Source organism: Inquilinus sp. Marseille-Q2685, from assembly GCF_916619195.1.
Lineage (GTDB): Bacteria > Pseudomonadota > Alphaproteobacteria > DSM-16000 > Inquilinaceae > Inquilinus.
This window is the reverse complement of sequence record NZ_CAKAKL010000002.1, coordinates 498,019-552,515: the sequence shown is the minus strand read 5'-3', so window position 1 is coordinate 552,515 and position 54,497 is coordinate 498,019. Positions and strand designations below refer to the sequence as shown.

Genomic DNA, 54,497 nt, shown 5'->3' with positions numbered 1-54,497 from the left:
AACGATCCGCCAGATCTCTCCGGCAAACCGCTCATGACTCTACTAGCGTCCGAGATACCGCGCCCGCTTGTTTCGCCCTCCACCGAGAGACCAAACCGCCGGCCGCGTATCCCTTCTCCACTTCTTCTCACTTGTCCAAGATCCGTCGCCCTTCGCTCGGGTCTCCCCGGCTCCAGAGCCGCATCCGCCCGTCGCGCCTTCCCCTTCCAGGGCCGGCCCGCCAGGGCAGAAACGCCGATGTAAGTTACCGACCAGGCTTTTGCAACCCCTTTTGGCTGCCTGCCGCTGCGTCGCTCTCTTTCGAGTTCGTCGCCGCGGCGTCGCCGTCGGTGAGCGGGTTTATAGGGGGGTGATCCGGGGCACGCAAGAGCTTTTTTGCACTTCCGTGAATTTCTTTTCCGAGCCCCCGGACGCCCCGCTCAGAGCAGCCCGAGAGCCCTGAGCTCCTGCTGCAGATGGGCCGGCAGGTCGCTCTCCGACGATACCCCCAGGTCGCGCGGCGCGGCATCCGGATCGAGATAGCGCCAGCCCTGGAAGGCACGCAGCGGCCGGGCCTCCACCGCCGTCAGCTCCGGGTCGTACAGCAGCCGGCAATAGGTGTCGCCGTCCTCGTCGGTCACCATGAACATGTCGAGGATCGGCTGCCGCACCAGGATGACGTGGCGGATCACCCAGAAGATCGAGCCGCCATCGATCAACTCGTCCCGCCGCGTGGGCATGCGCTTGGTGTAGCCGTAGACGACCTCGCGCCCGTCGACGACATGGCGCCGGCCCTGCTGGACCGTGGCGAGCTGGGCCGGTTCGGAGATGCCGACGGCGACCTTCAACAGATGGACAGGCACGGTTCCTCCATGGCCGCGCCTTCCGCGGCCACGCTTCGGGATGGATCAGGCGTCGCGCGCGATCAGCGCGCGGGCCACCCTGGAGGCCGGCGGCCGGTCGAGCACACCCGAGATGAATCGGGTCGCATCGAGCAGCCGGTCCAGAGCGACGCCGCTGGCGATGCCGAGGCCGTCGAGAAGATAGACCACATCCTCGGTTGCGACATTGCCGGTGGCGCCCTTGGCATAGGGGCAGCCGCCGAGCCCCGCCACCGCCGAATCGACCACGGCGATTCCGCGCTGCAGCGCCGCGTGGATGTTGGCGACAGCCATGCCGTAGGTGTCGTGGAAATGGACCGCCAGCGACTCGCGCGGAATCCGCACCGCTACCGCCTCGATCATCGCCACGGCCTTGCCCGGCGTGCCGACGCCGATGGTGTCGCCCAGGCTGATCTCGTAGCAGCCGAGATCGAACAGCGCGGCCGACACCTCGGCCACCTTGGCCGGCGGCACCTCTCCTTCATAAGGACAGCCGAGCACGCAGGAGACATAGCCGCGCACCTTCAGCCCGGCGGCCCGGGCGCGGGCGACGACCGGGGCGAACCGGGCCAGGCTCTCGGCGATCGAGCAGTTGATGTTGCGGCGGCTGAAGCTCTCCGAAGCGGCGCCGAACACGGCGATCTCGGTCGCCCCGGCGGCGAGCGCGGCGTCGAGGCCGGTCTCGTTCGGCACCAGCACCGGATAGGAGATGCCGGGCGCGCGGTTGATCCGGGCCATCACCTCGGCCGAATCGGCCATCTGCGGCACCCATTTCGGGCTGACGAAGGCGCCGGCCTCGATCACCGTCAGCCCGGTGGCCGACAGGCGGTCGATCAGCCCGACCTTGGCCTCGAGCGGCACCACCGCCTTTTCGTTCTGCAGCCCGTCGCGCGGACCGACCTCGACGATGCGGACCCTGGCCGGAAGCATGTCAGGCGGCCTCGAAGCCGATCAGGGCCACGCCCTCGTCCACCTGGTCGCCGGCCGAGAAGGGCAGGCTGGTGACGGTGCCGTCCGCCGGCGCGGCCACGGTGTGCTCCATCTTCATCGCCTCCAGCACGATCAGCGGCTGGCCCTTGGTCACCTTGGCGCCGGCCTCGACCAGCACCGCGATCACCCGGCCGGGCATCGGCGCGGTCAGCCGGCTGCCGGCGCCGGCCTCCTCGCCGGCATGGGCCAGCGGGTCGATGACGCCGAACACCCGGTCGGCGCTGTCGCGCAGCACTGCGATGCGCTCGTCGGACACCACGATCGTCGCCCTCGCCGTGCGGTCGCCGAGCCGGGCGGTCAGCTCGCCGTTCACCAGCGTGCCGCCGGCCTCGACCGGCCCATCCGGCGTGCCGATCGACAGCCCGCCATGGCGACGGTAACGCACCGCCACCGGGATCTCGGCGTCGCGATCGGTCAGGCGCAGCATCTCCACCGATTCGTCGTTCAGCCGCCAGCCGTCGGCCAGAGCCCAGGGGCTGGACCGGTCACGGTCGCGGCCGAGCACGAGGCCGAGCGCCGCGAGCGCGATGTCCTCGGAGGAGGCCGGCGCGGGCGGCGGCAGCAGATCCGCCCCATGGCGGGCGATGAAGCCGGTGTCGAGCTCGGCGGCGGCGAAGGCCGGGTGGCGCGCGATCGCCCGCAGGAAGTCGAGATTGGTGGCCAGGCCGGCGATCCGGGCCTGGTCCAGCGCCCGGGCCAGCCGCCGCACCGCGGCCGGCCGGTCATGGTCCCAGACGATCAGCTTGGCGATCATCGGGTCGTAATGGATCGAGATCGCATCGCCCTGGCGGACGCCCGAATCGATGCGGACATGCGGCGGCGCCTCGGGCAGGGCCAGATGCGCCAGCCGCCCGGTCTGCGGCAGGAACCCGGCCTGCGGGTCCTCGGCATAGAGCCGGACCTCGATCGCGGCGCCGTTGATGGCGAGGTCGTCCTGGCCCAGCGGCAGGGTCCCGCCGGCCGCGACCAGCAGCTGCCATTCGACCACGTCGAGCCCGGTGATCGCCTCGGTCACCGGATGCTCGACCTGAAGCCGGGTGTTCATCTCCATGAAGTAGAAGCGGCCGTCGGTGTCGAGCAGGAACTCGACCGTGCCGGCGCCGACATAGCCGATCGCCTTCGCGGCAGCGACCGCCGCCTCGCCCATCGCCTTGCGGATCGCGGGGTCGAGGCCGGGGGCCGGCGCCTCCTCCACCACCTTCTGGTGGCGGCGCTGGATCGAGCAGTCGCGCTCGAATAGATAGACGCAGTTCCCGTGCCCGTCGGCGAAGACCTGGATCTCGACATGGCGCGGCCGGGCCAGATAGCGCTCGATCAGCACCCGGTCGTTGCCGAAGGAGGAAGCAGCCTCGCGCTGGGCGCCGGCCAGCTGGGCGGCGAAATCCTCCGCCCGCTCGACCACGCGCATGCCCTTGCCGCCGCCGCCAGCCGAGGCCTTGATCAGCACCGGGAAGCCGATCTTCGCCGCCTCGGCCGCCAGCCGGGCGGGATCCTGGTCGGCCTCGTGATAGCCCGGCACCAGCGGCACGCCGGCCGCCGCCATCAGCGCCTTGGCCTCGCTCTTGCCGCCCATGGCGCGGATCGCCGACGGCGGCGGACCGACGAAGGTGATGCCGGCCTCGGCGCAGGCCTCGGCGAACGCCGCATTCTCCGACAGGAAGCCGTAGCCGGGGTGGATCGCCTGGGCGCCGGCCGCCTTCGCCGCGGCCAGGATGGCGTCGATCTTCAGATAGCTGTCGCGGGCCGGGGCCGGACCGATGCGGACCGCCAGATCGGCCTCGGCGACATGGCGCGCCCCGGCATCGGCGTCGGAATGGACTGCGACGGTGCGCAGGCCGAGGCGCCGCGCCGTGCGGATCACTCTGCAGGCGATCTCCCCCCGATTGGCGATCAGAAGCGTGTCGAACATTCCCGTCCCGGAACAGCCGCTTGGTTGAGCAACAATCTAACAGGGCCGGTCCGCGGCGCACGCGGGAAATCGAAACCCTATTTCGGCCGCCCGTCGGCCAGCACCAGCCGCGCCGCGAGGCCGAGGAAGACGATGCCGGTGAAGCCGTTCAGCAGCCGCGCCGCGACCGGCCGCCGCGACAGCAGCCGGCCGACACCGCCCGAGGACATGCCGACGATGGCGTTCACCGCGGTGCCGGAGACGTTCAGCAACGTGCCCAGCACCAGGATCTGCAGCGCCGCGCTGTGCGCCGGATCGACGAATTGCGGCAGGAAGGCGATGAAGAACAGCGCCACCTTCGGGTTCAGGACGTTGGTGACCATGCCGTCGAGGAAGATCCGGCCCGCCGGCCTCGGCGCCATCGGTCCGGCAGCGCCGAGGCCGGAGGCGGTGCTGCGCAGCGCCTTGACAGCCAGCCACAGCAGATAGGCGGCCCCGCCCCAGCGCAGGATCTCGAAGGCCGTGGGCGAGGCGGCGAACAGCCCGGTCAGGCCGAGCGCCGCCGCCACGGTGTGCACCGCCGCCCCGCCGCCGATGCCGAGCGCCGCGGCCAGACCGGCGCGCGGGCCGCGGGCGACGCCGTTGGCGAAGCAGAACAGCATGTCCGGCCCGGGCGTGAGGTTCAGCGCCAGGGCGGCGGCCATGAACAGGGCGAGCGTTGCCGGATCGAACAAGCGGACCTCGGATCTGGGGACGACCGATCCTAGGGCAGTGCCTGTCGCCCGCCAGTCCGGCGGACGCATGGCCGTCCCGCTCTCAGAACCGGTCGGCGCGGTAGGGGAACGGATCGACCACGGTCTCGGCGCCGGTGATCATCTCGGCCAGGAGGCGGCCGGTGACCGGCCCCAGGGTGAAGCCGTGATGGGCATGGCCGAAGGCGAGCCACAGCCCCCTGTGCCGCGGTGCCGGCCCGATCACCGGCCGCATGTCGGGCAGGCAGGGCCGCGCGCCCATCCAGGGCCGGTCGTCCACCCGGCCGTCCAGCGGGAACAGGGTCCGCGCCGAAGCCTCTGCCGCCTCGAGCTGCACCGGCGTCGGCGGCGCATCGCGGTGGCCCATCTCGACTCCCGTGGTCAGGCGCAGGCCGCGCGCCATCGGCGTCAGCAGATAGCCCCGCTCCTCGTCCAGCACCGGGCGGTGCAGCACGGCGTTGCCGCGCGCCCGGTAATGCATGTGGTAGCCGCGCTTGACCGCGAGCGGCAGGCGGTAGCCGAGCGGGTGGATCACGTCGGCCGACCAGGGGCCGAGCGCCACCACCGCGTCGTGCGCCAGCACCGGACCGTCCGGCCCCTGCAGGCTCCAGCCGCCCTCCGCCGGCTGCAGCGACCGGGCGTCGGCCTGCACCAGACGGCCGCCGCGGCGCAGGAACAGCTCGGCATAGCCCCTGGTGACGGCGCCGGGATCGGAGACCGAGACCGGGTCCTTCCAGTGCACGCCGCCGGCCAGCCCGTCCGCCAGATGCGGCTCCAGCGCCCGGACCTGCGCCGGGTCGAGCACGGCGAAGCCGAGGCCATGGGCAGCCGCGGCGGCCGTCCCCGCCACCGCGGCCTCCAGGCTGCGGGCGCTGCGGTACACGGAAAGCCAGCCGGTGTCGCGTGCCAGATGGGTGATGCCGGCCTGCTCCAGCAATGGCCGGTGCTCGTCCAGGCAGCGCTCGATCAGCGGCAGCATCGCCCGCGCCGCCTCGGCCAGGCGGACCGGGGAGGAATGGCGCCAGTACTGGAACAGCCAGGGCGCGATCCGCGGCAGGAAGGTCCAGTGGTAGCGGGCGTCGATCCGGCGGTTCGACGCATAGCGCAGCAGGTCGAGCAGCGAGCGCGGGAAGGCATAGGGCACGACGCTGGCGCGCTCGATCAGCCCGGCATTGCCGTGGCTGGTCTCCTCGCCCGGGCCGCGACGGTCGACCAGCGCCACCGACCGGCCGCGCGCCTGCAGGTGCAGGGCGGTCGAGACACCGACGATTCCGGCCCCGAGCACGGCGACATCGCTTCTGATCATGGTCTGGCTGCCTTTCCGACGCCCGCATAGCATATCCGGGCCAAGCCGAATCACGTCATCGTGGTCTAGACCATCACCTCCTCGCGAAGGGCTGCCCCGATGACGTCCCCGTTCCGACTCGAGACCTTCTGGAAGCCCGCCGCGGGCGGCGAAGCCCTGAGCTATACCCTGCGGCTGACCAACCGGTCGGACCGGACGGTCTCGGGCTTCACGCTCCGCATCAGCGGCCCGGCCCGGATCGACCCGGCCGCGACCATCGAGGGCGGCGCGCTGACGGCGCGGCTGTCCAACCATCCCGAGTTCACCCCCCCGCCGCACACCGAGCTGGCCCCCGGCGACAGCTGGCCGCTGACGGCACGGGGGCTGAGCTATCCTCCCCGCCATTGGACCGACGGCGCCACCACCGCCTATGTCGTGCTGGCCGACGGCTCGACCGCGCCGGCCGCCGTCGCGCCGACGCATTCCGCCGCCGACAACGCGCCGCTGAAGCGGGGCACCGAGCGCTTCCCCGTGCCGGCGTCGGCCCCGGTGCCGGTCTCCGTCATCCCCTGGCCGGAGGCCGTCGCCGTCGGCGGCCGCCGCGCCGTCCCCGCCGGGCTGGCGCCAAGGGGAGAGGGCCCCGAGGCCGAACAGGCCGCCGCCGCCTTCGCCGAGCTGACCGGCGCATTGTTCCCGGCAGAGGGCATCGTGCGGCCCGCGGCGGAGGGCGGCCTGGCCATCGGGCTGGCGACCGAGCCGGGCTTCGGCCCTGAGGCCTACCGCATCGCCTTCTCCGAGACCGGCGTCACGGTGCGAGCCTCCACCCGCACCGGCCTGCTCTACGGGCTGATCACGCTCGGCCAGATCTGGCGCGGCGCCCGGCGCCATCCCGAGACCTTCTCGTTCCCTGCGGCCGGCGAGATCCGGGATTCGCCGGCGCATGGCTGGCGCGGGTCGCATCTCGACGTCGCCCGGCAGTTCTATTCCTCGGCCGAGGTCGCCCGGTTCCTGCAGCTGCTGGCCTGGAGCAAGATGAACCGCTTCCACTGGCACCTGTCGGATGACGAAGCCTGGCGGGTCGAGATCGACGCCTATCCGGAGCTGACGCGGGTCGGCGCCTGGCGCGGCCACGGTCTGGCGCTGCCGCCGCTGCTCGGCTCCGGCCCCGAGCCGCAGGGCGGCTACTACAGCAAGCAGGCCATCCGCGAGCTGGTCGCCCAGGCCGACCGGCTGGGCATCGTCGTGGTGCCGGAGATCGACATCCCCGGCCATTGCCACGCCGTGCTGCAGGCGCTGCCGCATCTGCGCGACCCCGGCGAGCATGGCGAATACCAGTCGGTGCAGGGCTTCCCCAACAACTGCCTGAACCCGGCGCATGAGCCGGTCTACGGCTTCCTCGAGACCGTGTTCGACGAGCTGATCGCGCTGTTCCCGTCGAAGATCATCCATGTCGGTGCGGACGAGGTGCCGCTGGCCGCCTGGTCGGGATCGCCGCTCGCGCTCGACCGCCTGCGGCAGGTCGGCGGCGACGCGCTGGCGGACCAGCACGCGACACTGGTCAACACGATCGGCAACCGCCACGGCGCCGACGCCATTGAAGGCTCGGCGACCGCCGTGCTGCAGGCGGAGTTCCTGCGGCGCGTCCAGCGCTTCCTGGCCTCGCGCGGCGTCGTCACCGGCGGCTGGGAGGAGGCGGCGCATGGCGACGTGATCGAGAAGGACAGGAGCTACCTGGTCGGCTGGCGCTCGGTCGAGGTCAGCGCCGAGCTGGCCGGCCGCGGCTACGACATCGTGGTCGCGCCGGGGCAGCGCTACTATCTCGACATGTCGCAGGGCACCGCCTGGTCCGAGCCGGGCGCCGGCTGGGCCGGATGGTCGGGCCCGCAGGAGACCTACGAGTTCGAGGCCACCCAGGGCTGGACCGAGGACCAGCGGCAGCACCTGATGGGGGTCCAGGCCTGCATCTGGTCCGAGCCGATGACCGACCGCGCGGTGTTCGACCGCCTGGTCTTCCCCAGGCTTTCGGCCATCGCCGAAGCCGGCTGGACCCGCAAGGAGTCGAAGTCCTGGGCGCGCTTCAGCGCCCTGATGGGGCTGATGCCGAACCTGTACGGGCATTGGGCGGAGTGATCCGCGGCAGGCAGACCCCCTAATCCTCGGGGAGTGCCCCGGCGCCGCGATCGGACGACACTGGGATCGCGCAGGGGACGGGGATGCGCCGAAGCGTCCTGTGCCGTCCGTAACAGGTCGGCCACGGCGATTCGGCGCATCCTCCGGCGCGGCGGGACCGGACCGGCCCGTGCCGATCCGGGCGCCGGCGGCGGTCAACGAGGGGAAAGATGCACAGCATCGACAGAGCATTCTTCATCCTGGCCGTGCTGCTGGGGCTGGCCGGCATGCTGCTCGGGATCCAGATGGGCATGGCCCATGACTTCCGGCTGGTGCCGGTGCACACCCATGTCAATCTCGTCGGCTGGGTCTCGCTCGCCCTGTTCGGCATCGGCTACCGGGTCGGGCTCGCCAAGGGCGGCGGGCTGGCCGTGCTGCATTTCTGGATCGCGCTGGCCGGGGCGATCCTGCTGCCGGTCGGCATCTATCTCGCCGTCACCCAGGAACAGCAGGCCGTGGTCATCATCGGCTCGCTGTTCACGCTCGCCTCGATGGTCCTGTTCCTGGTCAACGTCCTGCGGGCCCGGACCACGCCGGCGGGCTGATCACATGAGCCAGGACGGCTTCCGCTTCTCCAGGAAGGCGGCGACGCCTTCCCTGCCCTCCTCGCCGGCGCGGATCGCGGCGATGCGGCGGGCGCAGTCGTCCTCGCCCTCGGCCGGCGGCCGGCCGGCCACCGCCGCGACCAGATCCTTGGCCGCCCGCACCGCCACCGGGCCGTTGCCGCGCAGCGCCGACAAGATCTGCCGCGCCGCCTCCTCAAGCCCGTCGCCCGCCACCAGCTCGTGCACCAGACCGAGGCGCCGGGCCTCGACCGCATCGAAGCGCTCGGCGGTCAGGAAGTACCTGCGAGCGGCCCGGGCGCCGATGGCGCGCACGACATAGGGGCTGATCACCGCCGGGATCAGGCCGAGCTTGACCTCGGACAGCGAGAAGGACGCCGCCTCGGTGGCGATGGCGATGTCGCAGCAGGCGACGAGGCCGACCCCGCCGCCATAGGCCGCCCCTTGGACCAGGGCGACCGTCGGCTTCGGCAGCGTGTCGATCGTCCGCATCAGCGCCGCGAGCGCCCGGGCGTCGGCCAGGTTGGCGGCCTCGTCATAGGCCGCCATGCGGCGCATCCAGTCGAGATCGGCCCCGGCCGAGAAGCTCTTGCCCGCGCCGCGCAGCACCACCGCGCGCACGGCATCATCGGCGCCGAACCCGGCGAAAGCCGCGGTCAGGTCGGCGATGACATGTTCGTCGAAGGCGTTGTGGCGGTCCGGCCGGTCGATGACCACCGTGCCGACGCCATTCTCGATCTCGACCCGGACCGCGCTCATCGTACCACCCAGCTCAGCACCATCAGCCCCAGCACCGCCCAGACGATCCCCGCCACGATCGATTTGGCGATGAAGGCGCGGACGCAAGTGTAGAGCAGGAACAGGCCGAGGATCAGCAGCGCGAAGGAGAAGATCGAGCTGTTCATCCCGATCGCGCGGGCCATGCCGTCGAGGAAGTCGTCGACGGCGCCGCCCAGGCCGTCGACCACCGCCCGGATCGCGCGAATGATGAAGCCGATCACCCCGCCCAGCGTCTCGCCGAGCCATTCGAAGAAGTTGCTCTGAACCATTCCGCTCACATCCGGAATACGCCGAACCGGGTCGGCTCGATCGGCGCGTTCAGCGCCGCCGACAGCGCCAGCGCCAGCACCCGCCGGCTGTCCGCCGGGTCGATCACCCCGTCGTCCCACAGCCGGGCCGAGGCATAGTAGGGGTGGCCCTGCCGCTCATACTGGTCGCGGATCGGCGCCTTGAACGCCTCCTCCTCCGCCTCCGGCCAGGTCTCGCCCTTGGCCTCGATGCCGTCGCGCCGCACCTGGGCCAGGACGTTCGCCGCCTGCTCGCCGCCCATCACCGAGATCCGGGCGTTCGGCCACATGAACAGGAAGCGCGGCCCGTAGGCGCGGCCGCACATGCCGTAATTGCCCGCGCCGAAGCTGCCGCCGGTCAGCAGGGTCAGCTTCGGCACCCGGGCGGAGGCGACGGCGGTGACCAGCTTGGCGCCGTCCTTGGCGATGCCGCCGCGTTCGTATTTCGAGCCGACCATGAAGCCGGTGATGTTCTGCAGGAACAACAGCGGAATGCCGCGCTGGCAGCACAGCTCGACGAAATGCGCGCCCTTCAGCGCGCTTTCCGAGAACAGGATGCCGTTGTTGGCGACGATGCCGACGGGGATGCCCCAGAGATGGGCGAAGCCGCAGACCAGCGTGGTGCCGTACAGCGCCTTGAACTCGTCGAACTCCGAGCCGTCGACCAGGCGGGCGATCACCTCGCGCACGTCGAAGGGCTTCTTCAGGTCGGTGCCGACGATGCCGTAGAGATCCGTGGCCGGGTACAGCGGCTCCGCCGGGTCGCGCAGCGCCAGGTCCGGCCGCTTCACCCGGTTGAGATTGGCGACGATGCGGCGGGCGATCGCCAGGGCGTGATGGTCGTCCTGGGCGTAGTGGTCGGTGACGCCGGAGACGCGGCTGTGCACGTCGGCGCCGCCGAGATCCTCGGCGGAGACCACCTCGCCGGTCGCCGCCTTCACCAGCGGCGGGCCGCCGAGGAAGATCGTGCCCTGGCCCTTGACGATGACGGATTCATCCGACATCGCCGGGACATAGGCGCCGCCGGCGGTGCAGGAGCCCATCACCACCGCGACCTGCGGAATGCCGGCGGCCGACATCGTTGCCTGGTTGTAGAAGATCCGGCCGAAATGGTCGCGGTCGGGAAAGACCTCGTCCTGCAGCGGCAGGAAGGCGCCCCCGGAATCGACCAGATAGAGGCAGGGCAGGGTGTTCTCGCGCGCGATCTCCTGCGCCCGCAGATGCTTCTTCACCGTCAGCGGATAATAGGTGCCGCCCTTCACCGTCGCATCGTTGACGACGATGACGCATTCCTGGCCGGAGACCGGGCCGATGCCGGTGATGATGCCGGCGGCCGGCACATCCTCGCGGTAGACGCCGTGGCCGGCCAGCTGCGACAGCTCGAGGAACGGCGCGCCGGGGTCGAGCAGCGCGCGGATCCGGTCGCGCGGCAGCAGCTTGCCCCGGGCGACGTGCCGGTCGCGGGCCGCCTGGCCGCCGCCCAGCTTGATCCGGGCGACGGTGGCCTGCAGGTCGTCGACGGCCGCACGCATCGCCGCTTCGTTGTCGCGGAAGGCGGCGGACCGGGGGTCGACCGCGCTGTTCAGCACGGGCATGGGCGCTCCAGCTCAAGCCAATGGCGTTGCCGCGCAACATGCCGGGACGAAGGGGGCCGGGCAAGGGCAGAAAGAAAGTTGCCGAATGATCCCAGCCCCATGCCCGCGACAAGAAAGGGGGCCGAAGCCCCCTTTTTGTCGCCTTTCAAATCTCTCCAACCGCCGCACCGATCACGGGCACTGCGGGTCGCCCTTGGTGCACTGCGGGCCGTTGGTGATGAGCTGGTTCGGCGCACGATAGACATAGCGGTTCACGACATTGCCGCCCTCGACGACGGTGGTCGAGCTTTCGAGCGTAGAGCCCGGCGGCACATTGGCCGGCAGCGTGGCAGGCGCTGGCGGAGTGCCGCCCACGACGACCGCGGGCTGCTGCGGCTGGGCGCAGGCGCCAAGCGCCAGGAGCGCAGCGAAACCGGAAAGCAGGGCGGTTCTACGAAGCGCGATGCGCATGGCACAATCTCCTCTTTTATCATTATCGGTCGGGCCGTGGACACGGCGTTACGCCGATAGAACACCGGAAGGGTGGTTCAGGCTCCCGTCAATTTCAACCTTGAAACCTGCTAAATAGTTCCCGCTTCGATTCGTCTGGTCATGCCCAATCCGGATTCGGGATGGCCTGATAGGCCTGCCGCAGCGCATCCGACCAGCGCTGCCGCAGGCCGGAGAAGTAGGCGTCGTCCTCGCCGACCCGCTTGCGCAGGGCCAGCTTCAGCGCGTCGCGGCGGTACAGCGCGATGTCGATCGGCAGCCCGACCGAGAGATTGCTGCGCAGGGTCGAATCCATCGACACCAGGCCGAGCTTGAGCCCGTCGATCAGCGGCGTCTCGAACCGCGCGGCCCGGTCGAGGATCGGCTTGCCGTATTTGTGCTCGCCGATCTGGAGATAGGGCGTGTCGGCCGTCGCCTCGATGAAGTTGCCGGCCTGGTAGATCTCGAACAGCCGGCAGCGCCGCCCGGCGATCTGGCCGCCGAGCAGGAAGGAGGCGTTGAAGCCGCCGGCATGCTGCTGCATCGCCTCGCCGTCGCGGTTCCAGACCGACCGCACCGCCTCGCCCACCAGCTCGGCGCAGCGGAACATCGACGGCGCGGTGACCAGGCTCTCGCGCCCGTCGCCGGCGTCGACCGCCTCGGACAAGAGGGCGACCACGGACTGGGTGACGGCGAGATTGCCGGCCGTCAGCAGCACCATCACCCGGTCGCCCGGCCGCTCCCAGACATGCATCTTGCGGAAGGTGGAGATGTTGTCGACCCCGGCATTGGTGCGGGTGTCGGCGATCATCACCAGCCCGTCTTCGAGCAGGAGGCCGAGGCAGTAGGTCATGCGGGAGGATCCGGGATCATCATGGGGTTGCTGCCGTCAGGCCTGCGCCTGGGTCTGGGACTGGCCGACGCGGACCACGACCTCCAGCGCCTCGGCCCCGCCGCCCTGGCGCAGGCCGCGCACCGGGGCGGTGTCGCAGTAGTCGAGCCCGACGGCGACGCGGACATAGTGCCCGGTCGGGCAGATCCCGTTGGCGGCGTCGAAGCCGACCCAGCCGAGCCCGTCGACGAAGGCCTCGGCCCAGGCGTGGCCCGCCGCCTGCTCGACGCTGCCGTCGGCCATCAGCAGATAGCCCGAGACGTAGCGGGCCGGCAGGCCGAGATGGCGGGCGCAGGCGAGGAAGACATGGGTGTGGTCCTGGCACACGCCGGTGCCGGCCGCCAGCGCCTCGGCCGCGGTGGTCGCGGCGTGGGTCAGGCCGGGCCGGAAGGCGATGCGGCCGTGCACCGCCAGCATCAGCGCATGGGCCAGGGCCAGAGGTTCGCGCCCGGCCACGGCCGCGGCCTGTTCCGCCAGCTCGACCAGCGCGGCGTCCGCGCCGGCCAGCGGCGATGGGCGCAGGTAGAAGGCCGGCGGGAACCGCTCTTCGGTCCCGGTCACGACACCGCCGGTGTCGCGGGTGTCGACCTCGCCCTCGACCAGCAGGGTCAGCGCGTCGTGCGGCCGGTCCAGCGACAGCATGTCGATGATGTTGCCGTAGCCATCCTCGCCCGGGACGAGGCTGGCCCCGGCCGGCGGCACCACCCGCCAGCGCAGCACCTCCTGCCCGTCATGCGGCCGGGGCGTCAGGCGCAGCGTCTGCAGGGTGCGGGTGACCGGGCTGTCGTAGCGGTAGCGGGTCTCGTGGCGGATCAGGAGGCGCATGGGCCGGAACGGATCAGATCAGATAGGCCTTGCTGACCTCGAGGCCGAGGATGTTGTTCTGCTGGATGAACGCGGTCAGGTATTCGTGCAGTCCGGTGCCGAAGATCGTGTCGATGCGGCCGTAGCGCAAGCGCGAATGCATCTCCCCGGCCAGCCGCTGGCATTCGTGCTTGCGGCCGTAGAGATCGGCGAGCTCGCCCAGCAGTTCGACCATCTCGCCGAGGCAGCCGGCCAGCGAGCGCGGCATCTCCGGCCGCAGGATCAAGAGCTCCGCCACCTGCCAGGGCTTGATGCCGTCGCGATAGAGATAGGCGTAGCTGCCGAGCGCCGAGGCGCCGCGCAGCACCGCCGCCCATTGATAGAAGTCGAGCCCGCCGCCCACCTCCTCATTGGCCGGCAGCAGCACATGGTACTTCACGTCGAGCAGCCGGGCGGTGTTGTCCGCGCGCTCCAGCATGGTGCCGAGCTGCAGGAAGATGTGGGCGTCGTCGCGCAGCATGGTGTCCGCGACGGCGCCGTGGAACAGCATCGCCCGTTCCTTGACCCATTCCAGCAGGTCGCGCAGATCGCCGCCAGCGATCCGCCCCTCGCGGGAATCGAGGTCGAGCCAGGTGGCGTTCAACGTCTCCCACATCGGCCGGGTCAGCGCCGCGCGCACCGCCCGCCCGTTGGTCCGCGCCCGCTGCAGGCAGGAGCGGATGCTGGACGGGTTGTCGGGGTCGCGGGCGATGTAGTCGACGACAGCGGCCGGGGTCGCCGCGCTGTGCTTCTTGTAGAAGCCCTCCTCGCAGCCGGAGATGACGACGGCGGAGTGCCATTCGTCTTGCCGCGCGCCGCCGCTGTTCGGGGTCAGCGCCATGCGGTCGGCCACCTCGAGGATGCGGGCGAGATTCTCGGCGCGCTCGACGTAGCGGCCGAGCCAGTAGAGGCTGTCGGCGGTGCGGCTCAGCATCCCGATGACCCTGTCTTGAGTCCCTGCACCATCATGCCGTCAGCACCCAGGTGTCCTTGGTGCCGCCTCCCTGGCTGGAGTTGACCACCAGCGAGCCTTCGCGCAGCGCCACCCGTGTCAGCCCGCCGGGCACGATCCGCACCCGATCCTGGCCGGTCAGGACGAAGGGGCGCAGGTCGACATGGCGCGGCGCAACGCCCTGGTCGACGAAGGTCGGGCAGGTCGACAGCGCCAGGGTCGGCTGGGCGATGAACAGGTCCGGCTGGGCGCGGACCCGCTCGGCATAGGCCTCGCGCTCGGCCCGGCTGGCGGTCGGCCCGACCAGCATGCCGTAGCCGCCCGATCCCGCCACCTCCTTGACCACCAGCTCGTCCAGCCTGGCGAGGACATGGGCGCATTCGTCGGGCTTGGAGCAGTCCCAGGTCGGGACGTTCTTCAGGATCGGCTCCTCGCCCAGATAGAAGCGGATCATCGCCGGGACGTGGATGTACATCGCCTTGTTGTCGGCGATGCCGGTGCCCATGGCGTTGGCCAGCGCCACGTTGCCGGCGCGGTAGGCGTGGTACAGCCCGGGCACGCCGAGCACCGAATCCGGGTTGAACACCAGCGGGTCGAGGAAGTCGTCGTCGATCCGGCGGTAGATCACGTCGACCCGCTTCGGCCCGCGGGTGGTGCGCATGTAGACCACGGCGTCGCGCACGAACAGGTCCGGCCCCTCCACCAGCTCGATGCCCATCCGGTCGGCCAGGAAGCTGTGCTCGAAATAGGCGCTGTTGTAGATGCCGGGGGTCAGGAGCGCGACCGTCGGCTCGCCCTCGCAGTTGCGCGGCGCGATCGAGCACAGGGTGGCCAGCAGCTCCTGCGGGTAGTGCTCGACCGGGGCGACGCTGTGCCGGGCGAACAGATCGGGGAACAGCCGCATCATCATCTCGCGGCCTTCCAGCATGTAGGAGACGCCGGACGGCGTGCGGACATTGTCCTCCAGCACGTAGAACTCGTTCGGCCCGACCCGGACGATGTCGATGCCGGCGATGTGGGTGTAGATGCCGCCGGGCGGGTCCAGGCCCTGCATCTCCGGCAGGTAGCCGGGGTTGTGCAGCACCAGCCGCTCCGGCACCTGGCCGGCGCGCAGGATCTCCTGGCCGTGATAGACGTCGTGCAGGAAGGCGTTGAGCGCCCGCACCCGCTGCACCAGCCCCTGCTCCAGATGCCGCCATTCGGCGGCGTCGAGCACGCGGGGCATGATGTCGAAGGGGATCAGCCGCTCCGGGTCGCCGCCCTCGCCATAGACCGCGAAGGTGATGCCGATGCGGCGGAACAGCGCCGCCGCCTCCCGGCGCTTGAGATCGAAGACCGAGGCCGGCGTCGTCGCCAGCCAATCCGCCAGGGCCGCATAGGGGGACCGGACCGGTCCTCCGCCCATTTCGTCGAATGCCTGCACCATCCCTCCGGCACGTCCCTGCTCGACCCGATCATCAAGCAAGGCATGTGCCACCGACCGCAAGCAAAATTCCGCGGTGGCCGGCGGAGGATGCCTAAAATTCCAGCAAAGCCTGCCGGGTCAATAGGCGTAGGCGGTGAAGACCGGGTCGACCGAGCCGCCCCATTCGGTCTCGTAGCGGCGCAGCATCTCCGAGGCCTGGGTCTCGCCGCTGTCGGCGATGCGCTGCAGATCGTTGAGGAAGCCCTCCTCGGTGCCGCCGATGGCGTCCGTCCGGGCCCGGGCGGCCAGGCCCTGGCGGGCGATCGCCAGCACCCGCAGCGCCACGTCGCGCACCGTGCCGCCGCGGAACGGGGTGGCGAGGCCGAGGCGCGGCACATCGCGGCGCAGCGCCGCCCGCTCCTCGGTGGTCCAGTCCTTGACCAGGTCCCAGGCGGCGCCGAGCGCCGTGTCGTCATAGAGCAGCCCGACCCACAGCGCCGGCAGGGCGCACAGGCGCGACCACGGCCCGCCGTCGGCGCCGCGCATCTCCAGGTATCGCTTCAGCCGCACCTCGGGGAAGGCGGTGGTCAGGTGGTCGGCCCAATCGTTCAGGGTCGGCAGATGGCCGGGATGGACCGGCAGCTCGCCCTTGAGGAAGGCGCGGAAGCTGTGCCCGGCGGCGTCGATGTAGCGGCCGTCGCGGTAGACGAAGTACATCGGCACGTCGAGCAGGTAGTCGACATAGCGCTCGAAGCCGAAGCCGTCCTCGAACACGAAGGGCAGGTCGCCGGTGCGGTCGGGGTCGGTGTCGGTCCAGATGTGGCTGCGCAGGCTCTGGAACCCGTTCGGCCGGCCCTCGGTGAAGGGCGAGTTGGCGAACAGCGCCGTCGCCACCGGCTGCAGCGCCAGGCTGGTGCGGAACTTCTTCACCATGTCGGCTTCGGAGGCGAAGTCGAGATTGACCTGCACCGTGCAGGTGCGGGTCATCATGTCGAGGCCCAGCGATCCGCGCTTCGGCATGTAGTCGCGCATGATCTTGTAGCGGCCCTTGGGCATCCAGGGGATGTCCTCGCGCCGCCATTTCGGCTGGAAGCCGAGACCGATCATGCCGATGCCAAGCCGCTCCCCGACCCGCTTCACCTGGGCCAGGTGGTCGGCGACCTCGGCGCAGGTGTCGTGGATGCTGCGCAGCGGCGCGCCCGACAGCTCGACCTGGCCGCCCGGTTCCAGCGTCACCGAGGCCTTGCCGCGGGCCAGCGCGATCAGGTTGCCGTTCTCCTCCACCCGCTCCCAGCCGCAGCCGGCCAGGCCTTCGAGCACGGCGCGGATGCCGTCCGGCCCGTCATAGGGCAGCGGCTTCAGGTCCGACAGGCGAAAGGCGAACTTCTCGTGCTCGGTGCCAATGCGCCAGTCCTCGGGCGGCTTGGACCCGGCGGCGAGATAGTCGACGAGCTGCGCCTTGCTTTCGATCGGTGCGGCGCTGGCGCTCTGGGGACCGGACATGGGCGGGTACTCGGGTGTCGGAACGGTGGGTATCAGACGCGATGCGGCGGCCGGCCGCGCCCGTCGCCGGCCAGCGATTGCCAGACCGCGAGCGCGGCGATGGCCGCCGTGTCGGCGCGCAGGATACGGGGGCCGAGGCCGACGGGTCGAACAAATTCGTGACGAATCAGGGCGTCCAGCTCCGCCGGCGCGAAGCCGCCCTCCGGGCCGACCAGCAGCGCGGCGGGGCCGGATGCTTCCGCCGCGGCCTCGGCCAGGGGACGGGCCTCGCCGGCCTCGGCGCAGACCAGCAGGGTCCGCCCCGCCGGCCAGGCGGCCAGCAGGGCATCGAGCCCGACCGGGTCTCGCACCGCCGGCACGTCCAGCCGCTCGGATTGCTCGGCCGCCGCCACCGCATGGGCGCGCAGCCGGTCGAGATTGACGCGCTGGACGTCGGTGTAGCGGGTGAAGACCGGCTGCAGCACGGACGCGCCGAGCTCGGTCCCCTTCTCCACCACCGCGTCGACCGCATCCTTCTTCACCGGGGCGAAGCAGAGCCAGAGATCGGGCGCGGGGGCAGGCGGGCGGATCTGTTCATCCGCGACAGCGTGGCCGGCGTCCTTCCTGCCGAAGTTCCCGAGCCGTCCCCGCCACTCGCCATCGCGGCCGTTGAACAGGCGCACGCCGGCCCCGGCATCGAGACGCAGCACGCCGCGCAGATGGTGAGTCTGAGTGTCGGTCAGCGGGGCCGACTGCCCGGCCGCAAGCGGGGCATCGACGAACAAGCGGGTGCGCGGCAGGGCGTCGGAGGTCATGCGCGACGCTAGCCGCTGCCCGGCCGGCCGGCAACGGATCCTTGGGAGGAAAACGCCGGGATCAGGCCCGGCGCCGTTCCCTGGCCACCTGCTCGACGATCGCTTGGCGGTCCGGCATCCGGGCGCGGTTGCGGGCCGTGACCAGCTCGACGATCTCGGGCGCCGCGGTCTCGGGCCGGCCGGACTCGTAGGGCGGCGCCGGCGCGTATTCGAGGCCGAGCTGGATCGCCTTCGCCACCGTGTCGTCCGCCAGTTCGGCCGCCAATGTCAGGGCGAAGTCGATGCCGGCGGTGACGCCGCCGCCGGTGAAAATGTTGCCGTCGCGGACGACGCGGCCCGGATCGGGGATGGCGCCGAACAAGGCCAGCTGGTCGCGCCAGGCCCAGTGGCAGGCCGCCCGCCGCCCTTCCAGCAGCCCGGCGGCGGCGAGGATCAGCGATCCGGTGCACACCGAAGTGACGTAGCGGGCCGAGGCGGCGAGCCGGCGGATCTCGCCCAGATAGGCGTCGCTGCGCATCGCGTCGACGCAGCCGAAGCCGCCGGGCACGCACAGCACATCGCAGCGCTCGACGTCCTCCAGCCGGGCCAGGTTGGAGAAGGTCAGGCCGTCGACCGTGACCGGGTCGCCGCCGATCGAGGCGACGACGGTCCTGGCGCCGGGCAGCCGCGCCAGCACCTGGTGCGGGCCGGTGAAGTCGAGATGGGTGACGCCGGGATAGATCGGGAAGACGATGACGGTGTCCATGGCGGCCTCCGGGGCGGAATTGACAGCCGCAGTATCGTCGCGCAGGGTGACGTCCGAAACGACATAGTTCCCTCACTTACCGTCATGACGCGCACCATCGGCTTTCTCGTCTTCCCGGGGTTCAACATCCTCGACCTGTCGGGGCCGCTGGCGGCCTTCGACACCGCGTCGCGGGACCTGGCGCCGCCGCCCTACCGGCTGCAGGTGATCTCGGAGCAGGGCGGGGCGGTCGCGAGCTCCGCCGGCCTGCCGGTGCTGACCCGGCCCCTCGGCGACGAGCCGCTGGACACGCTGGTGGTCGCCGGCGGACGCGGCGTCCCGCAGGCGCTGGGATCGGCCCGGCTGCTGGCCTTCATCCGGGAAACGGCCGCGGCGCGGCGGGTGACCAGCGTCTGCTCCGGCGCCTTCCTCCTGGCCGCGGCCGGCCTGCTGGACGGGCGGCGCGCCACCACCCATTGGCAGCAGGCGGCGGCGCTGCAGCGCCTGCATCCGCGGGTGAAGGTCGAGGCCGACCGGATCTTCGTCAAGGACGGCCCGGTCTGGTCGTCGGCCGGGATCACCGCCGGGATCGACCTGGCGCTGGCGCTGATCGAGGAGGATCTCGGCGTCGACGCCGCCCGCGCCGTGGCCCGGACCCTGGTGGTCTATCACCGCCGTCCGGGCGGGCAGTCGCAGTTCTCCGCCCTGCTCGACCTCGCCCCGGCCAGCGAGCGGGTCCAGGCGGCGCTGAGCTTCGCGCGCGAGCATCTACGGGAGCCGCTGCCGGTCGACCGGCTGGCCGATGCGGCGTGCCTGAGCCCGCGCCAGTTCGGCCGCACCTTCCTGGCCGAAACCGGGCAGACCCCGGCCAAGGCGGTGGAAAGGCTGCGTGCCGAGGCAGCACGGCCGCGGGTCGAGGACGGCGCCGAACCGATCGAGGCGATCGCCCGCGACGTCGGCTTCACCGACCCGGAGCGGATGCGCCGGGCCTTCCTCCGCTGCTTCGGCCAGCCGCCGCAGGCGATGCGGCGTGGAAGGAGGGCCGCGGTGCCGGCAGCCGCCACGATCCGATAGCGCAAGCCGGCCCGCGAGCCCCCTTAAGAAGGCCGGCGCGGTGCTTTATTCTTCAGGAGATTTCAGAGACCGATTTGCAGGGGGATATCGAATGAGATGGAGATGGGTCGCCGGCGGAGTGGTCGCCATTGTCGTAGCCGTGGGCGCGTTCAATTGGTTTTCCGCGATAGCCCCACTGCGGTCCGCCCTATCGGACGATCCGCGCAACGAGGGATTATCGATCTGGGCCTATCATCGCCTAGGGGTTCTGCCGGGAGAGCTGGTCTTCGACGTGCGGGGCCTGGCGCCGCGCAACAGTGCCTCGGACGTCGTCCGCGTCCTGCTGCAATACGCCCGGGCGCAGAAGGGGTCGTCGTTCGATCACGTGACCCTGGCCTATCGCGGCGAGGCGCGCTTCCGGATCGACGGCCGATACTTCTCGAAGCTCGGCGCGGAATACGACTACCAAAACCCGCTCTACACCCTGCGGACCATGCCAGAGAACATCTACACGCCGGCCGGGCTTCGCGCCTATGACAGCTGGACGGGCGGAATTCTCGGCGTCACCGCCCGGCAGATGGAGGACCTGAACGACTTCACGCGCGATTGGTTCCTGCGTGACGAAGGACTGCGATGATCACCGGCTTTGTCCGGCACCACGGCTGCGGTACTGATGGACCATGACCAACACCGCCTCCGACATCCGGACCCAGAGCCGGCTTCTCCGCTGGGCGCCGCCCGGCGTCCGGCCCTATCTGACCCTGGCCCGGCTGGACCGGCCGAAGCCGGTGTTGCTGCTGCTCCTGCCCTGCTGGTGGGGGCTGGCGATGGCGCCCAGGCCGGCCGGCTTCGGCTGGACCGACCTCTGGTACGCCATCCTGTTCGGCATCGGCGCGCTGGTGATGCGCGGCGCCGGCTGCACCGTGAACGACATCCTGGACCGCGACTTCGACGGCCGGGTGGCGCGCACCCGCACCCGGCCGATCCCGAGCGGCGCGATCAGCCCGACCCAGGCGGTGCTGTTCCTGATCGCCCAGTTGCTGCTGGGCTTCCTGGTGCTGGTCCAGTTCAACAGCACCACCGTCGGGCTCGGCATCGCCTCGCTGCTGGTGGTCTTCACCTATCCGCTGATGAAGCGGGTCACCTGGTGGCCGCAATTCTTCCTGGGCCTGGCCTTCAACTGGGGCGCGCTGGTCGGCTGGACCGCGGTGACCGGCGAATTGGCCCTGCCCTCGCTGATCCTCTACGCCGCCGGCATCTGCTGGACGCTGGGCTACGACACGGTCTACGCGCTGCAGGACATCGAGGACGACGCTCGGATCGGCATCAAGTCGACCGCGCGCCTGTTCGGCGGCGCCGCGCGGCTCTGGGTCGCCGGCTTCTACGCGCTGACGGTGCTCGGCATCGGCGCCGCCGGCCTCCTGGCCGGGCTGGCGCCCCTGCCCTTCCTGCTGTGCCTCGCCGCCGGCGCGGCGCAGCTGGCCTGGCAGGTGGCGACGCTCGTCCCCGACCGGCCGGCCGACTGCCTGGTCAAGTTCAACTCGAACCGCTGGTTCGGCCTGCTGGTCCTGGCCGGGCTGGTCGCCGGGCGGGCCTTCGCCTGATCAGCCGCCGAGATATTTGGCGAGCGCGACGGCGTTGTTCTGCCGCTCGTCGCGGCTGGCATAGAGCAGCGTGACCCAGCCGTCCTTGCTCTTCTGCCGCAGGAAGGCCACCGCATTCGGATGGGCATCCAGCTCGGCATGGTAGCGGCGGCAGAATTCCGGCCACTTCTCCGGCTCCTGATGCACCCAGTGCCGCAGCTCGTCGCTCGGCGCCACGGTCTTGAGCCAGAGGTCGAGCGCCGCCTGTTCCTTGGTCAGGCCGCGCGGCCACAGCCGGTCGACCAGGACGCGGTAGCCGTCGCCCTCCTCGGGCGGGTCGTAGACGCGCTTGACCCGGATCATGAGCCGGCCCCGTCGCGCTTCGAAGCGTTCGGCGCGGGCTTTTTCCCGGGCTTCGGGTCCAGCCCGGCATAGGCCGGGTCGATCTCGTGCAAGTAACAAGGCGGGGAGCTACATTCCCCGATCTCGTCTTCGGCCGGGCCGCCCTTCGGCCGGGCCGGGGCATGGCGGGTCGCCATCTCGTCGTTTCCTCGTCTGCGGCGACGGTCCGTGCCGGCGCCGTTCCGCGAATCTTCCGCATTCCGGCGCCGGACATCAAGACTCCGTGGCTCATCGCCGCCTTGCAGGATAGGAAGGGCGGCCATGGACGACATCGATGCCTTCATCCGCGCCAACACGGCGCCGACCCGACCGCCGCTCTTGCCCGAGCTGGTGCTGCATCTCGCCACCGAGGTGACGCCGCTGTGGCAGGCGACGGAGGAGACGCTGCGCCGCACCGGCCTGCCGCCGCCCTATTGGGCCTTCGCCTGGGTCGGCGGCCAGGCGGTGGCGCGATATATCCTGGACCATCCGGACAGCGTCGCCGGCAAGCGGGTGTTCGACTTCGCCTCGGGCTCCGGCATCGTCGCCCTGGCCGCGGCCCGGGCCGGCGCGGCCGCGGTGACGGCGGCGGAGATCGACCGGATCGCCGTCGCGGCGATCCGCTTGAACGCGGCGGCCAATGGCTGCGCGGTCGCGGCGGACGGCGCCGACCGCATCGGCGACGCCCTGGACGGCGTCGACATCGTCTGCGCCGGGGACGTCTGCTACGAGAAGCCGATGTCGGACCGGGTCATGCCCTGGCTGCGGGCCATGGCGGGCGCCGGCAAGACCGTGCTGCTGGGCGATCCCGGCCGCGCCTACCGGCCGCAGGACGGGCTGGAGGAGATCGCCCGCCACCAGGTGCCGACCAGCGTCGAGATCGAGGACCGTGCCGTGCGCGAGGCCGTGGTGTGGCGGGTGCTGCCGGGCTGAAAACCACGGCCGGGCTCCTACTCGCGAGCCCGGCCCGGGAAATCAATTGGCGGGCGGCGCCGCCGGCGGCGGCGTTGACGGAGCCGCCGGGGCGGTTGCCGGAGGCGGCGTGACCGCGGGAGCGGCCGGCGCGGCCGGCGTCGTCGGGGCCGGAGTGGCCGGAGCGGCAGGCTCGGTCACCGCCGGGGCGGCGGGAGCCGCGGGCGGCTCCACCGGCGCAGCGGGAGTGGCCGGCGTGGCCGGAGCCGTGCTCGACGGGGCGGCGGGCTGGGCCGGAGTCGCGGGCGGCGTGCCGGTCTCGCCCGGAGCCGTCGCCGGCGGCACGGTGGTCTCGCCGCCCGGCGCCACGGGCGCGGTCTGGCCCGGGAGGGTCTCGGCCGGGGGCTGAGCCGGCGGCTCGGCCGCCTTCTTCGCGGCGGCCGCACGGCGGCCGGCGGCGCGGGCCAGATAGGCCCGGCGCGCCTCGTCCTTGTTGGCGTAGACGTCCGGATGGTCCACCGGCTGGCCGAATTCGTCCGGGAAGCGGGTGTAGTAGCCGATATAGACCGGGATCTCCTCCGGCAGCCTTTCGGTGTACATGCGGCCGGTGCGGATCTTCCGGTCGATCTCGTCGACGCTGACGCCGTCGGCCCAGGCCGCCAGTTCCCGGACCTGCTGGACCCGGATGCAACCATGGCTCAGCGCCCGCTTCTCGCGGCCGAAATAGCTCTTCTGCGGCGTATCGTGCAGATAGATCGCCTGGTCGTTGTCGAGCTCGAGCTTCAGCCGGCCGAGCGGGCTGCGCGGCCCCGACGGGATGTAGACGCTGGCCTCGTTGCGGACGATCGACGGCGTCGGGGTCCAGTCCGGGTTGTACTTGATCGCGTACATGTTCGACAGCAGCTCGGGCGTCGAGGTCCCCGGGGCGCCGACCACCACCTTGCTGCGCAGCACCGGGGCGCCGTCCTGGAAGGCGATCAGCTCATAGGACGGAATGTTCACCAGGATGAACTTGCCGCGCGTCGGGATCGCGACGTTGACGCCGGCATCGCGCATCGCCTGGACGAAGGGGGACGGGGGCGGCGGCGCAGGCTGCTCCGGCGCCGGCAGGCTGGCGGTCTGCTGCGTCCCGGCCGGCACGCAGGCGGCAAGCACCAGGATCGAGGCGACCGCCAGGGCGGCGCGGGCGATCGGCCCGCGATGACAGGGCGCACTCTTCGAACAGGCGGACATCACGAATTTCCCCTTCCGTCGCGGACGGCCGGGCAGTCGAACCCGGGGCCGTTGCATTCATTTAGTTGCCGGTACTCGGCCCGGCAATCGAAAGACTGCAGTGGCCCCACGAGTTCTTGCATCGCCGGTCGATATGGCAAAAAGGGGCGCTCCGAAGAGCGCCCCTCCACAATTCGACTTTTGGATGATCCGATCCCCGTGGTTCGCCCTTGGGCGAACCACAAACCATCAAGTTGTGGATCAAACCGGGCGCCGGAGGCGCCCGGTTTGATCCACGGGATCAGAAGTCCATGTCGCCCATGCCACCCATGCCGCCCATGCCGCCGGCCGGGGCCGCAGCGGCAGCCTTCTTCTCGACATGCTCGGCGACCATCGCCTCGGTGGTGATCAGCAGGCTGGCCACCGACGACGCGTTCTGCAGAGCCGCACGAACGACCTTGGTCGGATCGATGACGCCGGCCTTGATCAGGTCGCCGTACTCACCGGTCTGGGCATTGTAGCCCCAGTTCTTGTCGTTCTTGTCCTGCAGCTTGCCGACAACGATCGAGGCGTCGCCGCCCGCGTTGGTGACGATCTGACGGACCGGGGCCTGCAGGGCGCGGCGGATGATGTCGATGCCGACACGCTCGTCGTCGTTGTCCGGCTTGACCTTGTCCAGCGCCTTCGAGGCGTACAGCAGGGCGGTGCCGCCGCCCGGGACCACGCCTTCCTCGACCGCGGCGCGGGTCGCGTGCATCGCGTCGTCAACGCGATCCTTGCGCTCCTTCACCTCGACCTCGGTGGCGCCGCCGACGCGGATCACCGCGACGCCGCCCGCCAGCTTGGCCAGACGCTCCTGCAGCTTCTCGCGGTCGTAGTCCGAGGAGGTCTCCTCGATCTGCGCCCGGATCTGGTTGCAGCGGCCCTCGATCTCCTTCTTGGCGCCGGCGCCGTCGACGATCGTGGTCTCTTCCTTGGCGATCACGACCTTCTTGGCGCGGCCCAGCATGTCGAGCGTGACGCTCTCGAGCTTGATGCCGAGATCCTCGGAGATCACCTGGCCGCCGGTCAGGATGGCCATGTCCTCGAGCATCGCCTTGCGGCGATCGCCGAAGCCCGGGGCCTTGACCGCCGCGACCTTCAGGCCGCCGCGCAGCTTGTTGACCACGAGGGTGGCCAGGGCTTCGCCCTCGACGTCCTCGGCGATGATCAGCAGCGGCTTGCCCGACTGCACCACCGCCTCGAGCACCGGCAGCATGGCCTGCAGGTTCGACAGCTTCTTCTCATGCAGGAGGATGTACGGGCTCTCGAGCTCCGCGATCATCTTCTCGGCATTGGTGATGAAGTACGGCGACAGGTAGCCGCGGTCGAACTGCATGCCCTCGACGACTTCGAGCTCGGTGTCGAGGCTCTTCGCCTCCTCGACCGTGATCACGCCCTCGTTGCCGACCTTCTCCATGGCCTTCGCGATCATCTCGCCGATGTCGCGCTCGCCATTGGCGGAGATGGTGCCGACCTGGGCGACCTCGGCGTTGGTCTTGATGACCTTCGACCGGGTCTTGAGGTCACCGACGACGGCCTCGACCGCCTTGTCGATGCCGCGCTTCAGGTCCATCGGGTTCAGGCCGGCGGCGACGGCCTTGACGCCCTCGCGCACGATCGACTGGGCCAGAACGGTCGCGGTGGTGGTGCCGTCACCGGCCAGGTCGTTGGTCTTCGACGCGACCTCGCGCACCATCTGCGCGCCCATGTTCTCGAACTTGTCGGAGAGCTCGATCTCCTTGGCCACGGTCACGCCGTCCTTGGTGATCCGCGGCGCGCCGAACGACTTGTCGATCACGACGTTGCGGCCCTTCGGGCCCAGGGTGACCTTGACCGCATCGGCCAGGATGTCGACGCCGCGCAGCATGCGGGAGCGGGCGTCGAGCGAGAACTTCACGTCCTTCGCAGCCATCTCTCTATTCCTTATCTATCGGGATTCCGGTGAAGGCGACGGGGCGGATCAGGCCGCCTTGGCCGACTTCTTCACGGTGATGATGCCGAGGATGTCGCTCTCCTTCATGATCAGGAGATCCTGACCGTCGAGCTTGACCTCGGTGCCGGACCACTTGCCGAACAGGATGCGGTCGCCGGCCTTGACATCCAGCGGCTGCAGCTTGCCGGCCTCGTCGCGGACGCCCGCGCCGACCGAGATCACCTCGCCCTCCTGGGGCTTCTCCTTGGCGGTGTCCGGGATGATGATCCCACCGGCAGTCTTTTCGTTCTGCTCGATGCGGCGCACCAGCACACGGTCGTGCAGGGGACGGAATTGCATCGTTCGCTCTCCCACTCTCTCGTTTCGAGATCTGCGTTCAGGGCCTGCCCCGGCCGGTCGTTAGCACTCTCGGCCGGTGAGTGCTACGCATTTAAGGGGAGCGCGAAAACCGGTCAAGGCCCGTGCGAAGATTCTCTTCCCTAGCGGAACAGCGCGGGCAGCCAGAGCGACAGGGACGGGATGTAGGTCACCGCCAGCAGCACCGCGATCGAGGCGCCGAAGAACGGCCAGATCGTGCGCATCGCCTGGCGGATCGAGATCTTGCCGACGGCGCAGCCGACGAACAGCACCGACCCGACCGGCGGCGTGTTCAGCCCGATGCCGGCGTTGAGGATCAGGATCACGCCGAAATGCACCGGGTCGATGCCGAAGGCCTTGACCACCGGCAGCAGCACCGGGGTGCAGATGATGATCATCGGCGCCATGTCCATGAAGGTGCCGAGCAGCAGCAGCGCGACGTTGATCAAGAGCAGCACCACCAGCGGGTCGCTGGAGATGGCGTTGATCGCCTGCACCGTCGCGGTCTGCACCTGCAGCAGCGCCATCAGCCAGCCGAAGGCGCCGGCGGCGCCGATCACCAGCAGCACCATCGCGGTGGTGCGGACGGCGCCCTGCACCGCCTCGACGAAGCCGCGCCAGTCCAGCTCGCGATAGACCAGCAGCGCCACCAGCAGGGCGTAGATCACCGCGATGCAGGAGCTTTCGGTCGCAGTGAAGATGCCGGAGCGGACGCCGCCGAAGATGATGCCGATCAGCAGCAGCCCCGGCAGCGCCACCACCAGGTAGCGGCCGACGGCGCGCAGCCCGGGGAACGGATCCGACGGATAGCCGCGGCGGCGGGCGACGACATAGGCGGTCACCATCAGAGCGGCGGCGAGCAGCAGCCCCGGCACGATGCCGGCGGTGAACAGGTCGGCGATCGAGACGTTGCCGCCCGCCGCGATCGAATAGAGGATCATGTTGTGCGACGGCGGGATCATCAAGGCGATGATCGCCGAGTTCACGGTGACGTTGACGGCGTAGTCGCGGTCGTAGCCGCGGGCCGCCATCTGCGGGATCATCAGCCCGCCGATCGCCGAGGCGTCGGCCACGGCCGAGCCGGAGATGCCGCCGAACAGGGTCGAGGCGACGACATTGACCTGGCCCAGGCCGCCGCGCAGGTGGCCGACCAGGCTGGCGGCGAAGCGGATCAGCCGCTCGGCGATGCCGCCACGGATCATCAGGTCGCCGGCGAAGATGAAGAACGGGATCGCCATCATGGCGAAGGCGTTCATGCCGGAATTGATCTGCTGGAACACCACCACCGGCGGCAGGCCCATATAGACCACCGTCGCCAGCGAGGCGATGCCGAGGCAGAAGGCGATCGGCGTGCCCATCAGCAGCAGCAGCGTGAAGCTGCCGAACAGGATCCACAGCTCCATCACGCCAGCTCCCGCACGCCGTCGACCGCCGCCTCGTGCTCGAGGCCCGCGGCGAGCTCCACCAGCCGTTCCGCTGCGAACAGCGCGATCAGCACGCCGCCGATGATCAGCGGGATGAAATCGAAGCCGCCCGGCAGGTCGAGCACCGGGATGGTCGCGGTCCAGGTCCCGATCGCGAGCTGGACCGAATACCAGGCCATGGCGATGCCGAAGCCGAGGATCAGCAGCAGGTTCACCGCCTCCAGCACCCGGCCGAGCGCCGCCGGCAGCGCCTGCTGCAGCAGGTCGAGGCCGAGATGGAAGCTCTCGCGCACGCCGACCGCGGCGCCGAGCAGGATGAACCAGCCCATCAGCTGCAGGGTCAGCGGCTCGGCCCAGCTCGGCGTGTCGTTCAGCACGTAGCGGGCGAAGACCTGCCATCCGACCGTGGCGGTCATCCCCACCATGCCGATTCCGGCCAGCCACAGGGCGCCGGTGGACAGGACGCCGAGGATCCGGCGCAGCACATTCAGGACCGATGCCATCCCGGCCGAACTCCCATGACTCGGAACAGGGCCGCCCCGCGCGGCAGCGCGGGGCCGGAGGTGCGAAGCTGCTTACTGGACCGCGCGGATGCGCTCGACCAGCGACTTCATCGCGTCGCTGGTGATGAACTTGTCGTAGACCGGGCCCATCGCGGCGCTGAACGAGGCCTTGTCGACGGTGATGACCTCGGCGCCGCCGGCCCGCACCTTCTCCTCCGACTGCTTCTCGCGCGCGGTCCACAGCTCGCGCATCTTGGCCACCGACTCCCTGGCCGCCTGGCGCAGCAGCGCCTGGTCGTCGGGCGTGAGCCGGTCCCAGGAGATCTTGGAGATCACCAGCACCTCGGGCGTCAGCGAATGCTCGGTCAGGGTGTAGTGCTTCGCCACCTCGAAATGGCGCGAGGATTCGTAGGACGGCCAGTTGTTCTCAGCCCCGTCGACCACGCCGGTCTCCAGCGACGAATAGACCTCGCCGAAGGGCATCGGCGTCGGGTTGGCGCCGAAGGCCTGCATCATCGCGATCCACAGGTCCGACTGCTGGACCCGGATCTTCAGCCCTTTCATGTCGTCGATCGACCGGATCGCCGTCTTGGTGGTGTAGAAGGAGCGCGCGCCGGAATCGTAGAACGCCAGCCCGACCAGCCCGTGCGGCTCGAACGCCTTCAGGATCTCGTCGCCGATCGGGCCGTCCATCACCTTGTGCATGTGGTCGACCGACCGGAACAGGAAGGGCAGGCCCAGCACCTGCGTCTCCGGCACCAGGTTGTTGAACGGCGCCGTGTTCACCCGGTTCATGTCGATCACGCCGAACCGGGTCTGCTCGATCGTGTCCTTCTCGGCGCCGAGTTGGGCGTTGTTGAAGACCTGGATCTTGATCCGGCCGCCGGTGCGCTGCTCCATCAGCTCGCCGAGATACTTGACCGCCTCGACCGTCGGATAGCCGTCGGGATGGATGTCGGCCGAGCGCAGCGTCTGCGCCGAGGCCGGAAGCGCCGCCAGCGACAGCGCCGCGCCCAGGACCAATGCCGCGATGGATTTCACGAACGCCTCCCCCTTGCTTCCGCCTGGTATGATCAGGCTCGCGTCTAGTATGGTAAGAATGAGCCTAGTATGGTAGTTGACTTGATGCAATATCCCTCGCGAGCTTGATCCGCATGGCGCCGCTCGATCTCCTCGACCAGACCACCAGCATCGCCCGGCTGATCGAGCTGGAGATCCGCAAGGCCATCGTCACCCTGGCCATGAAGCCCGGCGCGCCGTTGTCGGAGCAGGAGATCGCCGTCCGCTACGGCGTGTCGCGGCAGCCGGTGCGCGAGGCCTTCATCGCCCTCGCCCGCTCCGGCCTGGTCGAGGTGCTGCCGCGGCGCGGCACCTTCGTGGTCAAGATCTCGATCGAACGGATGCTGGAAGCCCGGTTCATCCGCGAATCGCTGGAGAGCGCGGTGGTGCGGCGCGCCTGCGAGCGCTTCGACGCCCGGATCCGCACCCGCATCGACTTCCATCTCGAAGCCCAGGAGGCGGCGGCCGCGGCCGGAGAGCATTACGAGTTCCAGCGCGCCGACGAAGCCTTCCACGCGGCGATCGCCGAGGGCGCCGGCTGCCCGTCTGCCTGGACCGTGATCGAGGACCTGAAGGCGCATATGGACCGCGTCTGCCATCTGACGCTGCCCTCGGCCTCGTCCCTGCCGGCGCTGATCGCGCAGCACCGCACCATCCTGGCGGCGATCGACCGGCGCGACCCGGACGGCGCCGAGGCGGCGCTGCGGGCGCATCTGTCGGAGATCCTGCGGGCTTTGCCGACGGTGCAGCGCGAGCACCGCGACCTGTTCGCCTGAGCCGGCGCCGATCTGGCAGCACTCCTGCCAGAGCGCTGCTAACATATTGATTTCCTTAGATATACTCTTGCCCGCATCGGAAATCCACATCACATTTGCTTCATAGACCGGGCGCGCAAGCCCGGCCGTGCGGAAGGAAAGGGACGGTGACGGAATGACCGATCTGGAACGTCAGCTGCAGGGTTACCGCCTGACCACGGCGGAGATTCTCTACCACCTGCCCGATCATCCTGGGCTGCTGCAGAGCTTCGTGTGGCAGAAGCTCGATCTCGCCCCGCGCTTCCCGGAGCTGCATCGCTTCCTCGACTTCTGGACCCACAACATCGAGGGCAAGCTGCACTCGGTCCGGGTCGCGTCCACCAGCGTGGTCAAGCCGAGCGATCTGCGGCTCTGCGCCGCCGAGTTCCGGCTGCACTGAAATCTCGAAGAGGAGAAGCAGGCCGGCGGCGGGGCGCTTATGCCCCGCCGCCGCCCGTGACCAGGAGGGGGGGATCCGGTCACGGGGTCCTGCATCGCACGGCTGCGGCGGGGAGGGACTCCGCCGGGGCCGCCGAGGCCCGCCCGCTGTCGGGCGACCGGAGCCGCTCGCGAACCAGCGCCGTTGGGGCCTCCCTCTCCTAACAATGCGGTCCCCGATCGGTTCCCGGGGAATCGTCCCGCCTCGCCTTCCCGCTTCGGCCGCGCGGCGCCCATGCGCCGGCCGCGGATGACGCCCGCCGTCCCGTCTTGCTAACCTCCGGCCCGAATGCAGGGAGAGGTCAGCGTGGACGGACATATGGCGGCGGGTCTTCTGGGCGGCATCCGGCCCGACATCGCGCAGCTGCCGGAGAGCGGCATCGTCGAGGTGGTCAATGCCGGGCGCGGCAAGCCCGACCTGATCCCGCTCTGGGTCGGCGAAGGCGACCGGCCGACGCCAGCCTTCATCGCCGAGGCGGCGAACCGCGCCCTCCTCGAAGGCCAGACCTTCTACACCTGGCAGCGCGGCATCCCGCCGCTGCGCGAGGCCCTGGCCGGCTATGTCGGCCGGATCGCCGGGACCACCGTGTCTCCAGGCCGGATCTACGTCACGGTCGGCGGCATGCAGGCGATCATGATGACCATGCAGGCGCTGGTCGGGCCGGGCGACGAGGTGGTCCTGCCCGCCCCGGTCTGGCCGAACATCTTCAGCGCCGTCGAGATCGCCGGCGGCCGCACCGTGCCGGTGCCGATCGGGGTCGAGAACGGCCGCTGGCGGCTGGACCTGGACCGGCTGTTCGCCGCCTGCGGACCGCGCACCCGCGCCCTGTTCCTGAACAGCCCGGGCAACCCGACCGGCTGGACCCTGACGGCGGAGGAGCAGAAGGCCATCCTCGACTTCTGTCGCGCCCGCGGCATCTGGATCGTCGCCGACGAGGTCTATGCCCGCTTCGTCTACGACCGCCCCGTGGCGCCGTCCTTCCTGTCGATCGCCGCGCCGGAGGACCGGCTGGTGGTGGTCAACACCTTCTCCAAGAACTGGGCGATGACCGGCTGGCGCATCGGCTGGGTGGTGGCGTCGGAGGAGCTGGGGCAGGTCTATGAGAACCTGCAGCAGTTCAACACCTCGGGCGTGCCGACCTTCCTGCAATACGGGGCGGTCGCCGCGATCGAGCAGGGCGAGCCCTTCATCCAGAGCCAGGTGGACCGCTGCCGCACCGCGCGCGACCTGGTGATCGGCCGGCTGTCCGAATCGCCGCGGGTCCGGCTGACCCGCCCGGACGGCGCCTTCTACCTGTTCTTCCGGGTCGAGGGCGAGCCCGACAGCCGGGCCCTGGCGCTGCGGCTGCTGCACGAGGCCAATGTCGGCCTCGCCCCCGGCTCGGCCTTCGGGCTCGGCGGCGAGGGCCATCTGCGGCTGTGCTTCGCCGGGTCGGTCGAGCGGCTGGAGACCGCGATGGACCGGCTGCTGCCCGCGCTGTCGTGACACGCCTGCCATGATCGGGGGCCTGCGGTGAACCGGGCGCTGCTGCAGCGCCTGGTCCCCAACACCCTCGCGGCCGCGACCGAGGGCCGGCAGCGCGCCGATATCGGCCCTTTCGCGCTGTTCGTCTCCGACGCCAGCGACGACCCGATCCAGAGCTTCGCCGTGCCGGTCGCCCCGGCGCCGGACTGGCGCCCGGCGGTGGCCGAGTTGCAGCAGGCCTTCGACGCCGCCGGCCGGCGCTTCCGCGTCGAGTTCTTCCGCGAGCTGCACCCTGCCTTGTCGCCGACGCTCTACGCCATGGGCTATGAGCGGGAGATGGAAGCGCCGCTGATGGTCCTGCATCGCGACGCCTACCGGCCCGGCTCGGACGATCCGGCCCGGCTGCTGGCAGCGGAAGACGAGGCCGCGATCGATGGGCTGATGCTGGTCCAGCGTGAGGCCTTCGACCAGCCGCTGGACGATGCCGGCGAGGCGGATTTCCGCGTCCGGCTGCGGCAGGGTCTGACCCGCGGCAGCCGGCGGGCCGCCCTTGCCCGGCTCGACGGCGTTCCGGCCGCCAGCGGGCTGCTGCTGATCGGCGGCGACACGGCCGAGCTGGCGGCTGTGGGCACCCGGCCGGCCTTCCGCCGCCGCGGCCTGGCCGAGGCGGTGTGCCGCCGGCTGCTCGAGGCCTATTTTGCCGGCGACGACCTGGTCTGGCTGTCGGCCGCGGCGGGGGCGGAGCCGCTCTATGCCAAGCTCGGGTTCCGCCCGGTCGGCACCCAGCTGAACTTCGGCAACCCACGGACAAAATGAGCAAGAGAACGACGCGGCGCCGCCGGTCGGCGGATCCCCTGACCCAGATGGTCGAGATGACCGTTGCAGCCGGGCATACGATCGGACACCGCAGCCTGATGCTGGCGCAGGCCGCCGGCGACCCGGTGGCGTTGCGCCATCCCGAATTCACCCGCATGGTGACCGAGAAAATGGCGGTCGCGGTCGAGACCGGCGCCGAGATGACGCGCCGGCTGGCGGAGTCGCAATGGGGTTGGGTCGGCTGGTTCGGCGTCCAGGCGCAGCTTGGCGCCGTCGTGCTGGCGGCCAACCCGGCGACTGCATGGCAGCACTGGCTGACGGCGAGCACGGGTCAGGCCGCGGCAATCGGCCAGCGGCTGATGGCGGATGCCGCCGCCCTGGCCGATGCCGGCTTGGCCCCTGCCCATCGCGTCGCCTCGGCCAATGCCAGGCGGCTGAGGCGGAAGAAGCGATAGCAGCGGATCCGTTACCGGCGGCGCCGGTCGCCGCTGGACAAATCCCTGAGCGCGTGGATTGCTGGCGGCGTCCAAAGAGGAGCCGCCGCCATGTCGCTCGACCTGTGGTTCGCCTTCCTGCTCGCCGCCGGCATCGTCCTGATCATCCCCGGGCCGACCGTCACCCTGGTGCTTTCCTATGCGCTGGGCCGTGGCCGGTCCCATGCCTGGTGGATCGTCGCGGGCGTCGCGCTCGGCGACCTGACGGCGATGACCCTGTCGATGCTGGGGCTGGGCGCCCTCTTGGCCGCCTCGGCCACCGCCTTCACCGTGCTGAAATGGATCGGCGCTGCCTATCTGGTCTATCTCGGCGTCAAGCTGTGGCGCGCCGCGCCCAAGGCGGACGGCCTGGCGGCGCCGGAGGCCGGGCGCTCGCCCCGCTCCATGCTGCTGCACGCCTTCGCCGTGACCGCGCTGAACCCGAAGAGCATCGTCTTCTTCGTCGCCTTCCTGCCGCAGTTCGTGCATCCGGAGATGCCGCTGCTGCCGCAGATGGCGGTGCTGGAGGGCACCTTCGTCACCCTCGCCGCGCTGAACGCCGCCGCCTATGCCTGGGTCGGGGCGCGGCTGCGCGACACCATCGGCCGGCCCTCGGTGCTGCGCCTGATCAACCGGGCCGGCGCCGGCGTGCTGGTCGCCGCCGGCTTCGCCACCGCCGCCTGGAACCGGGCGAACTAGCCGGCCAGCCCCTCGGCCCCGCGCAAGGCGCCGACCGTCACGCCGCGCCGGGTCTTGATCTCGGGCGCCAGCCAGCGGCCGGCGATCTCCGGGTCGGCGTCGTCCAGCGCGCCGATCCGCTTCAGGATCGCGGCCATGGCGACATTCGCCGCGCGCTCCGCCCCGTCCTCGATCTTGAGCGCCACGCCGAGGCCGTATTCCGGCAGGGCGGCGCAGAACACGCCTTCGGCCCCGACCTTGGTCATCACCCGGCCGCGGCAGGCCTGCATGATCTCGGTGTCGAAGCGCCCCGTGCCGGCCACCAGGAAAGGCTCGGCCGCCCAGGCCTTGCGGATGCGCAGCACCGCGTCGCGGCGCTTCCCGGGCAGGTCGTCTGGATCGGCGATCCGGGCCATGGCGAAGGCCAGGCCTTCCAGAGGGATGGCGACGGTCGGGATCGAGCAGCCATCGGCCGCCCAGGGGGCGTCGCCCAGGCCGCAGCCGGTCATCTGCTCGAGCACGCCGAGGATGCGCTGCTGCACCGGGTGATCATAGCGGATGTATCCCTGGGTCTTCTCGCCGAGATGCACCGCGGTGGTCAGGAAGCCGGTGTGCTTGCCGGAGCAGTTGTTGTGCAGGGCCGAGGGGTGCTCGTGGCGGCACAGCAGCGCATGGGCCGAGCCCTCGTGGAACGGCAGGTGGGTGCCGCATTCGAGGTCGGATTCGGACAGGCCGATCTTCGCCAGCCAGGCGGCCACCCGTTCGACATGGCCCGGCTCGCCGCCATGCGAGGCGCAGGCCAGAGCCAGCTCCTCGTCGCCCAGGCCGAAGGCATCGGCGGCACCGCTCTCGACCAGCGGGATCGCCTGCAGCGACTTGATCGCCGATCGGGCATAGACCGGCCGGCCGGTATCGCCCCATTGGCCGTGCACCCCGCCGTTGCGGTCGACGATCAGGGCGCTGCCGCGATGGCGGCTCTCCACCACCGAGCCGCGGGTGACCTCGACCAGGATCGGCGCGCCGCCGGCGGCGAGATCAGCGGTCCCGGTGGCGGGGCCGTGGGCGTGCGCGTGGTCGTGATGATGATGGTCGGTCATGGTCGTCTCGGCAGGGTCAGCGGGGCCGGTTCCGGCGCGCACCTTGCCCTTCCGCCCGGCGCGGGGCAAGGTCGCAGCCGGACGACACGGACGGGACCCGGATGAAAGGCTATTTCGCGATCGGCTGCGAGGGCATCAGCAAGCCGATGAATGTGGGAGCGCTGCTGCGCACCGGCCATGCCTTCGGCGCGGCCTTCTGCTTCACCGTGGCGCCGGTGGCCGAGACGGTGGATTTCGGCTGGAGCGACACCTCCAGCGCCGCCGGCACGGTGCCGCTCTACACCTACCCCGACGTCGCCTCGCTGACATTGCCGCAGGGCTGCTCGCTGGTCGGCATCGAGCTGATGGCCGACTCCGTCGCACTGCCGAGCTTCCGCCATCCGCGCCGGGCGGTCTATGTGCTGGGATCGGAGCGGGGCGGCCTGTCGCGTGAGATGATCGCGCGCTGCGACCATATCGTGCAGATCCCGACCCGCTTCTCGCTGAACCTGTCCCTGGCCGGGGCGCTGGTGATGTATGACCGGCTGATCTCGCTGGGCCGCTTCGCGCCGCGCCCGATCATGCCCGGCGGCCCGACCGAGGAGCTGCCGCCGCATGTCCATGGCGGCCCGATCGTGGGAGAGGGCTGAGCCCACCGCAGGTCATCGGCCGCGGGCCAGCAGCGCCGCTAACGCCCCGGTATCGTGATAAAATGGCAAGCCGTCGATCAGCAGATCGTCCCTGAACCGCAGGACCTCGGCAAAGGGCTGGCTGATCGCTTCGCCGCTGCCACGCGCGGTCAGGTTCAGCGTGCAGGTCATGAACACGGTGTCGCCGCTGCGGATCGCTTCCATCCGCTCCACTCCGACATCGCTCCAGACCTCCCGCATCCTGCGGAACAAAGCCCCGATTCCTGCAAAGCCCCTCCAGTCCCCGGCATAGGGCAGCGATTGCGGTTCATGCACCACGACATCCGGATGGAAGGCGACCGCGAGGGCGCCGGGGTCCTCCGTCTCCGCGGTCAGGAACGCCATCTCCACCGCGAACATGCGGTCGAGAAGCTGCATGGCGGAATGCCGGTCGCCGGATTGGAGGTCCATTCTCTTCCCCTATGGCTGGTCCGATCGGCCGCGCGGGCGCGGCCCGGATCGTCAGCCTGGGGATCGAATCGGCAGTTGCCTGCCCGTTTCTTGCTTTGAGCTACGCGCCCGACGCCAGCATCGACCGCACGGTCGAGGCCAGGGCGTCGGCGGCGTAGGGCTTGCGCAGGGTGGGCAGGTCGGCCGGCACCCCGTCCTCGACGCCGTAGCCGGTGGTGAACAGCACCTTCAGCGACGGCCGCTCGCGCCGCACCTGGGCGGCCAGCTCGGCCCCGGTCATGCCCGGCAGGCCGACATCGGTGATCATCAGGTCGAATTCGCCGCCGTCGAGCAGGCGCAGCGCCTCGGGCCCGTCCGCCGCCTCGGCGACATCGAAGCCGCCATCGACCAGGGCCTCCACGGCGAGGAGACGCACCAGCACGTCGTCCTCGACCAGCAACACACGTCCGCCACACATCGGTCAGCTGTTCGCTTCTTTCTCGTTCCCTGGCCGATTCATGGCGGCAAACCGGCCCGGGGGCAACCCTTCATCCGCCGCGTCAGTGGATCGTCGTTCCGGACGGGACCGCATGGGCGGCGGCCTCCGGCGGCGGGACCTGCCCGGCGACCGCGGGCAGCACGATGCCGCCATCCTGAAGGGCGTCCGCCACCGCGGCGAAAGGCAGGCCGCACAGCCGGGTGGCGGCCGGCGTCAGGATGGCGCGGGCCAGGAACGGCGCCCACAGCGTCTCGCCCTGCTGGTGCAGCGCCACGATGTCGAGCAGCAGCCGCTCATCCTCCGTCACCTGCCGGCAGCGCGGGCAGTTCACCTGGATGGTGCGGCCGGCGCCGTTGGCGATGAAGCCCATCAGGTCGTCCACCGCCTCGGCCGCCGCCGGGGCGCCTTCGTTGCGGAAGGCGGTGCGGAGGTTGGCGATCACGGGAATGCCGTGGCGGTGGCCGGCGACCCAGGCGCGGATCGCCCACAGCACCAGCGTCTCGGCCCGGGTCAGCGGCGGCGCGCCCGTCTGATCACCATGGGCATCGTCGCAGTCATGCGCCCCGTCGCTCATGACAGCGCCGCCCGGACCAGGCCGAAGGACGCCTGGTTGGCCGGCATCCGCAGCGGCCGCGGCGGCGCGGCCGGCCGCTGCAGCATCACCCCCGCTTCGGCCAGGAGGCCGCCGAGCTCGGCGCACAGGCCGGCGGCGGCGCGGCAGGCGGCCGGCGACAGCATGCCGCGCAGCATCAGCGTGCCCGACACGCCCGACTGGCCGATCGCGACCAGATCCAGGATCCGGCGCTCGTCTTCGGTGACGGTGAAGGCGCAGGGCACCCCGATCTGCACCCGCCGCTCGGCGCCGAAGCCGATGATGCGGGTCAGAAGGCCGATCCGCTCCGCCGCCGCTTCGGCGCCGACCTTGCGGAAGGCCAGCAGCACCGGATGGTCGGTCGGCGCCCCGGTCTTCAGCCCGACGACGCTGAGCCGCATCGCCCACAGCAGCAGTTGTTCGGCAAAGGGCAGGGCGCGGCGGTCGCTCGGCTCGGTGATCTGGTCCTCGTCCATTCTGGACTCTCCGTGTGAACGGTCGGTCCATTTGAGAACGATTATCAATCGCGAATCAAGCCCTCTCGTGTCTCCACCTGTATCCGCCTCGCCATCCGGCCTCGGCCCAAGCCGGGCCGGGCCGGGACGAGGCTCCGCTTCGGAAGAGCGTCAGACCGAAGGGGCGGGACGCGGAGCGATCAGCGCGAACAGCCGGCGGTTGAACAGCCTGGCCAGCCCGACGAGCAGCGCGATCGAGCCGCCGTGCCAGATCAGCACCATGATCGTGGTGTCGAGCGGATGAAACAGCGACACGCCGCAGGAGACGAGGGCCGATGCAGCCAGCATCCCGGTGACGATGGTGGCGGTCGGCCGCACCGACCCCGCGAAGCGCAGCATCACCACCAGCAGCCCCCAGAGCGGAATGCTCACCATCAGGATGTTCGTGAAACAGCGGAAGCTGGTGCCGAGGACAAAGCCGTCCGGGCCGAAGCGGATCCAGTCGGTCAGGCAGCCATAGCCCATCGAGGCCAACCAGAAGACCAGCCCCGGAACCGGCAGCAGAGCCCAGCGCCGCGACCGGTCGGGCAGGCTGACATGGAAGGCGGCGATGGCGGCGAGGATGCCGGTCAGCATCGCGCCGGCCCATTCGAGCTGGTAGGAGGTCTCCGCCATCTCCTCCATCCGCTCGTGCCGGACGCCTTTCAGCGCGACCACGGCGGCGATCACGGCGGCGGCGATCAGCAGCCACAGTGCCGCCCGCAGCATTGGCGGCCGCAACGGGCGGACCGGCCGGGCATCGGCGGCAAGTTGCGCGATCAGATCTTCGGTGCGAGTCCGCTCCGTCTCCGTCATTTCGGCCCCAACGCCCCCTTCAGCGCCTTCAGCGCACGATGCATCGCGACCTTCAGCGCCGGCACCGACGCGCCGCTGGCCGCCGACGCCTCCTTCAGCGACATGTCCTTCAGCTTCAGCAGCTCCACCGCCTGGCGCTGGCCCGGCGGCAGCTCCGCGATCGCGCGGCGCAGCGCGATCGAATCGGCCTCCATCCCCAACTCGTTCGTTTCGGGGGCGGCAAAGGTTTCCTGGAACGGCTCGATCGCCGTCTCGCGGCCGGTGGTGCGGATCTGGATCCGCACGCGGTCGACGATCCGCCGGCGCGCGATCGCCACCAGCCAAGGCTGGAAGGGCCGGGCCGAATCATAGGTCCGGCGGATGCTGTGCAGGGTCAGCAGCACGTCCTGCACCGCATCCTCGGCATCGGCCGGGCGGTGCAGCGACCGGCGGGCCAGCGCCCGCAGATAGGGGGTGATCTCGATCAGCAGCCGGTGATAGGCGGCCCGGTCGCCCGCCTGCGCCGCGACCATCAGCGCCGACCAGCCGACATCCCGCCTCACGCCGGACGGGCTGTCCTCGTCGGGCGGGCTCATGGCTGGGGTCGGCGGGGCAATCCGGACATCGGCGCCGAGACTAGGGCTGCGGCCGGTGGCAGGCGAGCTAATTTTCCGTCAGGTTGCGCTTGCGCTATCGGCTGCAGACGGCGGCCAGATCGCGCAGGCGATCCTTGAGCTCGGGCGCCGCATCCGGCCGCAGCGCCGGCCACAGGCTCTGGGCCCGGACCCCGTCGACCATGCAGCCGCAATAGGCATGGCAGGTCTCGGTGCCGCCGCCCTGCTGCTCGCATTGCACCTGGCAGTCGATCAGCAGCGGCGCCGGGTCCGGCGCCGGCGACAGCATCTCCCAGGGATCGCGGCCGAGCGCCATCCCGACCAGCAGCAGCAGGCCGATCAGCAGCGGCTGGTGGACCAGATAGACGGCCAGGCTGTGCCGCCCCGCCCAGCGCAGCGGCCGGCCCGGGATGTCGCCGTCGACGGTTCCGCCGGGCGCGCGGGCCCGCAGCCACCAGCGGGCCAGGGCGATGCCCAGCAGCACCGGCCCGAACCAGGGAAACAGCGGCTCATAGTCGTTGCTGCGCGGCGGTTGGGTGCCGAGCCCGGTCCAGAGCAGCCAGGGATGGTCGAGCAGGGCCGAACGCCACAGGATCGGCAGCGCGATCACGGCGAGGCCGAGAACGAAGTTCGCGGTCGGCGGCAGCCGCAGGAACAGGAGGCCGAGGATGCTGGCCACGGCGATGCAGTGCAGGATGCCGAAGAAGATGAACTGGTCGGGAATCGCGACCCGGGTCGCCGCCGTGACCGCGGCGGCGCCGGCCACGACCTTGGCAAGCCGGATCGCCCAGCGCCGCCAGTCGCGGCCCTGCACGTCCCACAGCACCAGGCCGACGCCGACCAGGGCCAGGAAGCTGCCGGCGATCAGGTAGCGCGCCGCGATCCAGCCGGCGTCGCCCTGCAGGTCCCAGTCGACGAAGCGGAAGAACGTCAGGTCCCAGGACAGGTGGTAGAGGGCCATCGCCAGCAGCGCCAGGCCGCGGAGCAGGTCGATGACCGGCAGGCGGCCGGGACGCGCGGAAGGGGTCATCGAGATCTGGCTAGCCCGGCCGCACGAACACCCCGTCCATGCCGATCAGCCGGGCGGTGCGACGGTTGAAATAGCCGGGGATGAACAGCGCCGGGACGAAGCCGAGCTCCGCCATGTGCCGGATGCTGTCGAGATAGGACGGTTCGCCGTCATAGACCGGCACGACCGACAGCTCCATCTGTACCGCGGCGATGCGCGGCAGCACGCCGCGCGCGCCGTCCAGCACCTGGCGCTCGGTGCCCTGGGTGTCGATCTTCAGCAGCACCCGGTCGTCCGGCCGGGCGTGGCGCGGGAAGATCCGCTCCAGCCGCGCCTGCGACGCCACCTCGGTGCCGACATAGGCCGAGCCGTCGAGCAGGTCCGCCATCTCGGCGGTGAAGTCGAGCACCGAGCTCATGTCGCTCTCGCCCGAGACCTGCAGCGTCACCGGCGCGTCGTTGTCGCCCAGCGCCATCCGCGACTCGACCGCCCAGTCTGGATCGCCGGCCGCCGCAGCCGCCAGGGCGGCATGGGCGGCCGACAGCGGCTCGACCGAGACGATCCGCCCGGCATAGCCGCCGCGCCGCAGCCGCTGCGCGTACTGGCCGACATTGGCGCCGACGTCGAACACCAGGGTGATGCCCTGGTGTTCGAGCACCCGGATCAGGTTGCGCGTGTCCTTGGAGACCGGCTCGGGCGACAGGGCCATCGGCGCTCGCTCCGGATCAAGAATGGGCCCAGTCCCAGTACAGCTTGCGGGCCTTGGCGTAGAACGGGCCCGGCTGCAAATGCCGGTCCTCCAGCCGGGTGCAGGGCAGCACCTTGGCGAAGTTGCCGGTCTGGAAGATCTCGTCGGCATCGACCAGCTCCTCCGGCCGGATCGCGCGCTCGATCACCTCGACCCCGTCGTGGCGCAAGAGCTCGATCACCCGGCGGCGGGTGATGCCGGCGAGGAAGGTGCCGTTCGCCGCCGGGGTGTGCACCGCGCCGTCCTTGGCCATGAAGATGTTGGCGGTGGCGAATTCGGCGACGTTGCCGATCGGGTCCAGCATCACCGCATTGGTGAAGCCGCGGCTCTTGGCCTGGCGCATGGCGAAGCCGGATTGCGGGTAGAGGCAGGCCGCCTTGGCCCGGGTCGGCGCCATCTCCGGCGACGGCCGGCGCAGCCCCTGGGCGAAGCAGGCGCTGTCCTCGCCCGGCTGGGGCAGCGGCGAATCATAGATCGACAGGCAGAAACGCGTCGCTGCCGGGTCGGGCTCGATCCAGCCGTCCTCGGCCCAGAACATCGGCCGGATATAGACCGCGGCGTCGGCCGGGAAGCGGCGCAGCCCCTCGCGGGCCAGCGCCTCGATCTCCTCGGCCGGCAGGGTCGCCTCCAGCCCCATGGCCTTGGCCGAGGCCACCGCGCGGACGCAATGACGGTCGAGATCCGGCGCCACGCCCTCGAAGCCGCGGGCGCCGTCGAAGATGATCGAGGCCATCCAGGCGGCATGGGTCAGCGGCCCCATGATCGGCGGATTGCCCTCCTGCCAGGAGCCGTCGAGGAAGGTCCACGCTTGTCTCGCCATGTCGTCCGTCCGATCCCGCATCTTATGACCGGCGGAGCATAGGCGAGCGGCCGGGCGGCGCCAACACCGCCCGGCGGCCGATGGCCCAGCCCTGCGCCGGACGCAGAGGCCCGCCCGGCCGCAGCCTACTGGCTCGCCCAGACGATGCGGGCCTTCCAGACCACGTCCGACAGCTTCAGCGACTGCGCCGGCTCGTCGCCCGACAAGGGCTTCAGGTCGATCCGGTTGGCGCTGATCCGCACCAGCTCGCCGATCAGCAGCGCCCCGTCGGCCGTCTTCGCCACCACCCGGTCGCCGCGGCGCAGCCCGGCCGCCGGCGAGACGACGATGACGTCGCCGTCCCGGTAGATCGGCGCCAGGTCGCCGCCCGTGACCTCCAGCGCATAGGCGCTCGGGTCGGACAGGTTCGGGAAATCCACCTCGTCCCACCCCTTGCCGGTGGGGCGGCCCGCGTCGTCGAACAGCCCGTCGGCGACGGCCTGGGCGTGGCTGATGACGGGGATTCGCCGGGCCGGCAGGCCCGATCCGTCGTCGATCAGCCGCACGAAGGCGGCCATCGAGCTGTTGGTCGCGTCGAGGATCTTGGAGATGCTCTCGGTGGACGGCCAGCGCAGCTTGCCGTCGCTCGACTGGCGCTTGCTTGGATTGAAGGTCGTGGGGTCGAGCCCCGCGCGGCGCGCAAGGCCCGATGCGGACAAGCCGTTGAGCCTGGCGAGACGGTCGATCGCCGCCCAGATGTCGGCGTGCTTCAGCATGGGAACAATATCTCCCGGGGGCGTTGAGCCACGTGTAGGATCTTATTCATTCATAAAACTTGCATAAAAATGAATATGTTTGTTTTCCTAGAGCCTGTTGCTCCCCCATGTTGCATCTCGCCTATTCGACAGACGTGGCCCCCACCACGCCTGACATTGTACAATTCGCACGACCTTTGCGCTATGACCCGAAAGGGACAGGTCGACAGGTTATTCGTTCTCATCTTAGAGCAGGCGACCACCCTCCTATCACCCCCGGATGGGGGATCGGCCGTTGCCCATGGCATCCGCGGCGAGCGGCGGGCCGATGGACCGTCGCCGCCCCGCGCGCTTCGCCGCGGCCGGTCGTGACAGGCTTGGGTTGGCAGCGGCCTCAGTTGACGCTATCCCTGCGATCCATGCTCCGCTCCATGACCAAGATCGCGATGCCGGCCCCCCTCTTCCGTGCCACAATCCTCCTCGCCACCCTGGCCGCGCTGCCCGCCGGCGCGGCCACCGTCGACACCATCGCCAAACAGGCGATCCTGATCGACACCACCACCGACACGGTGCTGATGGAGAAGGCCGCGGACGAGCGCATGCCGACATCGTCGATGAGCAAGATGATGACGGCCTATCTGGTCTACGACGCGCTGCGGGACGGCCGGATCACGCTCGACACCAAGTTCCCGGTCAGCAAGAAGGCCTGGCAGACCGGCGGGTCGAAGATGTTCGTCCAGGTCGGGGACAGCATCCGGGTCGAGGACCTGCTGCGCGGCCTCCTGATCCAGTCCGGCAACGACGCCGCGGTGGTGCTGGCCGAAGGCCTGGCGGGGTCGGAGAGCGCCTTCGCCGACCGCATGAACGAGATGGCGAAAAGGCTGGGCATGAACGCCAGCCACTTCGTCACCTCCAACGGCCTGCCGGACCCGGAGCACTATTCGACCGCGCGCGACCTGGCGATCCTGGCCGAGCGGATGATCTCGGACTTCCCGCAATACTATCGCTACGACGGCGAGCGGGAGTTCACCTGGAACAAGATCAAGCAGGGCAACCGCAATCCGTTGCTGTACCGCGACATGGGCGTGGACGGGATCAAGACCGGCCACACCGACTCCGGCGGCTACGGCCTGACCGCCTCGGGCGTTCGCGACAACCGCCGGCTGATCCTGGTGGTCAACGGGCTGCCCAGCATGCAGTCCCGCGCCGACGAGGGCGCCCGGCTGCTGGAATGGGGCTGGAACCAGTTCCGCCTGTACCCGCTGTTCAAGGCCGGTGCCGCGGTCGACGAGGCGACGGTGTGGCTCGGCGCCGAGGACAAGGTGCCGGTGACGGTGGCGCAGGACCTGGCCATGACCCTGCAGCCGGCCGATTTCGACAAGATGACCGTCACCGCCCGGTTCCAGGAGCCGATCGAGGCGCCGATCGCCAAGGGCCAGGTGCTGGGCGAGCTCGACATCGCCCCGCCGGACGGGCCGGTGCGCAAGGTGCCGCTGGTCGCCGCCCAGGACGTGCCGGAGGCCTCGATCTTCCGTGCCCTCGGCATGAAGCTCGGCCTGCTGCTGGGCCTCTGAACCGCCGGCCCTCTCCGCCCCGGCGGAGGGGCGGCGCTTTCGATCAGGTCGGCGTCGCCTTCGGTCAATGAGGCGCGCCGCCGCCGCGTAGCATCGCCAGCATCCGAGCCCGTCCGACGGAAGACGGGCCGCAGGCGAGGACCAACCGGCGGATGCCAGCGACCGCGGCCAACCCGACATCCCCGTCCGCCCGGACGATCGCGGCGCCGCTGCGGCTGCACCGCGAGGCGGTGCGGGCGGAGTGGACCGACTACAACGGCCATCTCAACGACGGCTACTACGCCGTCATCTTCAGCCACGCCACCGACGCCTTCCTGGAGTTCGCCGGCATCGACGCCGCCTACCGGGCGCGCAGCCGGCGCACCGTCTTCACCGGCGAGATGAAGATCCGCTACCGGCGCGAGGCCCATTCCGGCGACGAGGTGGCGGTCGAAACCCGGCTGGGCGCGATGGACGCCAAGCGCTTCACCCTGCACCACCTGATGCGCCGCGCCGCGGACGGCACCGTGCTGGCCGAGAGCGAGGTGCTGAACCTGTCGATCGACGCGACCGGGCCGAAGGTCGAGCCGTTCGAGGCCGAGATCCACGACCGCTTGAGCGAGATCCGCGCCGCCCACGAGGCCGCAGCGGAGGACGAGAAGGGCTGACAACGCCCCCCGTTCCCATGAGGACAGACAGGAGGCAGTGATGAACGCGAGACGTATTCTCTTCACCGCCGCGGCGATCGCCGCGCTGGCCCCGGCCGGCGCCGCCCTGGCCGACGACGCGGCCTGCAAGACCGTGAAGCTGTCGGATGTCGGCTGGACCGACATCACCTCGACCACGGCCCTGGCCGGCACCGTGCTGACCGGCCTGGGCTACGAGCCCAAGGTCGACATGCTGTCGGTCGCGGTCACCTTCGAATCGCTCAAGAATAACCAGGTGAACCTGTTCCTCGGCAACTGGATGCCGTCGCAGACCGAGATGGTCGAGCCCTATCTGAAGCAGGGGGTCGAGCTGGTCGGCACCAATCTGGCCGACGCCAAGGTGACGCTGGCGGTCAACCGCGAGGCTTATGAGGCCGGGGTCAAGGACTTCGCCGACCTGCAGAAATTCGCCGACAAGTTCGGCAAGTCGATCTATTCGATCGAGCCCGGCTCCTCCGCCAACAAGAATCTCTCGACCATCATCGAGAAGAACGAATTCGGCCTCGGCGGCTGGAATCTGGTCGAGGCCAGCGAGCAGGCGATGCTGGCCCAGGTCGACCGGGCCACACGGCGCGGCGAATGGGTGGTGTTCCTGGGCTGGGCGCCGCACCCGATGAACATCAAGTACAAGATCGACTATCTCAGCGGCGGCGACGCCTATTTCGGCCCCAACTACGGCGGCGCGACGGTGCGCACCCTGGCCAACCAGAAATGGCTGGCCGGCTGCCCGAATGTGAAGAAGTTCGCCCAGCAGCTGGTGTTCGACCTGAACACCGAGAACCAGATGATGTCGATGATCCTGGACGAAGGCATGGAGCAGAACGCCGCCGCCCGAAAGTGGCTGAGCGAGCACCCCGAGCTGCTGACCAAGTGGCTCGACGGCGTCACCACCATCGACGGCAAGCCGGGGCTGGAGGCGGTGAAGGCCTCGCTGAAGAGCAGCTAGCCCTTCAGCCGGGCGATCGCCGCCTCGGTCTCCGCCGCCAGCCGCGCGACCAGCTCGGCCGCCGGCTGGCGCCGGGCCAGGCGCAGCCCCTGCCCGGCCCAGAGCGACAGGAACTCCGCCCGCCCCGCTTTCCCGGCCGCGCCGCGCAGCGGCCGGGTCAGCGCGTTCTGCAGTGGGAAGGGCAGCGCGCCCGAGGGCTCGCCCGGCGGCTCGACTGCGGTCATGAAGCGGTTGACGATGCCGCGGGCCGGCCGGCCGCTGAAGGCGCGGGTCAGCCGGGTCTCGTGCTCCCGCGCCGTCAGGATCGCCGCCTTGTAGGCGTCGGACACTCCGGCCTCGTCGCAGGTCAGGAAGGCCGTGCCCATCTGCACCGATTCGGCGCCCAGCGCCAGGGCCGCGGCGACGCCGCGACCGTCCATGATGCCGCCGGAGGCGACGACCGGCAGCGGCACGGCGTCGGCGATCTGCGGCACCAGGGCCATGGTGCCGATCATCGAATCCTCGAAGCCCGCCGCGAAGCTGCCGCGATGACCGCCGGCCTCGCTGCCCTGGGCGACGATCGCATCGGCGCCGGCCTGATGCCAGGCGACCGCCTCCTCCACCGTGGTCGCGGTGCCGAACAGCGCCGCGTCGCGCGCCTTGATCGCCGCCAGCGAAGCGGCCGGGGGCAGGCCGAAGGTGAAGCTGACCGCCGCGGCGCCGCTGTCGAGCGCGGCCGCGAGCTGGGCGTCGAAATCGGGGCCCTGCGGCAACGGAAAGGACGGCACCGGCAGGCCGAGCTCGGCATAGAACGGCGCCACCCGCGCCACCGCCCGATCGGCATCGGCCGGCAGCTCCGGCACCGCGGTCGGGCTGAACAGGTTGATGCCGAAGGGCCGTGCGGTGCGCGCCCGCACCGCCCGCGCCGCCTCCAGGATCTGGTCCGGCGTCAGATAGGCGGCGCCGATCGAACCCAGGCCGCCGGCCTCGGACACCGCGGCGACCAGGGCCGGCGTGTCGCCGCCCCCGGCCATCGGCGCCTGCAGGATCGGGTGGCGCAGGCCGAAGCGCTGCATCAGCGGGGTGACGACGGACATGGCCGGATCCTCATGCGGAAGTCGGACGCAGGATGCCCCCGGCGGGACGGGCGGTCGAACCCGAGGTCGAGGGCGAAGGCCAGGATCAGCGCCGCGGCGTCGATCCCGAACAGCGGGGCTTGGCCGGAACCGCCGGCGAACAGGGCGGAGAGGATCGGACGGGGAAGGACGGTGGACGGCATGCCGCCAAGATAGGGAGGGGAAGCCGTCCCGAATAATGGTTCCTTCTGATCGCCGTCATCGTTGAGGCAGATGGCTACTCCGCCGCCCGGGCCGTGCCGGCGGCACGGAACAGGTCGAGGAAGGCGGTCAACGCGCTGGTCTCCGGCGCGGCGCGATGGCGGATGAACAGCGTCTCGACCCGCGCTTCGCTTGGCGGAAGGCTGTGCACGGCCACCCGCCCGGCGGCCCAGACCGGCCCGATCAGGGCGCGCGGCAGCAGGGTGACGCCGAGCCCGGCGGCGACGCAGCCGAAGATCGCCTCGAGCGTGCCGAATTCGAGCCGGCGCAGGCCGACCGCCCCGCGCCGGGCCAGCACCTCCTCCAGCCGCTGGCGGTAGGAGCAGCCGGCACGCAGCACGACGATGCGCAGGCCGCCGGACGCGGCACCGTCGGCCAGCAGCCGGTCGAGCCCGCCGGCGCCAGGCGCGGTCAGCAGCACCAGCTCCTCCTCGAACACGACCTCGGCGACGAGATCGGGGTGGTGCACCGGGCCGCAGACGAAGGCGCCGTCGACCCGCCGCGCCAGCACCTCGGCCACCAGTTCGGTCGTGGTGCCGGTGCGCAGCGCCAGATCGACCGCCGGATGGGCCGCGGCGTATGCGGCCAAGGCGGGCGACAGCCGCAGCGCCGCCGTGGTCTCGAGCGCGCCGAGGGTCAGCGGCCCGCCCGGCGTGCCGTCGTCGCGGGCCGCCCGCGCGGCGTCCGCCAGCAGCTGCCCGACCCGCCCCGCATAGGGCAGGAGGCGCCGCCCGGCCGCGGTCAGGAGGACGCCGCGGCTGTGCCGTTCGAACAGCGTCACGCCCAGCTCCTCCTCCAGCGCCCGGATCCGGGCGGTGACGTTGGACTGGACGGTGTGCAGCTCGGCCGCCGCCCGGCCGATGCCGCCGGTGCGGGCCACCACCTCGAACACCCTGAGATCCCTGTCGTTCACGATGCACCCGCGTGTCATGCCCCGGGGGAAGGGCGATGCCGATTGTATCGGAGGACACGGCCCTGCGGCGACATGGACTCCTCATTACCAAAACGTAAGTACGCCGCCGCGGGCCTTCCCCCTACTCTCCCGCCCCGGGTCAAACGCCCGCGGCACCGTCTCGGCGTGCGACGGTCCGGCGGGAGCGGTGGGAAGCTCTCTCGGCGTGGTCCGTCCGTCATGCCAGCGATCCGCTGTCCGAGAGCCTCACGCGCCCATGCAGATCCTTCTGATCGAAGACGACAACGAGACGGCCCAGCACATCATCGGCTCGCTGCGCCATGCCGGCCATGCGGTCGAGCACAGCGTCACCGGCGCCGAGGGGCTGGCCCGTGCCGCCGGCGCCCGCGCCGGCTGCGCGCCGCGGCTGCTGATCGTCGACCGCATGCTGCCGGACATCGACGGCATCACCCTGGCCCGCCGCCTGCGCGGGCAGGGCAACACGGTGCCGATCCTGTTCCTGACCACGCTGGGCGGGGTCAGCGACCGGGTCGAAGGGCTGAATGCCGGCGGCGACGACTATCTGGTCAAGCCCTTCGCTTTGGCGGAGCTGCTGGCCCGGGTCGACGCCCTCGCCCGCCGCGCCGGCGCCGCCGCGGTCGAGACCGCGTTGCGCGTCGCCGATCTCGAGATCGACCTGCTGAAGCGGACCGCCACCCGGGCCGGCCAGGCGATCGACCTGCAGCCGCGGGAGTTCAAGCTGCTGGAATACCTGATGCGGCATTCCGGCCAGATCGTCACCCGCAGCATGCTGCTCGAGCATGTGTGGGAGTTCCATTTCGAGCCGCAGACAACGGTGGTGGAAACCCATATCAGCCGGTTGCGCGGCAAGATCGACCGCGGCTTCGACGCGCCACTGCTCGACACCGTCCGCGGCGTTGGGTACTGCCTCCGTGATCCTGGTTAGCTCATGGACCAGGCTGGTCCGCACCGCGACGTTCCGGCTGGCCGCGGGCTTCGCCGCGCTGTTCAGCGTCTCGATCATCGTGGTGTCCAGCATCGTCTATGTGGCGATGACGCGGTATTCCGACCAGCAGATCGACCTGTCGATCAGCGCGGAGATGAAGACGGTCCGGGATTCCATGGCCGGGGCGTCGCCCCCCGAGATCGTCAAGGCGATCAACGACCGCATCACCGATATCGATCCGGATTACTACTATTACGCGCTGCAGGATGCCGAGGGCGGCGTGCTGGCCGGCAATCTGCGGCCCCTGCCGGTCGCGACCGGCTGGGCCGACATTCCGCTGGAGACGACCGACGGCGACGGCACGCCTGAGCGCCATGTCATCCGCGGGCTGGGCGTCGACCTGACGCCGGAGCTGCACCTGTTCATCGGCCGCGACACCCACGATCTGGACGAGCTGGAGGAGGGCATCACCCGCTTCTTCCTGGCCGGCGCCGCGGCGACGGTGCTGCTGGCGCTGGCCGGCGGCCTGGTGCTGAGCGCCCGCTTCCTGCGCCGGGTGGAGGCGGTGAACACCGCCGCCCGCCACATCATGGACGGCCATCTGGACGAGCGGGTGCCGAGCCGCGGCAAGGCCGACGAGTTCGACCGCCTGGCCGACAACCTGAACGCCATGCTGGACCGCATCCAGCAGCTGATGCAGGGGCTGCACCAGGTCTCCAGCGACATCGCGCACGACCTGCGGACGCCGCTGTCGCACATGCGCCAGCGCCTCGAGGCGGCGCGGCTCAAGGCCGCCTCGGCCCAGGACTACGACGCCGCGGTGGAGCGGGCCGTGGCCGACATCGACGGTATCCTCGGCGTCTTCGCGGCGCTGCTGCGCATCGCCCAGATCGAATCCGGCGCGCGGCGCGAGGGCTTCGCCCCGGTCGACCTGTCGGGCGTGTTCGAGACCATCATCGACACCTACGGCCCGGTGGCCGACGATTCCGGGCACCGGCTGGCCGGCACCGTGGCGCCCGGGCTGCGGATCCGCGGCGACCGGCAGCTCCTGACCCAGATGCTGGCCAATCTGGTGGAGAACACGATCCGCCACACCCCCGCCGGGACCGCGATCTCGGTATCGCTGGCGCCCGGGCCCGAAGGGCCGGTCGGGCAGGTGCGCGACACCGGCCCCGGCATCCCGGAGGCGGCGCGCGAAAAGGTGTTCCAGCGCTTCTTCCGGCTCGACGCCAGCCGGATGACCCCGGGCAGCGGCCTGGGCCTCAGCCTGGTGGCCGCGGTGGCGCAGCTGCACGAGATCCGGCTGACGCTGTCGGATGCCCACCCCGGCCTCGCCGTCACCCTGGACTTCGCCGAGGCGGCCAAGCCCGTGGCGGCGGCCGGCCGGGGCGCCGCGGCGCGCGGCGAGGCCCGGCACGGGCAGAGGCCCGCGCCGCCCCGGGGCGTTCCCGTGGCGGCGCCGCGTCATCGCCCATAGCCACGCCGCCGCACCGGGGATATGCTCCTAACATGCTGCACGGCCGGGCTTTTCCGGCCGCGGCCGCCCGACCGGAATGGCGATGCATTTCAGCGGCGATAGTCTGTCCCATTCCCTGATGCCCGGCCACGATCCCTGGCTGGTGGTCCTGGCCATCCTGGTCGCGGTGCTCGCCTCCTATGTCGCCTTCAACCTCGGCCAGCGCATCCGCGTCGCCCGCGGCGGGGCGCGGCTGCTGTGGCTGGCTGGCGGCGCCGTGGCCATGGGCGGCGGCATCTGGTCGATGCATTTCATCGCCATGCTCGCCCTGCGCCTGCCGGTCGGCTTCGCCTACGATCTGCGGTTGACGCTGCTGTCGCTGGCGATCGCGGCGCTGGCGACCGGCGCCGGCTTCACCGTCGCCACGCTCGGCCGGGCAGCGTCGGGCGCGACCGCGCGCCCGGGCCCGGCGCCGCCGCTGCCGCTCCTGGCCGGCGGCCTGTGCCTCGGGCTCGGCATCGCCGGCATGCATTATGTCGGCATGGCCGCGATCCTGGCCCCCGGCCGCATCGTCTACGACCCGGTGGTCCTGGCCCTCTCGGTGCTGATCGCCCTGGTCACCGCCACCGCGGCGCTGCACCTGGCCCTGTCCGACATCGGGCACGTCCGGCGGATCCTGGCCGCCCTGGTCATGGGGGCGGCCATCGCCGGCATGCACTTCATCGGCATGGCGGCGGCACGGTTCGTTCCCGATCCCGCCGCCCAGGCCGGCGCCGCCGGCATCCCGGTGCCGCCGGCAATCCTGGCCGGGCTGATCGCCGCGGCCGCCGCCGTCGTCTTCGCCCTGGCCCTGATCGCCATCCGGCTGGACCGCCGGATCTCCGAGCTGCAGGCCCAGCGCCAGCTCGCCGTCCTGGACGAGCGCCACGCCGCCACCCTGAACGCGCTGCCGATGCCGCTGGCGCTGATCGACGAGCGCGGCGTCATCCTGACCGCGAACCCGCCCTGGCAGTGGCCGGGCGAGCGCGAGCGCTTCGTCGGCGGCGGGTCCGGCCCCGGCGAGGACTATTTCGCGCTGTGCGCCGCCGCCGGCCCGGCGGGCGCCGAGGTACGGGTACATCTGGCCGGCGTGGTCCAGGGGATCCGGCCGGCGGCATCGGTCGAATACCCGATGGGCGGCGCGGGCGGCCGGACCATCCGCCTGCTGGCCGCGCCGATCGCCGAGGGCCGCGCGGCCGGCGCCGTGGTGGCGCATCTCGACATCACCGCCGAGCGGGTGGCCGAACAGCGCATGCGCGAGGCGATGCGGACGGTCGAGGCCGCCGACAACGCCAAGACCACCTTCCTGGCCCATATGAGCCACGAGCTGCGCACGCCGCTGAACGCGATCCTCGGCTTCTCCGAGCTGATCCGCGACGCCCATCTCGGGCCGCTGCCGGAGCGCTACCGCGGCTATGCCGAGGACATCCACCGCTCGGGCCAGCACCTGCTGGCCCTGGTCAACGACGTGCTGGACCTGTCGCGGGTCGAATCCGGCCGGCTCGAGCTGCAGCCGGAGCCGGTCGATCTGGCCAGCGACATCCAGGATGCGGTCAGCCTGGTGGCGCAGCGCGCCGAGGCGCACGGCATCACCATCGAGCAGCGGGTGGCGCGCGACCTGCCGCTGCTGGACGCCGACCCGCTGCGGCTGCGCCAGATCCTGATCAACCTGCTGACCAACGCGGTGAAGTTCACGCCCGATGGCGGCCGCGTCACGATCGACGCCGTCGCCGTGGCGCGGTCGGTCCGCGTCACCGTCGCCGATACCGGCATCGGCATGACCGAGCAGGAGATCGCGTTGGCGCTGGAGCCGTTCCGCCAGGCCCGGAAGCTGTCACGGCGGCCGCGCGAGGGTTCGGGGCTGGGCCTGCCGCTGGCCAAGGCGCTGGTCGAGAGCCATGGCGGCATGCTGATGATCGACAGCGAGCCTGGGGTCGGCACCCGCATCACCCTGATGCTGCCGGCCGGCGGCGAGGCCGCGCCGGACGCCGACGCTGTCAATGAAAGGGCCGGCGGCGGGGTGTTCGAGCCCCCGCCGCTCAGCATCGGCCGGCCGGTCAGTCGGCGGCGTTGACCATCGCCTGGAACACGCGCCAGGCGACCTCCACCGTGACGCCGCCCGATCGCGCGCCCGCCGCCAGCATGCCGGCGGTCGGCTTGGTCGGGACCGTGGTGATGCCGGGGTCGCCCATGGCCGTCACCATGTCGAGGGCATAGGTCATCGGGGTCTTCAGCTCGACCACCGTCAGATTATCCGTCATCGCAATGTCGCCCATTTTGGGCATCTCCCCACTGTTAATGCCTCCCAACGGTGCAAGGGGCATGCCAATGGCGGAACCGGGCCGGGCCGATCGCCGAAGACGGATAAGACCTCAGTCACAGGGCTGAATTCGGAATGTTGTTTCAATATAGATCTCGTTTCAGAAATTTATGATTTCCGAGCGTTTCGAACCCGAACTCGCTCTCGCAATTTGCAACGCGCAGCCGCATACGATTCGCATTCTGCAACGCTCATGATCCGCCGGTGGCTGCCTGCGATTGACGGGCGGAGACCGCTTCCCTAGGGTTCGCCCGCCATGACCATCTACAAGATCTGCAGCGCCGCGGAATGGGCGGCGGCCGAGGCCGAAGGCGCCTATCGCGGCTCCGCCGTCGACCACCAGGACGGCTTCATCCATTTCTCGACGGCCGAGCAGGCCGAGGAGACGGCGGCCCGCCACTTCGCCGGCCGGGACGGGCTGGTGCTGGTGGCGGTGGACCCGGCGGCGCTGGGCGACGCGCTGCGCTGGGAGCCGTCGCGCGGCGGTGCGCTGTTCCCGCATCTCTATGCCGAGCTGCCGCTGGCCGCGGTGCGGGGCGTGGCGCCGCTGCCGCTGGTCGACGGCCGCCACGCCTTCCCGCCGCAGCTGTTCCCGACCGTCGCGACGCCGTGAGCCGCCTCTTCGCCCTGGCCGCGCCGGTGCTGAAGGCGCTGCCGCCCGAGACGGCGCACCGGGCCACCATCACCGCGCTGAAGCTCGGCCTCGGGCCCGTCGCCCGCGAGCCCGACGACCCGGTCCTGGCGGTGCGGCTGTGGGGCCGCGACTTCGCCAACCCGATCGGCCTGGCCGCCGGCTTCGACAAGGATGCCGAAGTGGTGGACCCGATGCTGCGGCTGGGCCTCGGCTTCGTCGAGATCGGCAGCGTCACGCCGCGGGCCCAGCCCGGCAACCCGCGGCCGCGGGCCTTCCGGCTGCCGGACCAGCAGGCGCTGATCAACCGCTACGGCTTCAACAACCGCGGCCACGCCGCCGCTGCGGCCCGGCTGGAGGCGCGGTGGCTGACCGGCGCCGCGGCGCCGGGGCTGCTGGGGGTGAATGTCGGCCGCAACAAGGACAGCCGCGACCCGGAGGCGGACTACGCCGCCGGCATCCGCGCCTTCGCCCGGCTGGCCGACTATCTGGTCGTCAACATCTCCTCGCCCAACACGCCCGGTCTGCGGGCGATGCAGAGCCGCGAGCCGCTGCAGCGCCTGCTGGCCGCCGCCACCGCGGCGCGGGCCGACGGCACGGCGCGGCCGCCGATCCTGGTCAAGATCGCCCCCGACCTGACGGCCGAGGACCTGGAGGACGTGGCCGAGGTGGCGCTGGCCGCCGGCATCGACGGGCTGATCGTATCCAACACCACCATCGCCCGCCCGGCGGGGCTGCCGCCCGACCTGGCCGGCGAGCCCGGAGGGCTGAGCGGCAAGCCGCTGATGCAGCCCTCGACCGCGGTGCTGCGGCGGATGGCGAAGCTGGTGGCCGGCCGGCTGCCGCTGGTCGGCGTCGGCGGCGTGGCCAGCGGCGCCGACGCCTATGCCAAGATCCGCGCCGGCGCCAGCCTGGTGCAGCTCTACACCGCGCTGGCCTATCGCGGCCCCGGCCTGGTCGGCGAAATCAAGCGCGACCTGGCCGGCCGGCTGCGCGTCGACGGCTTCCGCTCGGTCGCCGAGGCGGTCGGCGCCGATCTGCGCTAGCGCGGGGAGAGGCAAAGGAAACCGCACCTCGAAGATCTGTAGATGCCCTCGTCACCTTGCAGGAAGGGGACTCAAAGGAGGGGCAGCGCTCAGCTGCTGTCGGGCGAGGCCCCGGCGGCGTCGTCCGCGTCGTCGAGCGGGATGTCGAGGTCGTTCTCGATGTCGAAGCCGAGGGAGCGGCAGAGCCGGACCACGGCGGTGCCGAAGCTTTCGCTGTCGAGCAGCGTCTCGACATCGGGCTCCTGCATCCGGACCGCCAGCCCGGCCCGGATGTCGGCGGCCAGGGCGGGG

59 protein-coding genes (1 of these 59 running past the window's edge) are annotated in these 54,497 nt (G+C 70.8%); 21 read left to right on the top strand and 38 right to left on the bottom strand.

The window, feature by feature from the left end; translation table 11 throughout:
* Positions 1-419: 419 nt before the first annotated feature.
* The 5 genes from LG391_RS11645 to LG391_RS11625 all read right to left on the bottom strand — a co-directional run bounded on the left by LG391_RS11645 (position 420) and on the right by LG391_RS11625 (position 5,796).
* Positions 420-842, bottom strand: a complete 423-nt coding sequence (locus LG391_RS11645) for a DUF1489 family protein (protein ID WP_225768181.1) — start codon at positions 840-842, stop codon at positions 420-422.
* Positions 843-887: 45 nt separating this feature from the next.
* On the bottom strand, positions 888-1,790 hold the full coding sequence (locus tag LG391_RS11640) for a hydroxymethylglutaryl-CoA lyase (protein ID WP_225768180.1): 903 nt from the start codon (positions 1,788-1,790) through the stop codon (positions 888-890).
* A 1-nt stretch (position 1,791) separates the two neighbouring features.
* On the bottom strand, positions 1,792-3,759 hold the full coding sequence (locus LG391_RS11635; RefSeq protein WP_225768179.1) for an acetyl/propionyl/methylcrotonyl-CoA carboxylase subunit alpha: 1,968 nt from the start codon (positions 3,757-3,759) through the stop codon (positions 1,792-1,794).
* Positions 3,760-3,836: 77 nt separating this feature from the next.
* Entirely contained in the window at positions 3,837-4,472 is a 636-nt protein-coding gene (locus LG391_RS11630; protein WP_225768178.1) for a LysE family translocator, read from the bottom strand.
* A gap of 82 nt (positions 4,473-4,554) precedes the next feature.
* Positions 4,555-5,796, bottom strand: a complete 1,242-nt coding sequence (locus LG391_RS11625; RefSeq protein WP_225768177.1) for an FAD-binding oxidoreductase — start codon at positions 5,794-5,796, stop codon at positions 4,555-4,557.
* 99 nt (positions 5,797-5,895) lie between these two features.
* Here LG391_RS11625 and LG391_RS11620 point away from each other — a divergent pair, with 99 nt between their 5' ends.
* Entirely contained in the window at positions 5,896-7,905 is a 2,010-nt protein-coding gene (locus tag LG391_RS11620) for a beta-N-acetylhexosaminidase (RefSeq protein WP_225768176.1), read from the top strand.
* Between the two features lie 209 nt (positions 7,906-8,114).
* Positions 8,115-8,489, top strand: a complete 375-nt coding sequence (locus LG391_RS11615; protein WP_225768175.1) for a cbb3-type cytochrome c oxidase subunit I — start codon at positions 8,115-8,117, stop codon at positions 8,487-8,489.
* Here the strand turns inward: LG391_RS11615 and LG391_RS11610 are convergent, their stop codons facing one another.
* The 11 genes from LG391_RS11610 to LG391_RS11560 all read right to left on the bottom strand — a co-directional run bounded on the left by LG391_RS11610 (position 8,490) and on the right by LG391_RS11560 (position 18,771).
* Positions 8,490-9,266 carry an enoyl-CoA hydratase-related protein gene (locus tag LG391_RS11610; protein ID WP_225768174.1) on the bottom strand — a complete coding sequence of 259 codons (777 nt, stop codon included), beginning with the start codon at positions 9,264-9,266 and terminating at the stop codon, positions 8,490-8,492.
* Complete coding sequence (locus LG391_RS11605; RefSeq protein ID WP_225768173.1) at positions 9,263-9,556, bottom strand: hypothetical protein; 294 nt, start codon at positions 9,554-9,556, stop codon at positions 9,263-9,265. The genes LG391_RS11610 and LG391_RS11605 overlap by 4 nt, the downstream gene beginning before the upstream one ends.
* A gap of 5 nt (positions 9,557-9,561) precedes the next feature.
* Complete coding sequence (locus LG391_RS11600) at positions 9,562-11,169, bottom strand: carboxyl transferase domain-containing protein (protein WP_225768172.1); 1,608 nt, start codon at positions 11,167-11,169, stop codon at positions 9,562-9,564.
* Positions 11,170-11,340: 171 nt separating this feature from the next.
* A complete protein-coding gene (locus tag LG391_RS11595) occupies positions 11,341-11,619 on the bottom strand; it encodes a hypothetical protein (RefSeq protein WP_225768171.1) in 279 nt (92 codons plus the stop codon).
* Between the two features lie 139 nt (positions 11,620-11,758).
* The gene (locus LG391_RS11590; RefSeq protein ID WP_225768170.1) at positions 11,759-12,490 is read right to left on the bottom strand and encodes a proteasome-type protease; all 732 of its coding nucleotides are present in this window, start codon (positions 12,488-12,490) and stop codon (positions 11,759-11,761) included.
* A gap of 36 nt (positions 12,491-12,526) precedes the next feature.
* Positions 12,527-13,354 carry a transglutaminase family protein gene (locus LG391_RS11585; RefSeq protein WP_225768169.1) on the bottom strand — a complete coding sequence of 276 codons (828 nt, stop codon included), beginning with the start codon at positions 13,352-13,354 and terminating at the stop codon, positions 12,527-12,529.
* Positions 13,355-13,367: 13 nt separating this feature from the next.
* Complete coding sequence (locus tag LG391_RS11580) at positions 13,368-14,306, bottom strand: alpha-E domain-containing protein (protein WP_225768168.1); 939 nt, start codon at positions 14,304-14,306, stop codon at positions 13,368-13,370.
* 31 nt (positions 14,307-14,337) lie between these two features.
* Positions 14,338-15,750, bottom strand: a complete 1,413-nt coding sequence (locus tag LG391_RS11575; protein WP_225768167.1) for a circularly permuted type 2 ATP-grasp protein — start codon at positions 15,748-15,750, stop codon at positions 14,338-14,340.
* A gap of 117 nt (positions 15,751-15,867) precedes the next feature.
* Complete coding sequence (locus LG391_RS11570; protein WP_225768166.1) at positions 15,868-17,232, bottom strand: glutamate--cysteine ligase; 1,365 nt, start codon at positions 17,230-17,232, stop codon at positions 15,868-15,870.
* Positions 17,233-17,264: 32 nt separating this feature from the next.
* On the bottom strand, positions 17,265-18,026 hold the full coding sequence (locus LG391_RS11565) for a 16S rRNA (uracil(1498)-N(3))-methyltransferase (protein ID WP_225768165.1): 762 nt from the start codon (positions 18,024-18,026) through the stop codon (positions 17,265-17,267).
* 61 nt (positions 18,027-18,087) lie between these two features.
* Positions 18,088-18,771 (bottom strand): DJ-1/PfpI family protein, encoded by a 684-nt coding sequence (locus LG391_RS11560; RefSeq protein WP_225768164.1) that lies wholly within the window; start codon positions 18,769-18,771, stop codon positions 18,088-18,090.
* Between the two features lie 84 nt (positions 18,772-18,855).
* Here LG391_RS11560 and LG391_RS11555 point away from each other — a divergent pair, with 84 nt between their 5' ends.
* The 3 genes from LG391_RS11555 (at position 18,856) to ubiA (ending at position 21,407) form a co-directional block, all read left to right on the top strand.
* Complete coding sequence (locus LG391_RS11555) at positions 18,856-19,824, top strand: GlxA family transcriptional regulator (protein WP_225768163.1); 969 nt, start codon at positions 18,856-18,858, stop codon at positions 19,822-19,824.
* 91 nt (positions 19,825-19,915) lie between these two features.
* Positions 19,916-20,440, top strand: coding sequence for a hypothetical protein (locus LG391_RS11550; RefSeq protein ID WP_225768162.1), 525 nt, complete (start codon positions 19,916-19,918; stop codon positions 20,438-20,440).
* 43 nt (positions 20,441-20,483) lie between these two features.
* Positions 20,484-21,407 (top strand): 4-hydroxybenzoate octaprenyltransferase, encoded by a 924-nt coding sequence (gene ubiA, locus LG391_RS11545; protein WP_225768161.1) that lies wholly within the window; start codon positions 20,484-20,486, stop codon positions 21,405-21,407.
* Here ubiA and LG391_RS11540 read toward each other — a convergent pair whose 3' ends face one another.
* Complete coding sequence (locus LG391_RS11540; RefSeq protein ID WP_225768160.1) at positions 21,408-21,749, bottom strand: DUF488 domain-containing protein; 342 nt, start codon at positions 21,747-21,749, stop codon at positions 21,408-21,410. It lies immediately after the preceding gene.
* Between the two features lie 300 nt (positions 21,750-22,049).
* Between LG391_RS11540 and LG391_RS11535 the strand changes: the two genes are divergently transcribed.
* A complete protein-coding gene (locus LG391_RS11535) occupies positions 22,050-22,700 on the top strand; it encodes a methyltransferase (protein ID WP_225768159.1) in 651 nt (216 codons plus the stop codon).
* Between the two features lie 42 nt (positions 22,701-22,742).
* Here the strand turns inward: LG391_RS11535 and LG391_RS11530 are convergent, their stop codons facing one another.
* The 6 genes from LG391_RS11530 to LG391_RS11505 all read right to left on the bottom strand — a co-directional run bounded on the left by LG391_RS11530 (position 22,743) and on the right by LG391_RS11505 (position 29,191).
* A complete protein-coding gene (locus LG391_RS11530) occupies positions 22,743-23,912 on the bottom strand; it encodes a L,D-transpeptidase family protein (RefSeq protein ID WP_225768158.1) in 1,170 nt (389 codons plus the stop codon).
* 280 nt (positions 23,913-24,192) lie between these two features.
* Positions 24,193-25,845 (bottom strand): chaperonin GroEL, encoded by a 1,653-nt coding sequence (groL, locus tag LG391_RS11525; protein ID WP_225768157.1) that lies wholly within the window; start codon positions 25,843-25,845, stop codon positions 24,193-24,195.
* Positions 25,846-25,893: 48 nt separating this feature from the next.
* Entirely contained in the window at positions 25,894-26,205 is a 312-nt protein-coding gene (gene groES, locus LG391_RS11520; protein WP_225768156.1) for a co-chaperone GroES, read from the bottom strand.
* Between the two features lie 140 nt (positions 26,206-26,345).
* Complete coding sequence (locus LG391_RS11515) at positions 26,346-27,626, bottom strand: TRAP transporter large permease (RefSeq protein WP_225768155.1); 1,281 nt, start codon at positions 27,624-27,626, stop codon at positions 26,346-26,348.
* Entirely contained in the window at positions 27,626-28,150 is a 525-nt protein-coding gene (locus LG391_RS11510; protein WP_225768154.1) for a TRAP transporter small permease, read from the bottom strand. Before LG391_RS11510 ends, LG391_RS11515 begins: the two co-directional genes overlap by 1 nt.
* Positions 28,151-28,222: 72 nt before the next feature.
* Positions 28,223-29,191: a TRAP transporter substrate-binding protein gene (locus tag LG391_RS11505; protein ID WP_225768153.1), complete on the bottom strand. Its 969-nt coding sequence runs from the start codon at positions 29,189-29,191 to the stop codon at positions 28,223-28,225.
* A gap of 113 nt (positions 29,192-29,304) precedes the next feature.
* On the opposite strand from LG391_RS11505, the gene LG391_RS11500 reads away from it, so the two are divergent.
* The 6 genes from LG391_RS11500 to LG391_RS11475 all read left to right on the top strand — a co-directional run bounded on the left by LG391_RS11500 (position 29,305) and on the right by LG391_RS11475 (position 33,894).
* Positions 29,305-29,985 (top strand): GntR family transcriptional regulator, encoded by a 681-nt coding sequence (locus LG391_RS11500; RefSeq protein WP_225768152.1) that lies wholly within the window; start codon positions 29,305-29,307, stop codon positions 29,983-29,985.
* Between the two features lie 154 nt (positions 29,986-30,139).
* Positions 30,140-30,403, top strand: coding sequence for an usg protein (locus tag LG391_RS11495; protein ID WP_225768151.1), 264 nt, complete (start codon positions 30,140-30,142; stop codon positions 30,401-30,403).
* 357 nt (positions 30,404-30,760) lie between these two features.
* Positions 30,761-31,927 carry a pyridoxal phosphate-dependent aminotransferase gene (locus LG391_RS11490; protein ID WP_225768150.1) on the top strand — a complete coding sequence of 389 codons (1,167 nt, stop codon included), beginning with the start codon at positions 30,761-30,763 and terminating at the stop codon, positions 31,925-31,927.
* A gap of 27 nt (positions 31,928-31,954) precedes the next feature.
* A complete protein-coding gene (locus LG391_RS11485) occupies positions 31,955-32,722 on the top strand; it encodes a GNAT family N-acetyltransferase (RefSeq protein WP_225768149.1) in 768 nt (255 codons plus the stop codon).
* The gene (locus LG391_RS11480) at positions 32,719-33,177 is read left to right on the top strand and encodes a hypothetical protein (RefSeq protein ID WP_225768148.1); all 459 of its coding nucleotides are present in this window, start codon (positions 32,719-32,721) and stop codon (positions 33,175-33,177) included. Before LG391_RS11485 ends, LG391_RS11480 begins: the two co-directional genes overlap by 4 nt.
* Positions 33,178-33,267: 90 nt before the next feature.
* Positions 33,268-33,894 (top strand): LysE family translocator, encoded by a 627-nt coding sequence (locus tag LG391_RS11475; RefSeq protein WP_225768147.1) that lies wholly within the window; start codon positions 33,268-33,270, stop codon positions 33,892-33,894.
* Here LG391_RS11475 and LG391_RS11470 read toward each other — a convergent pair.
* Positions 33,891-34,970, bottom strand: a complete 1,080-nt coding sequence (locus LG391_RS11470) for an asparaginase (protein ID WP_225768146.1) — start codon at positions 34,968-34,970, stop codon at positions 33,891-33,893. The genes LG391_RS11475 and LG391_RS11470 overlap by 4 nt on opposite strands.
* Positions 34,971-35,071: 101 nt before the next feature.
* Between LG391_RS11470 and LG391_RS11465 the strand changes: the two genes are divergently transcribed.
* Entirely contained in the window at positions 35,072-35,599 is a 528-nt protein-coding gene (locus LG391_RS11465; protein ID WP_225768145.1) for an RNA methyltransferase, read from the top strand.
* A 12-nt stretch (positions 35,600-35,611) separates the two neighbouring features.
* Here LG391_RS11465 and LG391_RS11460 read toward each other — a convergent pair whose 3' ends face one another.
* From LG391_RS11460 to LG391_RS11415, 10 genes are all read right to left on the bottom strand, one after another.
* Positions 35,612-36,016: a nuclear transport factor 2 family protein gene (locus LG391_RS11460; RefSeq protein ID WP_225768144.1), complete on the bottom strand. Its 405-nt coding sequence runs from the start codon at positions 36,014-36,016 to the stop codon at positions 35,612-35,614.
* A 133-nt stretch (positions 36,017-36,149) separates the two neighbouring features.
* Positions 36,150-36,506 (bottom strand): response regulator, encoded by a 357-nt coding sequence (locus LG391_RS11455; RefSeq protein ID WP_225768143.1) that lies wholly within the window; start codon positions 36,504-36,506, stop codon positions 36,150-36,152.
* A gap of 82 nt (positions 36,507-36,588) precedes the next feature.
* Positions 36,589-37,101 (bottom strand): hypothetical protein, encoded by a 513-nt coding sequence (locus tag LG391_RS11450; RefSeq protein ID WP_225768142.1) that lies wholly within the window; start codon positions 37,099-37,101, stop codon positions 36,589-36,591.
* A complete protein-coding gene (locus LG391_RS11445) occupies positions 37,098-37,595 on the bottom strand; it encodes a hypothetical protein (RefSeq protein ID WP_225768141.1) in 498 nt (165 codons plus the stop codon). The genes LG391_RS11450 and LG391_RS11445 overlap by 4 nt, the downstream gene beginning before the upstream one ends.
* 150 nt (positions 37,596-37,745) lie before the next feature.
* Positions 37,746-38,429 (bottom strand): NrsF family protein, encoded by a 684-nt coding sequence (locus LG391_RS11440; RefSeq protein WP_225768140.1) that lies wholly within the window; start codon positions 38,427-38,429, stop codon positions 37,746-37,748.
* Complete coding sequence (locus LG391_RS11435) at positions 38,426-39,004, bottom strand: sigma-70 family RNA polymerase sigma factor (RefSeq protein WP_225768139.1); 579 nt, start codon at positions 39,002-39,004, stop codon at positions 38,426-38,428. Before LG391_RS11435 ends, LG391_RS11440 begins: the two co-directional genes overlap by 4 nt.
* A gap of 94 nt (positions 39,005-39,098) precedes the next feature.
* Positions 39,099-40,052 (bottom strand): heparan-alpha-glucosaminide N-acetyltransferase, encoded by a 954-nt coding sequence (locus LG391_RS11430; RefSeq protein ID WP_225768138.1) that lies wholly within the window; start codon positions 40,050-40,052, stop codon positions 39,099-39,101.
* 10 nt (positions 40,053-40,062) lie between these two features.
* Complete coding sequence (locus LG391_RS11425; protein ID WP_225768137.1) at positions 40,063-40,740, bottom strand: FkbM family methyltransferase; 678 nt, start codon at positions 40,738-40,740, stop codon at positions 40,063-40,065.
* A gap of 16 nt (positions 40,741-40,756) precedes the next feature.
* Positions 40,757-41,599 (bottom strand): branched-chain amino acid aminotransferase, encoded by an 843-nt coding sequence (locus LG391_RS11420; protein WP_225768136.1) that lies wholly within the window; start codon positions 41,597-41,599, stop codon positions 40,757-40,759.
* A 125-nt stretch (positions 41,600-41,724) separates the two neighbouring features.
* Positions 41,725-42,354, bottom strand: a complete 630-nt coding sequence (locus LG391_RS11415; RefSeq protein WP_225768135.1) for a helix-turn-helix transcriptional regulator — start codon at positions 42,352-42,354, stop codon at positions 41,725-41,727.
* Between the two features lie 410 nt (positions 42,355-42,764).
* Between LG391_RS11415 and LG391_RS11410 the strand changes: the two genes are divergently transcribed.
* The 3 genes from LG391_RS11410 (at position 42,765) to choX (ending at position 45,539) form a co-directional block, all read left to right on the top strand.
* Positions 42,765-43,907, top strand: a complete 1,143-nt coding sequence (locus LG391_RS11410) for a D-alanyl-D-alanine carboxypeptidase family protein (RefSeq protein ID WP_225768134.1) — start codon at positions 42,765-42,767, stop codon at positions 43,905-43,907.
* 152 nt (positions 43,908-44,059) lie between these two features.
* Positions 44,060-44,554, top strand: a complete 495-nt coding sequence (locus tag LG391_RS11405; protein WP_225768133.1) for a thioesterase family protein — start codon at positions 44,060-44,062, stop codon at positions 44,552-44,554.
* 40 nt (positions 44,555-44,594) lie between these two features.
* Entirely contained in the window at positions 44,595-45,539 is a 945-nt protein-coding gene (gene choX / locus LG391_RS11400; protein ID WP_225768132.1) for a choline ABC transporter substrate-binding protein, read from the top strand.
* Here choX and LG391_RS11395 read toward each other — a convergent pair.
* Together LG391_RS11395 and LG391_RS11390 are read right to left on the bottom strand one after the other, a co-directional pair.
* Complete coding sequence (locus tag LG391_RS11395; RefSeq protein ID WP_225768131.1) at positions 45,536-46,615, bottom strand: nitronate monooxygenase family protein; 1,080 nt, start codon at positions 46,613-46,615, stop codon at positions 45,536-45,538. The two genes, choX and LG391_RS11395, sit on opposite strands and share 4 nt — an antisense overlap.
* Positions 46,616-46,871: 256 nt before the next feature.
* Positions 46,872-47,768, bottom strand: a complete 897-nt coding sequence (locus tag LG391_RS11390; protein ID WP_225768130.1) for a LysR family transcriptional regulator — start codon at positions 47,766-47,768, stop codon at positions 46,872-46,874.
* 256 nt (positions 47,769-48,024) lie between these two features.
* On the opposite strand from LG391_RS11390, the gene LG391_RS11385 reads away from it, so the two are divergent.
* The 3 genes from LG391_RS11385 (at position 48,025) to LG391_RS11375 (ending at position 52,283) form a co-directional block, all read left to right on the top strand.
* Positions 48,025-48,714: a response regulator transcription factor gene (locus LG391_RS11385; protein WP_225768129.1), complete on the top strand. Its 690-nt coding sequence runs from the start codon at positions 48,025-48,027 to the stop codon at positions 48,712-48,714.
* The gene (locus tag LG391_RS11380) at positions 48,701-50,191 is read left to right on the top strand and encodes a HAMP domain-containing sensor histidine kinase (RefSeq protein WP_225768128.1); all 1,491 of its coding nucleotides are present in this window, start codon (positions 48,701-48,703) and stop codon (positions 50,189-50,191) included. Before LG391_RS11385 ends, LG391_RS11380 begins: the two co-directional genes overlap by 14 nt.
* 118 nt (positions 50,192-50,309) lie before the next feature.
* Complete coding sequence (locus LG391_RS11375) at positions 50,310-52,283, top strand: MHYT domain-containing protein (RefSeq protein ID WP_225768127.1); 1,974 nt, start codon at positions 50,310-50,312, stop codon at positions 52,281-52,283.
* Here LG391_RS11375 and LG391_RS11370 read toward each other — a convergent pair.
* On the bottom strand, positions 52,267-52,470 hold the full coding sequence (locus tag LG391_RS11370) for a hypothetical protein (protein ID WP_225768126.1): 204 nt from the start codon (positions 52,468-52,470) through the stop codon (positions 52,267-52,269). The two genes, LG391_RS11375 and LG391_RS11370, sit on opposite strands and share 17 nt — an antisense overlap.
* A 315-nt stretch (positions 52,471-52,785) precedes the next feature.
* Between LG391_RS11370 and LG391_RS11365 the strand changes: the two genes are divergently transcribed.
* A complete protein-coding gene (locus LG391_RS11365) occupies positions 52,786-53,142 on the top strand; it encodes a DUF952 domain-containing protein (protein ID WP_225768125.1) in 357 nt (118 codons plus the stop codon).
* The gene (locus LG391_RS11360) at positions 53,139-54,206 is read left to right on the top strand and encodes a quinone-dependent dihydroorotate dehydrogenase (RefSeq protein ID WP_225768124.1); all 1,068 of its coding nucleotides are present in this window, start codon (positions 53,139-53,141) and stop codon (positions 54,204-54,206) included. The genes LG391_RS11365 and LG391_RS11360 overlap by 4 nt, the downstream gene beginning before the upstream one ends.
* A gap of 89 nt (positions 54,207-54,295) precedes the next feature.
* Here LG391_RS11360 and LG391_RS11355 read toward each other — a convergent pair whose 3' ends face one another.
* A protein-coding gene (locus tag LG391_RS11355) for a hypothetical protein (protein WP_225768123.1) crosses the window boundary here: on the bottom strand, positions 54,296-54,497 show its 3' portion. It continues 659 nt past the right edge of the window; only the last 202 of its 861 coding nucleotides appear in the window; its start codon lies beyond the right edge, outside the window; it ends in the stop codon at positions 54,296-54,298.

Excerpts from the sequence above, each read along its gene's own strand:
- LG391_RS11575 (WP_225768167.1), bottom strand. The coding sequence starts at position 15,750 with ATGGTGCAGGCATTCGACGAAATGGGCGGAGGACCGGTCCGGTCCCCC.
- LG391_RS11490 (WP_225768150.1), top strand. The coding sequence starts at position 30,761 with ATGGCGGCGGGTCTTCTGGGCGGCATCCGGCCCGACATCGCGCAGCTG.
- LG391_RS11420 (WP_225768136.1), bottom strand. The coding sequence starts at position 41,599 with ATGGCGAGACAAGCGTGGACCTTCCTCGACGGCTCCTGGCAGGAGGGC.
- LG391_RS11580 (WP_225768168.1), bottom strand. The coding sequence starts at position 14,306 with ATGCTGAGCCGCACCGCCGACAGCCTCTACTGGCTCGGCCGCTACGTC.
- LG391_RS11620 (WP_225768176.1), top strand. The coding sequence starts at position 5,896 with ATGACGTCCCCGTTCCGACTCGAGACCTTCTGGAAGCCCGCCGCGGGC.
- LG391_RS11385 (WP_225768129.1), top strand. The coding sequence starts at position 48,025 with ATGCAGATCCTTCTGATCGAAGACGACAACGAGACGGCCCAGCACATC.
- LG391_RS11465 (WP_225768145.1), top strand. The coding sequence starts at position 35,072 with ATGAAAGGCTATTTCGCGATCGGCTGCGAGGGCATCAGCAAGCCGATG.
- LG391_RS11560 (WP_225768164.1), bottom strand. The coding sequence starts at position 18,771 with ATGGACACCGTCATCGTCTTCCCGATCTATCCCGGCGTCACCCATCTC.
- LG391_RS11425 (WP_225768137.1), bottom strand. The coding sequence starts at position 40,740 with ATGGCCCTGTCGCCCGAGCCGGTCTCCAAGGACACGCGCAACCTGATC.
- LG391_RS11595 (WP_225768171.1), bottom strand. The coding sequence starts at position 11,619 with ATGCGCATCGCGCTTCGTAGAACCGCCCTGCTTTCCGGTTTCGCTGCG.
- LG391_RS11415 (WP_225768135.1), bottom strand. The coding sequence starts at position 42,354 with ATGCTGAAGCACGCCGACATCTGGGCGGCGATCGACCGTCTCGCCAGG.
- LG391_RS11395 (WP_225768131.1), bottom strand. The coding sequence starts at position 46,615 with ATGTCCGTCGTCACCCCGCTGATGCAGCGCTTCGGCCTGCGCCACCCG.
- LG391_RS11600 (WP_225768172.1), bottom strand. The coding sequence starts at position 11,169 with ATGCCCGTGCTGAACAGCGCGGTCGACCCCCGGTCCGCCGCCTTCCGC.
- LG391_RS11590 (WP_225768170.1), bottom strand. The coding sequence starts at position 12,490 with ATGACCTACTGCCTCGGCCTCCTGCTCGAAGACGGGCTGGTGATGATC.
- LG391_RS11540 (WP_225768160.1), bottom strand. The coding sequence starts at position 21,749 with ATGATCCGGGTCAAGCGCGTCTACGACCCGCCCGAGGAGGGCGACGGC.
- LG391_RS11570 (WP_225768166.1), bottom strand. The coding sequence starts at position 17,232 with ATGTCCGGTCCCCAGAGCGCCAGCGCCGCACCGATCGAAAGCAAGGCG.
- LG391_RS11375 (WP_225768127.1), top strand. The coding sequence starts at position 50,310 with ATGCCCGGCCACGATCCCTGGCTGGTGGTCCTGGCCATCCTGGTCGCG.
- choX (WP_225768132.1), top strand. The coding sequence starts at position 44,595 with ATGAACGCGAGACGTATTCTCTTCACCGCCGCGGCGATCGCCGCGCTG.
- LG391_RS11495 (WP_225768151.1), top strand. The coding sequence starts at position 30,140 with ATGACCGATCTGGAACGTCAGCTGCAGGGTTACCGCCTGACCACGGCG.
- groL (WP_225768157.1), bottom strand. The coding sequence starts at position 25,845 with ATGGCTGCGAAGGACGTGAAGTTCTCGCTCGACGCCCGCTCCCGCATG.
- LG391_RS11615 (WP_225768175.1), top strand. The coding sequence starts at position 8,115 with ATGCACAGCATCGACAGAGCATTCTTCATCCTGGCCGTGCTGCTGGGG.
- LG391_RS11610 (WP_225768174.1), bottom strand. The coding sequence starts at position 9,266 with ATGAGCGCGGTCCGGGTCGAGATCGAGAATGGCGTCGGCACGGTGGTC.
- LG391_RS11585 (WP_225768169.1), bottom strand. The coding sequence starts at position 13,354 with ATGCGCCTCCTGATCCGCCACGAGACCCGCTACCGCTACGACAGCCCG.
- LG391_RS11405 (WP_225768133.1), top strand. The coding sequence starts at position 44,060 with ATGCCAGCGACCGCGGCCAACCCGACATCCCCGTCCGCCCGGACGATC.
- LG391_RS11550 (WP_225768162.1), top strand. The coding sequence starts at position 19,916 with ATGAGATGGAGATGGGTCGCCGGCGGAGTGGTCGCCATTGTCGTAGCC.
- LG391_RS11410 (WP_225768134.1), top strand. The coding sequence starts at position 42,765 with ATGACCAAGATCGCGATGCCGGCCCCCCTCTTCCGTGCCACAATCCTC.
- LG391_RS11640 (WP_225768180.1), bottom strand. The coding sequence starts at position 1,790 with ATGCTTCCGGCCAGGGTCCGCATCGTCGAGGTCGGTCCGCGCGACGGG.
- LG391_RS11450 (WP_225768142.1), bottom strand. The coding sequence starts at position 37,101 with ATGAGCGACGGGGCGCATGACTGCGACGATGCCCATGGTGATCAGACG.
- LG391_RS11460 (WP_225768144.1), bottom strand. The coding sequence starts at position 36,016 with ATGCAGCTTCTCGACCGCATGTTCGCGGTGGAGATGGCGTTCCTGACC.
- LG391_RS11455 (WP_225768143.1), bottom strand. The coding sequence starts at position 36,506 with ATGTGTGGCGGACGTGTGTTGCTGGTCGAGGACGACGTGCTGGTGCGT.
- LG391_RS11500 (WP_225768152.1), top strand. The coding sequence starts at position 29,305 with ATGGCGCCGCTCGATCTCCTCGACCAGACCACCAGCATCGCCCGGCTG.
- ubiA (WP_225768161.1), top strand. The coding sequence starts at position 20,484 with ATGACCAACACCGCCTCCGACATCCGGACCCAGAGCCGGCTTCTCCGC.
- LG391_RS11565 (WP_225768165.1), bottom strand. The coding sequence starts at position 18,026 with ATGACCTCCGACGCCCTGCCGCGCACCCGCTTGTTCGTCGATGCCCCG.
- LG391_RS11370 (WP_225768126.1), bottom strand. The coding sequence starts at position 52,470 with ATGACGGATAATCTGACGGTGGTCGAGCTGAAGACCCCGATGACCTAT.
- LG391_RS11475 (WP_225768147.1), top strand. The coding sequence starts at position 33,268 with ATGTCGCTCGACCTGTGGTTCGCCTTCCTGCTCGCCGCCGGCATCGTC.
- LG391_RS11430 (WP_225768138.1), bottom strand. The coding sequence starts at position 40,052 with ATGACCCCTTCCGCGCGTCCCGGCCGCCTGCCGGTCATCGACCTGCTC.
- groES (WP_225768156.1), bottom strand. The coding sequence starts at position 26,205 with ATGCAATTCCGTCCCCTGCACGACCGTGTGCTGGTGCGCCGCATCGAG.
- LG391_RS11510 (WP_225768154.1), bottom strand. The coding sequence starts at position 28,150 with ATGGCATCGGTCCTGAATGTGCTGCGCCGGATCCTCGGCGTCCTGTCC.
- LG391_RS11625 (WP_225768177.1), bottom strand. The coding sequence starts at position 5,796 with ATGATCAGAAGCGATGTCGCCGTGCTCGGGGCCGGAATCGTCGGTGTC.
- LG391_RS11635 (WP_225768179.1), bottom strand. The coding sequence starts at position 3,759 with ATGTTCGACACGCTTCTGATCGCCAATCGGGGGGAGATCGCCTGCAGA.
- LG391_RS11365 (WP_225768125.1), top strand. The coding sequence starts at position 52,786 with ATGACCATCTACAAGATCTGCAGCGCCGCGGAATGGGCGGCGGCCGAG.
- LG391_RS11445 (WP_225768141.1), bottom strand. The coding sequence starts at position 37,595 with ATGGACGAGGACCAGATCACCGAGCCGAGCGACCGCCGCGCCCTGCCC.
- LG391_RS11535 (WP_225768159.1), top strand. The coding sequence starts at position 22,050 with ATGGACGACATCGATGCCTTCATCCGCGCCAACACGGCGCCGACCCGA.
- LG391_RS11530 (WP_225768158.1), bottom strand. The coding sequence starts at position 23,912 with ATGTCCGCCTGTTCGAAGAGTGCGCCCTGTCATCGCGGGCCGATCGCC.
- LG391_RS11435 (WP_225768139.1), bottom strand. The coding sequence starts at position 39,004 with ATGAGCCCGCCCGACGAGGACAGCCCGTCCGGCGTGAGGCGGGATGTC.
- LG391_RS11555 (WP_225768163.1), top strand. The coding sequence starts at position 18,856 with ATGACGCGCACCATCGGCTTTCTCGTCTTCCCGGGGTTCAACATCCTC.
- LG391_RS11470 (WP_225768146.1), bottom strand. The coding sequence starts at position 34,970 with ATGACCGACCATCATCATCACGACCACGCGCACGCCCACGGCCCCGCC.
- LG391_RS11605 (WP_225768173.1), bottom strand. The coding sequence starts at position 9,556 with ATGGTTCAGAGCAACTTCTTCGAATGGCTCGGCGAGACGCTGGGCGGG.
- LG391_RS11480 (WP_225768148.1), top strand. The coding sequence starts at position 32,719 with ATGAGCAAGAGAACGACGCGGCGCCGCCGGTCGGCGGATCCCCTGACC.
- LG391_RS11515 (WP_225768155.1), bottom strand. The coding sequence starts at position 27,626 with ATGGAGCTGTGGATCCTGTTCGGCAGCTTCACGCTGCTGCTGCTGATG.
- LG391_RS11440 (WP_225768140.1), bottom strand. The coding sequence starts at position 38,429 with ATGACGGAGACGGAGCGGACTCGCACCGAAGATCTGATCGCGCAACTT.